At 65.1% G+C, this 42832-nt stretch carries 45 protein-coding genes, 1 pseudogene and 1 riboswitch (1 of these 47 running past the window's edge); of the genes and pseudogenes, 19 read left to right on the top strand and 27 right to left on the bottom strand.

From position 1 onward, the window contains the following. Positions 1–122: 122 nt before the first annotated feature. The 3 genes from ACFWO3_RS06865 to ACFWO3_RS06855 form a co-directional block, all read right to left on the bottom strand. Positions 123–722: a resuscitation-promoting factor Rpf1 domain-containing protein gene (locus ACFWO3_RS06865; RefSeq protein WP_378575262.1), complete on the bottom strand. Its 600-nt coding sequence runs from the start codon at positions 720–722 to the stop codon at positions 123–125. 8 nt (positions 723–730) lie between these two features. Beyond that, positions 731–937: riboswitch (cyclic di-AMP (ydaO/yuaA leader) on the bottom strand. Positions 938–1250: 313 nt separating this feature from the next. Then, on the bottom strand, positions 1251–1625 hold the full coding sequence (locus ACFWO3_RS06860) for a YccF domain-containing protein (RefSeq protein ID WP_378575261.1): 375 nt from the start codon (positions 1623–1625) through the stop codon (positions 1251–1253). Positions 1626–1649: 24 nt separating this feature from the next. Continuing rightward, on the bottom strand, positions 1650–1889 hold the full coding sequence (locus ACFWO3_RS06855; protein ID WP_378575260.1) for a hypothetical protein: 240 nt from the start codon (positions 1887–1889) through the stop codon (positions 1650–1652). Positions 1890–2032: 143 nt separating this feature from the next. Here ACFWO3_RS06855 and ACFWO3_RS06850 point away from each other — a divergent pair, with 143 nt between their 5' ends. Continuing rightward, positions 2033–2443, top strand: a complete 411-nt coding sequence (locus tag ACFWO3_RS06850) for a cold-shock protein (RefSeq protein WP_378575259.1) — start codon at positions 2033–2035, stop codon at positions 2441–2443. 10 nt (positions 2444–2453) lie between these two features. Here ACFWO3_RS06850 and ACFWO3_RS06845 read toward each other — a convergent pair whose 3' ends face one another. The 3 genes from ACFWO3_RS06845 to ACFWO3_RS06835 all read right to left on the bottom strand — a co-directional run bounded on the left by ACFWO3_RS06845 (position 2454) and on the right by ACFWO3_RS06835 (position 5506). After that, a complete protein-coding gene (locus ACFWO3_RS06845) occupies positions 2454–2945 on the bottom strand; it encodes a DUF2771 domain-containing protein (RefSeq protein WP_378575258.1) in 492 nt (163 codons plus the stop codon). Continuing rightward, on the bottom strand, positions 2942–4594 hold the full coding sequence (locus tag ACFWO3_RS06840) for an MFS transporter (protein WP_378575256.1): 1653 nt from the start codon (positions 4592–4594) through the stop codon (positions 2942–2944). The genes ACFWO3_RS06845 and ACFWO3_RS06840 overlap by 4 nt, the downstream gene beginning before the upstream one ends. Before the next feature lie 87 nt (positions 4595–4681). Next, entirely contained in the window at positions 4682–5506 is an 825-nt protein-coding gene (locus ACFWO3_RS06835; protein ID WP_378575253.1) for a glutaminyl-peptide cyclotransferase, read from the bottom strand. A gap of 37 nt (positions 5507–5543) precedes the next feature. Here ACFWO3_RS06835 and ACFWO3_RS06830 point away from each other — a divergent pair, with 37 nt between their 5' ends. Genes ACFWO3_RS06830 through ACFWO3_RS06820 form a run of 3 tightly spaced genes read left to right on the top strand, consistent with a single transcriptional unit; the run spans position 5544 to position 9719 of the window. Continuing rightward, a complete protein-coding gene (locus tag ACFWO3_RS06830; RefSeq protein WP_378575903.1) occupies positions 5544–6374 on the top strand; it encodes a DUF3027 domain-containing protein in 831 nt (276 codons plus the stop codon). 23 nt (positions 6375–6397) lie between these two features. Continuing rightward, positions 6398–9142 (top strand): sacsin N-terminal ATP-binding-like domain-containing protein, encoded by a 2745-nt coding sequence (locus tag ACFWO3_RS06825; protein ID WP_378575901.1) that lies wholly within the window; start codon positions 6398–6400, stop codon positions 9140–9142. Beyond that, entirely contained in the window at positions 9120–9719 is a 600-nt protein-coding gene (locus ACFWO3_RS06820) for a phosphatase PAP2 family protein (RefSeq protein WP_378575251.1), read from the top strand. Before ACFWO3_RS06825 ends, ACFWO3_RS06820 begins: the two co-directional genes overlap by 23 nt. On the opposite strand, the gene ACFWO3_RS06815 is transcribed toward ACFWO3_RS06820, so the two are convergent. Next, entirely contained in the window at positions 9647–9895 is a 249-nt protein-coding gene (locus ACFWO3_RS06815) for a DUF2530 domain-containing protein (protein WP_378575248.1), read from the bottom strand. The genes ACFWO3_RS06820 and ACFWO3_RS06815 overlap by 73 nt on opposite strands. A 43-nt stretch (positions 9896–9938) precedes the next feature. Between ACFWO3_RS06815 and ACFWO3_RS06810 the strand changes: the two genes are divergently transcribed. The 4 genes from ACFWO3_RS06810 to ACFWO3_RS06795 are packed head-to-tail and all read left to right on the top strand — an operon-like array spanning position 9939 to position 13002. Further along, entirely contained in the window at positions 9939–11393 is a 1455-nt protein-coding gene (locus ACFWO3_RS06810) for an NCS2 family permease (RefSeq protein WP_378575246.1), read from the top strand. 34 nt (positions 11394–11427) lie between these two features. After that, positions 11428–11856, top strand: coding sequence for a MarR family winged helix-turn-helix transcriptional regulator (locus tag ACFWO3_RS06805; RefSeq protein ID WP_378575244.1), 429 nt, complete (start codon positions 11428–11430; stop codon positions 11854–11856). Between the two features lie 46 nt (positions 11857–11902). Continuing rightward, positions 11903–12706, top strand: a complete 804-nt coding sequence (locus ACFWO3_RS06800; RefSeq protein WP_378575241.1) for a TrmH family RNA methyltransferase — start codon at positions 11903–11905, stop codon at positions 12704–12706. Continuing rightward, complete coding sequence (locus ACFWO3_RS06795) at positions 12706–13002, top strand: DUF2537 domain-containing protein (RefSeq protein ID WP_378575239.1); 297 nt, start codon at positions 12706–12708, stop codon at positions 13000–13002. Before ACFWO3_RS06800 ends, ACFWO3_RS06795 begins: the two co-directional genes overlap by 1 nt. Before the next feature lie 3 nt (positions 13003–13005). Here ACFWO3_RS06795 and ACFWO3_RS06790 read toward each other — a convergent pair whose 3' ends face one another. The 4 genes from ACFWO3_RS06790 to ACFWO3_RS06775 form a co-directional block, all read right to left on the bottom strand. Beyond that, entirely contained in the window at positions 13006–13770 is a 765-nt protein-coding gene (locus tag ACFWO3_RS06790) for a DUF6928 family protein (RefSeq protein ID WP_378575237.1), read from the bottom strand. A gap of 66 nt (positions 13771–13836) precedes the next feature. After that, on the bottom strand, positions 13837–14706 hold the full coding sequence (gene sepH, locus ACFWO3_RS06785; protein WP_378575234.1) for a septation protein SepH: 870 nt from the start codon (positions 14704–14706) through the stop codon (positions 13837–13839). Positions 14707–14911: 205 nt separating this feature from the next. Continuing rightward, a complete protein-coding gene (serC, locus tag ACFWO3_RS06780) occupies positions 14912–16033 on the bottom strand; it encodes a phosphoserine transaminase (RefSeq protein ID WP_378575232.1) in 1122 nt (373 codons plus the stop codon). Positions 16034–16065: 32 nt separating this feature from the next. Then, on the bottom strand, positions 16066–17193 hold the full coding sequence (locus tag ACFWO3_RS06775) for a citrate synthase 2 (protein WP_378575230.1): 1128 nt from the start codon (positions 17191–17193) through the stop codon (positions 16066–16068). Positions 17194–17437: 244 nt separating this feature from the next. On the opposite strand from ACFWO3_RS06775, the gene pdxH reads away from it, so the two are divergent. From pdxH to ACFWO3_RS06750, 5 genes are all read left to right on the top strand, one after another. Next, positions 17438–18088, top strand: a complete 651-nt coding sequence (gene pdxH, locus ACFWO3_RS06770) for a pyridoxamine 5'-phosphate oxidase (protein WP_378575899.1) — start codon at positions 17438–17440, stop codon at positions 18086–18088. Beyond that, entirely contained in the window at positions 18089–19345 is a 1257-nt protein-coding gene (locus ACFWO3_RS06765) for an MFS transporter (RefSeq protein ID WP_378575228.1), read from the top strand. 68 nt (positions 19346–19413) lie between these two features. Continuing rightward, on the top strand, positions 19414–20331 hold the full coding sequence (locus tag ACFWO3_RS06760; protein WP_378575225.1) for an aldose 1-epimerase family protein: 918 nt from the start codon (positions 19414–19416) through the stop codon (positions 20329–20331). A gap of 438 nt (positions 20332–20769) precedes the next feature. Then, complete coding sequence (locus tag ACFWO3_RS06755) at positions 20770–22065, top strand: citrate synthase (RefSeq protein ID WP_378575222.1); 1296 nt, start codon at positions 20770–20772, stop codon at positions 22063–22065. Between the two features lie 48 nt (positions 22066–22113). Continuing rightward, positions 22114–22473, top strand: a complete 360-nt coding sequence (locus ACFWO3_RS06750) for an FKBP-type peptidyl-prolyl cis-trans isomerase (RefSeq protein WP_378575219.1) — start codon at positions 22114–22116, stop codon at positions 22471–22473. A 56-nt stretch (positions 22474–22529) separates the two neighbouring features. On the opposite strand, the gene ACFWO3_RS06745 is transcribed toward ACFWO3_RS06750, so the two are convergent. The 4 genes from ACFWO3_RS06745 to ACFWO3_RS06730 form a co-directional block, all read right to left on the bottom strand. After that, the gene (locus ACFWO3_RS06745; RefSeq protein ID WP_378575216.1) at positions 22530–23501 is read right to left on the bottom strand and encodes a helix-turn-helix domain-containing protein; all 972 of its coding nucleotides are present in this window, start codon (positions 23499–23501) and stop codon (positions 22530–22532) included. A 132-nt stretch (positions 23502–23633) separates the two neighbouring features. Further along, a complete protein-coding gene (locus tag ACFWO3_RS06740; protein WP_378575214.1) occupies positions 23634–24995 on the bottom strand; it encodes a sensor histidine kinase in 1362 nt (453 codons plus the stop codon). Further along, positions 24992–25705: a response regulator transcription factor gene (locus ACFWO3_RS06735; protein ID WP_378575211.1), complete on the bottom strand. Its 714-nt coding sequence runs from the start codon at positions 25703–25705 to the stop codon at positions 24992–24994. Before ACFWO3_RS06735 ends, ACFWO3_RS06740 begins: the two co-directional genes overlap by 4 nt. Before the next feature lie 60 nt (positions 25706–25765). Further along, positions 25766–27673 carry a propionyl-CoA synthetase gene (locus ACFWO3_RS06730; RefSeq protein WP_378575209.1) on the bottom strand — a complete coding sequence of 636 codons (1908 nt, stop codon included), beginning with the start codon at positions 27671–27673 and terminating at the stop codon, positions 25766–25768. Between the two features lie 132 nt (positions 27674–27805). On the opposite strand from ACFWO3_RS06730, the gene ACFWO3_RS06725 reads away from it, so the two are divergent. Then, a complete protein-coding gene (locus ACFWO3_RS06725) occupies positions 27806–28792 on the top strand; it encodes an ABC transporter substrate-binding protein (RefSeq protein WP_378575207.1) in 987 nt (328 codons plus the stop codon). Positions 28793–28833: 41 nt separating this feature from the next. Then, on the top strand, positions 28834–29511 hold the full coding sequence (locus ACFWO3_RS06720) for a GPP34 family phosphoprotein (RefSeq protein ID WP_378575204.1): 678 nt from the start codon (positions 28834–28836) through the stop codon (positions 29509–29511). Positions 29512–29521: 10 nt separating this feature from the next. Here ACFWO3_RS06720 and ACFWO3_RS06715 read toward each other — a convergent pair whose 3' ends face one another. The 7 genes from ACFWO3_RS06715 to ACFWO3_RS06685 all read right to left on the bottom strand — a co-directional run bounded on the left by ACFWO3_RS06715 (position 29522) and on the right by ACFWO3_RS06685 (position 36251). Beyond that, positions 29522–30532 carry a hypothetical protein gene (locus ACFWO3_RS06715; protein WP_378575201.1) on the bottom strand — a complete coding sequence of 337 codons (1011 nt, stop codon included), beginning with the start codon at positions 30530–30532 and terminating at the stop codon, positions 29522–29524. Between the two features lie 89 nt (positions 30533–30621). Then, positions 30622–31680, bottom strand: coding sequence for a DUF2867 domain-containing protein (locus ACFWO3_RS06710; RefSeq protein ID WP_378575198.1), 1059 nt, complete (start codon positions 31678–31680; stop codon positions 30622–30624). Positions 31681–31769: 89 nt separating this feature from the next. Beyond that, entirely contained in the window at positions 31770–33269 is a 1500-nt protein-coding gene (locus ACFWO3_RS06705; RefSeq protein ID WP_378575196.1) for a carboxyl transferase domain-containing protein, read from the bottom strand. Positions 33270–33313: 44 nt separating this feature from the next. Beyond that, positions 33314–34510, bottom strand: a complete 1197-nt coding sequence (locus ACFWO3_RS06700) for an ABC transporter permease (protein WP_378575193.1) — start codon at positions 34508–34510, stop codon at positions 33314–33316. After that, positions 34507–35403, bottom strand: a complete 897-nt coding sequence (locus ACFWO3_RS06695) for an ABC transporter ATP-binding protein (protein ID WP_378575191.1) — start codon at positions 35401–35403, stop codon at positions 34507–34509. Before ACFWO3_RS06695 ends, ACFWO3_RS06700 begins: the two co-directional genes overlap by 4 nt. 22 nt (positions 35404–35425) lie before the next feature. Beyond that, complete coding sequence (locus ACFWO3_RS06690) at positions 35426–35965, bottom strand: hypothetical protein (RefSeq protein WP_378575188.1); 540 nt, start codon at positions 35963–35965, stop codon at positions 35426–35428. Continuing rightward, entirely contained in the window at positions 35958–36251 is a 294-nt protein-coding gene (locus tag ACFWO3_RS06685) for a helix-turn-helix transcriptional regulator (RefSeq protein ID WP_378575185.1), read from the bottom strand. The genes ACFWO3_RS06690 and ACFWO3_RS06685 overlap by 8 nt, the downstream gene beginning before the upstream one ends. 109 nt (positions 36252–36360) lie before the next feature. Here ACFWO3_RS06685 and ACFWO3_RS06680 point away from each other — a divergent pair, with 109 nt between their 5' ends. After that, the gene (locus ACFWO3_RS06680; protein WP_378575183.1) at positions 36361–37137 is read left to right on the top strand and encodes an LGFP repeat-containing protein; all 777 of its coding nucleotides are present in this window, start codon (positions 36361–36363) and stop codon (positions 37135–37137) included. Between the two features lie 88 nt (positions 37138–37225). On the opposite strand, the gene ACFWO3_RS06675 is transcribed toward ACFWO3_RS06680, so the two are convergent. Both ACFWO3_RS06675 and ACFWO3_RS06670 read right to left on the bottom strand, forming a co-directional pair. Further along, positions 37226–37714: an FBP domain-containing protein gene (locus tag ACFWO3_RS06675; RefSeq protein WP_378575181.1), complete on the bottom strand. Its 489-nt coding sequence runs from the start codon at positions 37712–37714 to the stop codon at positions 37226–37228. Positions 37715–37815: 101 nt separating this feature from the next. Beyond that, positions 37816–39447, bottom strand: a complete 1632-nt coding sequence (locus tag ACFWO3_RS06670) for an ABC-F family ATP-binding cassette domain-containing protein (RefSeq protein WP_378575178.1) — start codon at positions 39445–39447, stop codon at positions 37816–37818. Between the two features lie 85 nt (positions 39448–39532). On the opposite strand from ACFWO3_RS06670, the gene ACFWO3_RS06665 reads away from it, so the two are divergent. Next, a complete protein-coding gene (locus ACFWO3_RS06665; protein WP_378575176.1) occupies positions 39533–40279 on the top strand; it encodes a histidine kinase in 747 nt (248 codons plus the stop codon). Positions 40280–40330: 51 nt separating this feature from the next. Here the strand turns inward: ACFWO3_RS06665 and ACFWO3_RS06660 are convergent, their stop codons facing one another. Next, positions 40331–40741 carry a hypothetical protein gene (locus ACFWO3_RS06660; RefSeq protein WP_378575173.1) on the bottom strand — a complete coding sequence of 137 codons (411 nt, stop codon included), beginning with the start codon at positions 40739–40741 and terminating at the stop codon, positions 40331–40333. Positions 40742–40816: 75 nt separating this feature from the next. Next, positions 40817–41476: a class I SAM-dependent methyltransferase gene (locus ACFWO3_RS06655; RefSeq protein ID WP_378575171.1), complete on the bottom strand. Its 660-nt coding sequence runs from the start codon at positions 41474–41476 to the stop codon at positions 40817–40819. A gap of 71 nt (positions 41477–41547) precedes the next feature. On the opposite strand from ACFWO3_RS06655, the gene ACFWO3_RS06650 reads away from it, so the two are divergent. Beyond that, a complete protein-coding gene (locus ACFWO3_RS06650) occupies positions 41548–42399 on the top strand; it encodes an aldo/keto reductase (protein ID WP_378575168.1) in 852 nt (283 codons plus the stop codon). Between the two features lie 33 nt (positions 42400–42432). Next, positions 42433–42757, top strand: a pseudogene (locus ACFWO3_RS06645) (VOC family protein). A 21-nt stretch (positions 42758–42778) separates the two neighbouring features. Here the strand turns inward: ACFWO3_RS06645 and ACFWO3_RS06640 are convergent. Continuing rightward, positions 42779–42832 carry the 3' portion of a phospholipase D-like domain-containing protein gene (locus ACFWO3_RS06640; protein WP_378575165.1) on the bottom strand. 1404 nt of this gene lie beyond the right edge of the window, so only the last 54 of its 1458 coding nucleotides appear in the window; the start codon falls outside the window, past its right edge; its stop codon occupies positions 42779–42781.

Genomic DNA, 42832 nt, shown 5'->3' with positions numbered 1-42832 from the left:
CCGACCCCGGCGCAGACGGGCCGGCCCCCCCCCCCGCCCACGTAAATCAACCGCGCGTCGTGCCACCCGATCGGGGCCCCCGCCCCCGCGGGGGGGGGGCCCTCTCTCGTATGCGTGGGGGATTACTGCGGTGCGAGCAGTCCCTTGTTGGCCTCGATGAAGTCGAGGACCTGCGGATCGATCTCGATGCCCTGCTGCTTGACCGTCTCGAGGGCCGTGTTGACGGCGTCGAGGTACGGCGCCGCGTCCTCGGTGGACGGGACGCTGGTGAGGTCGGGGAGCTCGGGAACGGCGGGGGCTTCCTGCGCTTCGGGCTCGTCCGGGGTGGTGGCCGGTGCGTCACGCTGCGTCACACCGCTGCTCAGGCCGAGGCTCGAGGAGCAGGAAGGCCATGCGCCCCAGCCCTGAGACTCGAGAACGCGTTCTGCAACGACGATCTGCTGCTCACGCGATGCGTTGTTTGCGGTGGCTGCGTACTCGTCGCCGCCGTGTGCGCTCCAGGTGCTGGGCGAGAACTGCAGTCCGCCCTGGAAGCCGTTTCCGGTGTTGATGCCCCAGTTTCCGCCGGACTCGCACTGTGCGAGGCGGTCCCAGTCGGAATCGGGTGCTGCGTTTGCGGTGCCCGAGAAGGCTGCTCCGGCGACGCCCATGATGGCGCCGGTGACGGCAACCTTGGCGACGGTGCGGCCGGTGTTGGTGGGCTTGCGATGGCGTCCGGTCATGGTTGTCGAGATCCTCTCCACACGCGCCTGCGAGGTCAGCTGTCGGGTTCGGGCTGAGAGGTCGCCCGGCCTCGCCTCTCCTGGCTGGAAGAGGGTCTGGCTTCACCCCAAGATTCGGAGCTGATCCGAATCGGTGTCCTTCCGGGAACTGTCGTTCCCTGAGGGACTTTGGGTCCCCCGTCCCTGTCCCTGGAATGCTTCGTCGGGACTCCGGTACCCGCGGGACAGGGCTTGGCGCGGCGGGCCGGGTGTGGCCGAGATTTCCTTGGCCGTGGACGACCGTAACGGTCCGGGGCTCGAGTGTCACCATTTGGTAACGCGGGGTGTCGGCTGCTGCGGTGAGGTCTGTTCGCGCGCAACAAGTCAGTTCACGGTTTATTCCCAGGTAGTCGCGCCGATGTACGGGCGGACCCTGCTTGTCACCGCTCCGTTATCGTCTCGTTATGTGAGGAACCTCACAGATAACGATGAATCCGGTCTCGGCAACTGTGCGCCTGGTTCGGGTGAGACCGAAGTGAGACTGGTGGGTCAGCGGACGTCGACGATGTCCTTGCCGAGCGGCATTAGCGACACGGGGATCATCTTGAGGTTCGCTGCCGCCAGCGGGATACCGATGATGGTGATTGCCATCGCCACGGCCGTGACGACGTGTCCGAGAGCGAGCCAGATCCCGACGAGAACCAGCCAGATGACATTGCCGACCAGAGAACCTGTGCCGGCGGTCGGTTTGTTCACCACCGTCTTGCCGAACGGCCACAACGCATACAGGCCCACGCGGAACGAGGCGATCCCGAAAGGAATCGTGACGATGAGGATGCAGAACGCGATCCCCACGAGGAAGTAGCAGAGCGCCAGCCACAGTCCACCGAAGACCAGCCAGATGATGTTGAGAAGAATGCGCATCGGACAGTCCTTCGAAACGTGGGGTCAGCGGGCGCGGCGACCCGACCGGAGAGCGAACCCGATCGCGAGAACGAAGCCGATCGGGCAGGCCAGCGTGAGCAGATAGAGCACGAGCCCCGGCTTCCCGTCCGACAGGACAGGCGTCAGGAAGATCGCCGCTATCGCCAGTACGCCGACGATGAAGAATCCGGCGGCCACCCGCAGGAGAGTGTTGCTCCCGCCAGGAGACCCGGAAGGGGGCTGGGATATCGGTTCGGCTGCCACACCAGCAACGATAATGCGTCGAAACCCGAATGTCCGAGTGGGTGCTGTCGGGGTACCATGAAACGGACTGCGCGTCCCGCACCGGTTGTGGGGCGCGTTCTTTTGCATATCCAACGCATTCGAGTGATGAGCGGGTGAACGCGGTGCCGACCGGCAAGGTGAAGTGGTACGACGTCGAAAAAGGTTTCGGCTTTCTGTCGCAGGCGGAGGGCGAGGACGTTTATGTCCGCGCGTCCGCACTCCCTGCGGGCGTCGAGGGCCTCAAGGCCGGTCAGCGCGTCGAGTTCGGCATGGCTGCCGGGCGCCGCGGACCGCAGGCGCTGAGTGTGCAGGTCCTCGATCCCGCCCCGTCCGTCCGTCAGGGCGGCGGTCGTAAGGAGCCGGCGGCGAAGAAGCACACCCCGGACGAACTCCATGGAATGGTCGAGGACATGATCACCCTCCTCGAGGCCAAGGTGCAGCCGGACCTGCGCAAGGGGCGCTACCCCGACCGCAAGACGGCCCAGCGGATCTCCGAGGTCGTTCGGGCCGTCGCCCGCGAACTCGACAGCTGATCCGCGCGGGTCAGGCCGTCGCGATCGACCAGACGGCCCTCACGTGTGGGAACCCCTGATCGTCGACCACCGCGGACGGTAGCTGGATCTCCACTCCGACGAGCTGCTGTTCCTCGGTGGATTCGACGGTGACCGACGTGGTCGATCCCGGCGTGAAGTTGCGTGCGTCCAGAACCGGCTCGCCTTCGGGGCTCGCATAGACTTCGACGATGCGCCACGGTGCCTCGGAGATGGCTTTCGGTACCGAGATCTGGAGGGGATACCCGACGGGTACGTCCAGTTCGGCGGTGTCGCCCTCGACGCAGTCTTCGAGGTACAGGCTGCAGTGCGCGAGGGGTGCCACCTGGATGGATTTTCCGTGGGCGTACGCGGTCAGCTCGGGAGGCGTCGACTCGGCGCCTCGGACCAGCAAGGTGATCACGGCCCCGAATGCGACGGCCACCACCAGTAGTCCCGCGGCGACGAGGGCCACGATCTTCTTGGTGCGTGTCTGCAGATTCATCTGTTCACATTCCCCGGTCGCTCGGTTGGTCGTGTTCGGTCGGTTCTGCCGGTCGCGATGGGCTCGGTGAGTTCCTGGTCGGCAAGGTTCGGTCGCTTACCGCCGAGCCCGGGAAGCAGCGAACTGCCACGGTAGCTGAGCACGGTTTGGGCGAGTCCGAGGGTGAGGACCACAGCAACGACGGTGAATCCGATCCAGTACTCGGTGGGAAGTAGCACACCGAAGGTGCCGCCGACGACCCAGCTCAGCTGTAGCGCTGTCTCGGAGCGTCCGAACCCGGAGGCGATCGACTCCTCGGGCAGGTCGTGTTGGAGCGAGGCGTCGAGAGACACCTTCGCGAGCGCGCTGGCACCGGATGCGATCAGCGTTGCGAGGGCGGCGGTGAGGAGGTTGTCCGTGAACGCGGCGATGACCGCGATGATCCAAACCGACACAGTGCAGCGGACGACGATCAGCGCGGGACGTCCGAGTTTGAGGCGGGCGCCCGAGGCGTTGCCGGCGAAGTTGCCGATCGCGGCTGCCGCGCCCACGAGGCCGAGCATCGCCGCTTGGACGAGCGGTTCGTGTTCGGTCTTGGACTTGGCCACGAACGCGATGAAGAGGGTCAGGAAGCCGGTCAGGACGCGGATGGTGCTGTTACCCCAGAGCCCGGTGATGACAGCGCGCCCGAGAGGTTGGCGCCGCTTGCTCTTGGGTGGGGCGGGTTTACCGGACGGGATCACCTCGGTTGCAGGGTCGTCGCCGTGATAGGTGATGGTTGCGGGGACCTCGCCCTCGGTCACCTCCACCCACGACGGGATTCGCATGCTCAGGTAGGCGCCGGCGATGGTCACGACAGCGGTGAACCAGAGAGCTGCAGCGGACGTGCCGAAGACGAACGCGAGACCACCGGCCAGCGCGCCGGCTCCCATGGTTCCGCCGATCAGGCCGAAGACCGTGAGTCTGGAGTTGACTCGAACGAGGTCTATCTCCGGTGGTAGGACGCGTGGTGTCACCGCGCTCTTGAGGACCGAGAACGACTTGCTGAGCACCATCATCCCGAGCGCTGCCGGATAGAGCACCCAACTGTCGAAGTTGAAGACCAGGATGAGCGCAAGGGCCGTGCGCATCGCGAAGGAAGTCGCCAGTGCGATCCGTCGGCCGTGCTGCAGCCGGTCGAGCATCGGTCCGATGAGGGGCGCGATGATGGCGAACGGCGCAATGGTGATCAAAAGGTACAGCGCGACCTTGGTCTTGTCCTCGCCGGTGGCGGCCGAGAAGAAGAGGGTGTTCGCGAGGGCGACCGCGAGGGCTGCGTCGGTGGCGTTGTTGGCCATGACGGCATACGTGAGTGCCGTCAGACCCGACTTGTCCGCCCCGTCCGCCTTGGCGGCGCGGTGGAACGTGGCGATGCCCTTGTTGGTGAGTTCGCGGCTGCGCATCGCGGCAACCCGGGTCACGGTGAGTTTGCGCGGCACTCGCGGAGACTTCGGTGCGTCCGGATCGGCCTTGGCCCCGCTGGTCGGATGAAGCGGGGGGAGGGGTGTTCGTCTGGCGGAAGCGCGCGACGCGGGCGGATAGGCGTCGTACCCGGGATGAACCGAGTTGCCGGGATGTCCGTCGGTGCGCCGACGGTCGTCGGGGTCGTAGGGGTCGCGCGGTCCGGTCACAGTTCCAATTCTGTCCTAGTCTCGCGACGAACGACCACAGACACCCCCTGCAATGCTGGTCACTTCCGCCTGTCGTGCTTTTCGGTCTCAGGGAACGAAGCGGACCACGAACATCGCGGGCCAGTACTTCCCGGTGACGAGGAAGCGATCGGTGCCGGGAATCCGGGCGATTCCGTTGAGGACGTCGATGTTCGAGGCATCCTGCGGCAATGCGCGTCTGGTCGCGCTCGCGTCGATCTCGTCGGTGACGCGGCCGCTGTCGGGGTCGATGGCGACGATGGTGTCGGTGGTCCAGACGTTGGCGTACACCCGGCCGTCGTCGGTGCATTCGAGTTCGTTGAGTCGATCCACCGAACCGGATTCGTCGTGAACCTGCACGGTGCGGTTGACCGCGAAGGTTTCCGGGTCGCGGAACGCGAGTGTGGCGGACCCGTCGCTCATGACGAGTTCGTCCGAGCGGGCGCACAGCCCCCAGCCTTCGCCGTCGTACTCCACACGCCGTTTCTCGGCCAGCGAGGTTCGGTCGCGCTCCACGGCGATGCCGTCACGCCACGTCAGTTGCCACACACTGTCGTCGGTGACGGTGATTCCCTCGCCGAACAGTTGCCCGGACAGGTTCTCCTGTTTGCGTTCCGTCCCGCGGGGAAAGTCGGAGATGCGTAGCCACGACTGACCCGCGATGCCGGTGCTCTCGTAGAGTTCGCCGTCGCGAATCTCGAGTCCCTGGGTGAAGGCATCCGGATCGTGCGGAAGTGTCTCGATGATCTCGACGCGGAGCGGGGTGGGTGGCTCGCCGTCGGGTGCGGCGGTCGGCTCGCTGCAACCCGCGGCCGTGCAGGCGACGGTAACGACGGCCGCGCCCAAAGTGGCGGCGGAGCGGCGCCTCGAACGCCGCGGCCGGAGACCGGTCATTGCCCAAGCATGACAGCCCACGTGGTGAGCACTTGCGCTGGTGCGGCAAACTGGTGGTGTGAGTGTTGCTTCTTCCCCCGAGCGTGCGACCGCGCGTCCTGTCCTGGCCGACGCTGTGGAACTGGCCCGTACGGCGCTGGTGGAATTGCACGAAGGGCCTGTCGGTGAATACCTCGGCGTCACCATCGAGGACGACTGCGCCGCGACCCACCGGTTCACAGCGGAACTTCCCGGCTACCGAGGCTGGCAGTGGGCCGTTGTGGTCGCCGCGGACCCCGAGTCCGACCGCGCCACGGTGAGCGAGTTGGCCTTGCTGCCCGGCCCCGGTGCTCTGCTCGCGCCGGAGTGGGTGCCGTGGGATCAGCGTGTGCGTCCCGGCGATCTGTCTGCGGGCGACCTCCTTGCGCCGCCCGAGCACGACCCTCGCCTCGTGCCCGGTTATGTCGCAACCGGCGATCCGGTCGTGGACGAGACGGCCAGAGTCCTCGGTCTCGGGCGCAAGCAGGTGATGAGTCACGAAGGTCGTGAGGATGCGGCCGAACGTTGGTACTCCGGCGAATTCGGTCCGGATTCCGAGATGGCCAAGGCAGCGCCTTCGACCTGCGACCTGTGTGGCTTCTACCTTCCCCTGGCGGGCTCCCTGCGCTCTGCATTCGGCGTGTGCGGGAACGAGATGGCTGCTGATGGACACGTGGTTCATGCCGCTCACGGTTGCGGTGCGCACTCGGACACGACGCTGCCCAAGGGTGCCGGCTCACCTCGGTACGACGCCTACGACGACGGGGCGGTCGAAGAGGTCCAGGTGGCGCAGCCTGCCGAAGATTCCGGGAAGGCCGAGAGCGGCGAGGAAGTCACATCGTCGACGTAGCCGATCCGTTCGGCACCGGCGAGCTGCGTGAATCGACGCTGCTCGCCTGGAAAACATCACCGACTCGTCTCCGCGAGGACGCTGCGACGGAATCGGACCTGATTCGCGCCGGGTACCGCGATCGGCTTCTCACCGAGCTGGCTCAGAACGCCGCGGACGCCGCTGCTCGTTCCGGGGTCGCGGGTTCGGTCCGAGTGCTTCTCGAGGGACGTACCCTCAGGGTGTCGAATACCGGTGCGCCGTTGGACACGGACGGTGTGGTTGCCCTGTCCGCGCTGCGTTCCTCGTCCAAGACCGGTGAATCGGTCGGCCGCTTCGGTGTCGGTTTCACGGCGGTTCTCTCCGTGAGCGACGACGTGGAACTCCGGTCGACGTCGGGGTCGATCGCATTCTCCGCGGAACGTACCCGTGCCGAAATCGCCGCATCGGGACTGCCGGTACCTGATTCGGGCCCGCCCGTGCTGCGCTTGGTGTGGCCGTCGGCCGAACAGCCTCGAGATGGTGCTGCTTCGGAGGTGGTCCTCCGGTTGCGCGACGACGTCGATGCGGACCAACTGCTGCGCCGCATGACCGACGAAGCCGTCGATCTCCTGCTCGAACTGCCGGCACTGGAATCCATCCGGGTAGGTTCGGTGGAACTGCGCCGGACCGAGCGTCCTCTCGAGTCGGGGCTGACCGAGGTCACGATCGGCGAGCACGTGTGGTGGCAGTACCGCACCGAGCATGCGCGCTGGGTGGTGCAGGTCCGAAACGGGGTTCTCGCCCCGGTGTCCGGAGACGTCTTGCGTGCCCCGACTCGATCCGACGAGGAACTGTCGATTCCCGCGATCGTGGTTGCCGACGTGGCGATGCAGCCCGATCGCAGGCGCGTTCTGCCCGGCGGACAGCTGTCGAAGGTTGCCTGGGGGTACGCCGACTTCGTCGCTGCCGTGCCGCCGACTCAACGTCCGAAGCTCGTTCCGGTTCCGGGCTTTCCGCGAAGTGAGGTCGATTCGGTACTGCGCGATGCCATCCTCCGTGAGCTGGGTAGGCAGCCGTGGGTGCCGACGGCGGCCGGTACGGATGTGGTGCCGGCCAGAGCGGCTGTCGTTTCCGGGGCGGGCGCGGAACTCGTGGAGCTGCTCGAGAGTGTCGTGGGCGGTCTGGTGCCGGCAGAACTGTCCGGTCGGCGCCACGTGGCCGCGCTCGCTGCCGTCGATGTTCACCACATCGGGTTGACGCGTATCGCCGAGATCCTGAGCGGCTCCGAGCACGAACCGGAGTGGTGGCGCAGGTTGTACGCCGCCCTCGAGCCGCTGGTACACGACGGAATCGCTGCTGAAGAACTCGCGGCGATTCCGGTCCCACTGTCCGACGGACGTACGGTCACCGGCCCACGAACCGTGGTGCTCGGTCCTGAGACGGTGCCGGACGCCGCAGTCGCCTCGGAGGTCGATTGGGCTCGGCTCGTGCATCCCGCTGCGGCGCACCCACTCCTCACTCGTCTGGGCGCGGAAGTCGCAACAGCGGCGGACCTTCTGAGCGACCCGGCACTGCGCGCCCGGATCGAAGAGGTGGCGGACGACTACGAGGACACCGGCGACACCGAACCGGCGGAGAGACTGACCGCAGCCGTGACGGCACTCGCCGTCGAAGTGCCAGAGGGAACGCTGCCCTCGTGGACCGGGCAGTTGCTGCTGCGCGACGAAGCCGGGGACCTCAGGCCTGCTGACGAACTGCTGCTCCCGCACTCGCCCCTCGCACGTGTGCTCGTGGCGGACTCACCGTTCGGGGTGGTGGATTCGGAACGGGCCGTCTCGCTCGGCGTCGGGGCACTGCGTTCGATCGGTGTGGGGTGGGGATTCACCGTCGTCCGGTCCGAGCTGCCCTCGGGCCCGGACCACGATCTGGCGGACGAAGAACTCTGGTGGGAATCCCTGTCCGATGATCCGGAGGTGTTCGAGGGCGTCCGGGATCTCGATCTGGTGGACGAGAGTCACTGGGCCGAAGCCCTCGAACTGCTGCTCCACGAGCCGGTGACTCGTCGATTGGTGATGGACCGGGACGGATACACCGCGTGGTGGCTCAGACATCACGCGGTCGTGGCGGGCGTTGCGCTCGGGATGTTTCGGGCGCCGGACGATCTCACGTTCGCCGGGATACTCGATCCCTTCGAGCACGCGGATGCGGCGTTGTCTGCGGTGCTCGCCGGCGATCGGGTCGACGACCCGGAATTGGCCCAGTTAATGCTCGAGCGCCTCGCGGATGCCGATCGAAAGCCGTCGCCCGCCGTCGTCGTTCGCACGCATCGCCTACTGGCAGAGGCCGTGGATCAAGGGCGGGTCGACGTGGAGGACCTCGACCTGCCTCCCATGGTTCGCAGCCTTTCGGGATTGGTGACCGATCCTGCCAGGGCATTCGTGCTCGACAAGCATTGGTTGGCCGCGGTTCTCCCGCACGACCGTGTCGTCGTCGGTGATCTCGCCGGGGCCGAGGCGTTGTCTTCGATCCTCGACATTCCGCTCGCTTCTGACGTCGTGTTCGGAGAAGTAGTGGGGGAGGGACGCGAGACAACCTGGGAGCAGGAGCCCGATCTGGTGCTCGAGGACGTCGTTCTCGGGGTGACTCCTCGAGAAGGGGCGGTGTGCATGCACGACGAGTTGGTCGTGCGGTGCACCGGCGCCGTGACGGGGGAGTTCGTCGTCAACACGTGGGTGGATCGGGCGGGAAGGACACATCGGGCGGATCGGGTGGGAAGGAAACACCGTGGTGGCTTCGACGGGGATTGACCAGGGCGTTCTCGATTCCGTGGTCTCGGAACGCACTCCCGGGTGGGTGGACGTGGTCACGGTGATCACCGACTCGGGCGGAACGATCGCGGTGTGGATCGCCTCCGCGGTGATCGTCACGACATTCCTGCTGCGTGGGGACCGCGGCTCTGCGTGGTTCGTCGCGGGCGTCATGCTGTCCGGGTGGGCGTTGTCGAGCGGGCTGAAACTTCTGTTCGCCCGTGAGCGGCCACCGATTCCGCTGCGACTGGTCGAGATCTCCTCGTACTCGTTTCCCTCCGGGCACGCGATGATGACGTCGATGTTCGTGTGCGTCGTGGGGGTGCTGCTCGCACGAATGGCCTTGCCGGTGACGGTGCGCGCGAGCGCATACGTATGTCTCGGTCTCTACACGTTGGCCGTCGGATCGTCCCGGATCTACCTGGCCGCGCACTGGACCACGGATGTGGTGGCCGGTTGGGTTCTCGGTGCGTTGTGGGTGGCCGTGTGCGTCGCGGCTCTGCGTCAGACGAGGCCCTGCTGGGCGCCGCGATCGCCGCGGCGTGCGGAGCGCCGCTGGGCCAGGAACAGGGCGTAGCCGGCGAACCCGACGCCGACTCCGGCTGCGCACGTGGTCGCGGTATCCGACCAGCCGCCCTGCGTGACGATGACCACGACGACGGCGACCAACCAGGCAAGTGTTCCCACGATCAGTGCTGGTCGTGGGTCTGCGAGGCGGTCGAGCACAGATTCGGACTCGGGTCGATCGTTCACGAAAGGAACGTTACCCCGCTCGCGCACATTAATCTGCTCTCTCATGGGTGTATCGGCGAAACTGCTCGACAACTACTTCAAGATCACCGAGCGAGGTTCCACGGTTGCCGCGGAGGTTCGCGGTGGCGTCGTCACGTTCGTGGCGATGGCGTACATCGTCGTGCTCAACCCGCTGATCCTTGGCAGTTTCTCCGCCGACGACGCGGTGGCCAAGACCGACGTCCTCGGCAACATTCTCCCGGTCAATCAGGTTGCTGCAGTGACGGCGCTCGTGGCCGGTCTGATGAGCATCCTGTTCGGCGTCGTCGCCAACTATCCGTTCGCGATCGCAGCGGGACTTGGCATCAACAGTCTCCTCGCCGTCACGATCGCTCCGCAGGTCACCTGGCCCGAGGCGATGGGGCTCGTCGTCATCGACGGGATCATCATCGTCGTGCTGGCGCTGACGGGGTTCCGTACGGCCGTGTTCAACGCCATTCCGCCGGCCCTGAAGTCGGCGATCGCCGCCGGTATCGGCATGTTCATCGCCTTCATCGGATTGGTCGACGCCGGTTTCGTTCGGCGCATCCCCGACGAAGCAGGCACCACCGTCCCCGTCGGCCTGGGTATCAACGGATCGATCGGATCGTGGCCCACCGTGATCTTCGTGTTCGGTGTCCTGCTGATGAGCGTTCTCGTCGTCCGGAAGGTGCGCGGAGGCCTCTTGATCGGCATCGTCGTGACAACCGTGTTCGCGGCCGTCATCGAGGCAGTTGCCGGTGTCGGTCCGTCGCTCGGCACCAATCCGAAGGGCTGGAACCTCAGCGTCCCCGAGATGCCCAGCGTGGTTGCCGAGCTTCCCGACCTGAGTCTCGTCGGTGAAGTGAGCCTGTTCGGTGCCTTCACCCGCATCGGCGTACTCGCCGCCAGCCTTCTCGTCTTCACCCTCGTGCTCGCGAACTTCTTCGACGCGATGGGCACGATGACCGGCCTCGGCAAGGAAGCCAATCTCACGGACAAGGATTCGAATCTGCCGGGCATCGGACGGGCCCTCGTCGTGGAGGGAACGGGCGCGGTCGTCGGTGGTGGTGCTTCCGCATCGTCGAACACGGTGTTCGTCGAATCCGCGTCGGGCATCGCAGAGGGTGCACGGACGGGCCTCGCCAACGTCGTGACGGGCCTGCTCTTCCTGGCGGCGATGTTTCTGACGCCGCTGTACTCGGTTGTGCCGATCGAGGCCGCGGCTCCCGCACTCGTCGTGGTCGGAGCCTTGATGATCGGCCAGGTCCGGGACATCGACTTCACCCAGTTCTCGGTCGCATTGCCGGCCTTCCTCACGATGGTTGTGATGCCGTTCACCTACTCGATCGCGAACGGAATCGGCGTCGGCTTCATCTCGTGGGTCGTGCTGAACGCTGCAGGTGGTGGAGCAAAGAGGATCCACCCGTTGATGTGGGTGGTCGCCTTGCTGTTCGTCGCATATTTTGCGGTGGAACCCATTACGGACGCGGTTACCTGATCCAGGCCGTTGGCGTTCCCGTATTGTCTCAATCGTGACGATTGATTCACGTGCGCTCGCAAGCGACCTCTCCCTGGCCGTCGTACGCCTGGCACGACACCTTCGAGGCCGTCGGGCCGATGCCAAGGTGTCGTTGACCCAGCTGTCCGCCTTGGCGACATTGGCGCGTGACGGCGCGATGACTCCGGGCAACCTCGCTGCCCGTGAAAGGGTCCAGCCGCCGTCCATGACGCGTGTCATCGCTTCGCTCGTGAGCCTCGGCCTGGTCGAGCGGGCTCCGCACCCTACGGATGGCCGGCAGATCATCGTCACGCTCTCCGAAAGTGGCCTCGCGCTGATCGCCGACGAGACCCATGCGCGTGAGGTGTGGATGAACTCCAAACTGGCGGATCTCGACGAGGAGCAACTTCGCACTCTCGACGACGCGGTGACGATCATCACTTCGTTCGTCAACGAGGAGTAGATCTCTCGATTCGGAGAGCGACCGGTGCGTGCGGCAGACTGGTCCGGTGGTTCACGTCATCGACATCGAAGATCCGGCCGACCCCAGGCTGGACGACTTTCGAGATCTGAATTCGTCCGACCGCAGACCCGACCTCCCGGAGGGCAAAGGGTTGGTGATCGCCGAAGGTGTACTTGTGGCCAGGAGGCTGCTCGAGTCACGTTTCGCTCCCATCGCACTGCTCGGCGTTCAGCGTCGTCTCGATGAATTGGATGACGATCTGACGGACGTGGACGTGCCGTTCTATCGGACCACGGCCGAGGTCATGGCAGAGGTTGTCGGATTTCACCTCAACCGTGGCGTTCTCGCGGCCGCGCACAGGCCACCGGCACTCGACCTGGACGACGTACTCGAGGGTGCCCGCACGATAGTGATCCTCGAAGGGGTCAACGACCACGAGAACCTCGGATCGATGTTCCGCAACGCCGCGGGTCTCGGGGTGGATGCGGTGTTGTTCGGGAAGGGGTGCGCCGACCCGTTGTATCGACGGGCCGTGCGGGTGTCGATGGGGCACGTTCTGCGTGTTCAGTTCGCCCAGGTTCCGGAATGGCCGCGTGGCTTGAACGTAGTGCGGAACAAGGGGTTCCAACTGATCTCACTGACTCCGAACCCGGACGAACTGACGTTGGCAGCCGCGATGACGGGGGAGAAGGTGGCGCTCCTTCTCGGTGCCGAGGGGCCGGGGCTCACCGAACATGCGATGCGTGCGACCGATGTTCGGGCACGGATTCCGATGGCGCCGGGCACGGATTCGCTCAATGTTGCGACGGCGGCCGCGATGGCGTTCTACGAGCGCGTCAGGACGCATTAGTGCAGGTTCTCCCGAACCGAAACAGGGTTTCCTACGCCACTTCTGCGCGGACTCCGTGGTTCACCGGGGTGTCACTCGCCGTGTTCAGTGCCACGTTCGTGACGGTGGCCATGGTGACGTTTTCTTCGGAGCTTGCACGGATCGACGTTCCTCTGGCAGTTCTGCTCAGCACCGTTGTCGTAGCGGGCCTGACGCCGACCCTGTGGCGCTTGCGGAATCGGCCCATCTGGCGATGGATCGTGTACGGAACCGCGGTGGGATTTCCGGTGGCCTGGACGATGGTGCTGCTCGGGTGATTGCTAGCGCTTCTTCTTCCGGAAGCGGTCGAGGAGTGAGCGTTTGGCCGGTGATCCGTCTTGTTGCGTGTCGGCATTGCCGGTTGCAGCGTCGACTGCGGGTGCAACCGGCGGAGCGGTTCGCGGTGCCTGGCCGGGTTGGTGCACCGTGAACCCGTGCACACCGATGAAGCTGGGGTCGGTCTCGCCTTCCGGGCGGGAGCCGGTGTACCGGAACCCGAGCCATTCGATGTTGGCCGCCTCCGCGAACTGCTGAGGGTGAAACGGGAGCGACTGTGGGTCCGGGAGCACACCCGGCGGGTGCGCGAGAGGGAACTCGCCCGCCCAGTAGGGGCGCTCCCATAACAGCGGAATTCCGTCGTCCTCGAAAATCGTGACCGGCACCGAGGAGAACGAGCGTGCGAGTTTGTCGCCTTCCCACACGGCGAACGAACCCCAGGCATCCTCGGGTCGTGAGGCGACCAGATAGGTGGTGTTCGCCCGAATCGCCGAGCGCCACCGCGGCGCTGTGGCTTTCGGAGTCGACGAGGAGAGCTCCTTGTGACAGATCACCACGACGCCGGGGAAAGCGCCCACGAACAACACGTCGTCGGTGACACCCGCCGCATTGATCAGTGGCATGACCCCGGTCGGGGCGAGTTCCATTTCCGGAAACAAGCTTTCGGCGACTGCGCGAGACGCCTCGAAGTCCGGATTACCCGCATTCTGCAGAACCACAGCAGGATCCGGTGTGTCGACGAACCAGATCGTGGATACCCTCGCCCCCACTACGCGTACCTCTCTTCCGCTGATTGCATGAAGGGTACGACGCTGCTACCGATTTCGGGCGGGTATTCAGCGACCGCTGCTTCGTACGCCGAGGAGTACATCATCCCAGGACGGCAACGCGGGCTTGCCGCGCTTGTCCTTGTTGGGGCTGACGGACCGCGGTGCAACGGGCGGTGCCGGCTCGACCTCCCTGTCCTCTTCGTGGTCTGTGGAATCCGAGACCACCTCCGCCGTCTCGACCTCGATGATCTCGGCACCCGTGTTCTCGTCCTGGGGCTCGTCTTCCGTGTAGTCGGAGAGTTCGAGCTGTTCCGGCGACTCGAGTGCTACCGCCGCGAGGCCACGCAGCGGGCGTCCGAAATCGGGATCGATGAGATCGAATGCTGTGTCGTCCAGCGCGACGATGGTGCCGCCGTGAGCATCCGGCTGGTAGCGCCAGTGTGCGGAGTTGGTGGTGCGACCGGCCTGCCACTGCAACTGGGCGACCCAGTGGTTCTCTTCGTCGCGCCAGGCGTCCCACGTGGCGTCGTCGATGTTGTGACCGCGGGCGCGGAACGCGAGGGTGACGATCTCGGAGAGCGTGGGTACGGCAGGTCCATTGTCGCGAATGGGATGTCCGCCCTGCGCCATTTCGGCTGCGCGGGAGCGTTCGAGGAGGACCGGGTAGGCGAAGCGTTCGACCTTGGACACCGGGATGCTGGCTTCGTCCGCCACCTGCTGGACGGAGGCGCCGGCACGGATGCGGGCCTGGATTTCTCGGGGTCGGAGCTGACTGTCCATTTCGATCTCAATCTGGCCGAGTCGAGCAACGTCCCCGCGGGAAGCCGCGCGGAGCTTGTCATCGGCAGGCAGCCGGAATTTCTCGCCGGTACTCGCATCAGCGCACACCACGTGCGATCCATCCGATTCGAGACCGATAACTCGAAGCTCTCGCACGTTGACCTCCTTATCGCGCCGGCTCGCGACTTTGCGCTGCGGTCACTGTAATTCATTCGTGATTGCGGAACGTGGAGACACGCGCGGCGTTGTGCTGGGGAATGCAGGTTGCCACGCTACTATCCTGCGTTTCGCAGTCGTGCGCGGCGACCTCACGCAAAGGCCCCCGACGTGTCCGTCGGGGGCCTTTCGAGTGAGGCGTCGATCAGCCGAGCTGGGAGACGACCCAGTCGATGCACTTGGTCAACTGGGTGACGTCCTCGGGGTCGATTGCCGGGAACATGCCGACGCGGAGTTGGTTGCGGCCCAGCTTGCGGTATGGCTCGGTGTCCACGATTCCGTTGGCGCGCAGAATCTTGGCGACCTCGGCAGCATCGACCTGGTCGTCGAAGTCGATGGTGCCGACGACCTGCGAGCGATGTGCAGGATCGGAGACGAAAGGCGTGGCGTACTCGCTCGCTTCCGCCCACTGGTACAGCCGCGAAGAGGAATCCGCGGTGCGGCCGGTTGCCCAGTCGAGTCCGCCGTTCTGGTTGAGCCACTCGACCTGGTTGGCCAGCATCAGCAACGTGGCGACGGCCGGGGTGTTGTAGGTCTGGTCCTTGGAGCTGTTGTCCACCGCGATGGGCAGCGACAGGAAGTCGGGGGTCCAGCGTCCCGAATCCTTGATCTCCGCGACTCGTTCGAGGGCCTTGGGGCTCATCAGGGCAATCCACAGGCCACCGTCTGCGGCGAAGCACTTCTGCGGAGCGAAGTAGTAGACGTCGGTATCGGCGACGTTCACGGGCAGACCGCCCGCACCGGAGGTGGCGTCGATGGCGACGAGAGCGTTCTCCGAACCCTCCGGGCGCGACACGGGAATGGCAACACCCGTGGAGGTTTCGTTGTGGGCCCAGCCGATGAGGTCCACCGAGGGGTCCGATACCGGCTCGGGCGCGCTGCCGGGCTCGGCCGAGACGACGATCGGGTCGCCGATGAACGGGTTGTTCTTGGCGACGGATGCGAACTTCGAGCTGAACTCACCGTTGGTGAGGTGCAGCGACTTCTCCCGGATCAGACCGAACGCCGCGGCATCCCAGAACGCGGTGGTGCCACCGTTGCCCAAGACGACCTCGTAACCCTCGGGCAGGGAGAACAGGTCCGACAGTCCGGAACGGACCCGGCCGACGACCTCCTTGACCGGCTTCTGTCGGTGGCTGGTGCCGAACACCGAGGCACCGACGTCCACCAGGGATTGCAACTGCTCGGGGCGAACCTTGGAAGGGCCGCAGCCGAAACGGCCGTCTGCGGGGAGGAGCTCGGTGGGAATCTTCGGTGTGGAGGTCATCGCTACTTTCTGTTTCCTGACGTGCTGATGATTCAGCTGTGGGTGATCTGGTCCCAGCCCTCGACGGAATCGGGTGTGCGGGGTGCGGGACCGGTGTAGATGGCGGCCGGCCGGACGAGCTTGCCGAGACGCTTCTGCTCGAGGATGTGTGCACACCAGCCGGCAGTGCGGCCACACGTGAACATCGCGGGCATCATGTGGGCCGGAACCTCGGCGAAGTCGAGGATGACCGCGGCCCAGAACTCGACGTTGGTCTCGATGGCGCGGTCCGGGCGACGCTCGCGCAGTTCGGCGAGAGCGGCCTGCTCGAGTGCGGCGGCTGCCTCGTAACGCGGTGCGTTCAGTCGCTTCGCGGTGGCGCGCAGCACGCGGGCACGGGGATCTTCGGCGCGGTAGACACGGTGCCCGAAGCCCATCAGCTTTTCCTTGCGGTCGAGGATGCCCTTGACCACGCCGCGGGCATCGCCCGACTTCTCGGTCTCCTCGATCATCGGGAGCACGCGGGCGGGCGCACCGCCGTGCAGCGGGCCCGACATGGCGCCGATGGCACCGGACAGCGATGCGGCAACGTCGGCGCCGGTGGAGGCGATGACGCGGGCGGTGAAGGTGGAGGCGTTCATGCCGTGCTCGGCGGCGGAGACCCAGTAGGCGTCGATGGCCTCGACGTGAGCGGGGTCGGGCTCACCCTTCCAACGCACCATGAACCGTTCGGTGACCGTCTTGGCCTCGTCGATGCGCTTCTGCGGGACCGCGGGCTGGTAGATGCCACGTGCGGACTGCGCCACGTAGGACAGGGCCATGACGGACGCGCGAGCGAGCTGCTCGCGTGCGGTGTCGTCGTCGATGTCCAGAAGGGGCTGGTACCCCCAGATCGGTGCGAGCATCGCGAGACCGGCCTGTACGTCCACGCGGACGTCACCGGTGTGTACGGGAAGCGGGAACGGCTCGGCCGGCGGCAGGCCGGGACCGAAACGGCCGTCCACGAGCAACGCCCAGACGTTGCCGAACGTGACGTGCCTGGCGACGAGTTCCTCGATGTCGACACCGCGGTAGCGCAGGGCACCGCCGTCCTTGTCCGGCTCGGCGATATCGCTGGTGAAGGCAACTACGCCTTCCAGACCGCTGACGAAATCCTCCGGTACTGCCGCGCTCGCTGTCATGATCTCGTGGACTCTCCTCGTTCGAGTGCGCCTGGTCCGAGCCGCACTGCCTCAGCGTTCGAATAGTTGCACCACGCAGGCGTGCAGGATGGGCACGCACGGGGGTGTGGTGACCCAAACTTTAGACCCTCACACCGGACGGACCAGAGGTGCGTACCCGGGAGTAGCGTTCTCGGCTGTGTCAACAGATGCCGAGCGGTCGAAATCCGGAAGTGGGCAAGCACCGTCGGGCGACATCGCCGCCATGCGTGTCGGGTACGGCGAGTCGACCACCGAACACCCCGATGTCGAGGTCGATCTCGATGTGGATCAGGTCGAATCCGGGTGGCTCCCGTTGATGCGGCATTGGCTCGAGGATGCGATCGAGGCGGAGGTGCCCGAGCCCAACGCGATGACCCTCGGAACGGTCGACGGGAACGGTCACCCGCGTACCAGGACCGTGCTGTGCAAGGGGCTGAGCGAAGACGGCGTTCTGTTCTTCACCAACTACGAATCCGACAAGGGGCGTCAGATCGCGGCACATCCGCATGCATCCGTGACGTTCGCCTGGACTCCCATCGCTCGTCAGGTGTCCGTCCGGGGCCGCGTCGTGCGTGCCCCAGCGTCCGCCACGCAGGCTTACTGGCGGACCCGGCCGCGCGGCTCGCAACTCGGTGCGTGGGCCTCGCAGCAGTCGCAACCGGTGACATCGCGAGGCGATCTGGACGCCGCCCTCGTTCGGGAGGCGAAGAAGTACGGTCCCGATACGGACATCCCGGTCCCGCCGCACTGGGGCGGATTTCTGATCCGCCCCGATGTGGTGGAGTTCTGGCAGGGGCGTGCCAACCGGATGCACAACCGAATCCGGACCTCCGACGTCGACGGCACTCGTGTCGTCGAGCGTCTGCAGCCGTAGATGAAGATCCTCGCGGATACGACTCCGCTGCGCAATCGCGACTATCGCAGGCTGTGGTCGGCGGGCATCGTCACGGTCATCGGCGGTCAGCTCAGCATCGTCGCAGTGCCGCAGCAGGTATACGAGATCACCCGCAGTTCGGCGTACGTGGGTCTGACCGGTGTCTTCGCGCTGGTCCCACTCATCGCCTTCGGTCTGTGGGGCGGTGCTCTTGCGGACGTGATGGACCGCCGTCGGCTGTTGACCATCACGACACTCGGTTTGAGCGGAACGGCAATCCTGTTCTGGATCCAGGCGGCTCTCGGACTGACCAACGTGTGGGTCGTGTTGGGCTTGCTGTCGGTTCAACAGGCTTTCTTCGCAGTGAACCAGCCGACTCGCAGTGCGATCATTCCGCGACTCATTCCGGCCAAGGACCTGGCGGCGGCCAACTCGCTGAACATGACGGTGATGCAGTTCGGTGCCATCGCGGGACCGCTGCTTGCGGGCGTACTGATCCCGATGATCGGGTTGTCGACCCTCTATCTGATCGATGCGATCGCATTGACGGCGACGCTGTGGGCGGTGCTGAAACTTCCCGCCATCGCACCGACGGGGGAGGCTCGCCGGGCCGGCATCCGCCAGGTCCTCGAAGGATTCAAGTATCTGGCGACGCAGAAGGTGCTGCTGGCGTCCTTCGTGGTCGACATCATCGCGATGGTGTTCGGTATGCCGCGCGCACTGTTTCCGCAGATCGCGCACGACACCTTCGGCGATCCCGCAACCGGTGGTCTCGCGCTCGGCCTGCTGTTCGCCGCGATGTCCGTGGGTGCGGTGCTCGGCGGCGTGTTCTCGGGGTGGCTGCCCCGGGTTCGGTATCAGGGTCGTGCGGTCGTGGTGTGTATCGCGGCGTGGGGTCTGGCGATGGTCGGCTTCGGTGTCGCGGTGGGACTCGCCGACCCCGGCAGCAGCAGGGCGTTGCTCTGGATCGCTCTCGCCTTCCTTGCGATCGGCGGTGCGGTGGACATGATCTCCGCAGCTTTCCGCAGCACGATGCTGCAGGAAGTGGCAACGGACGAGATGCGCGGTCGACTGCAGGGCGTGTTCATCGTCGTCGTCGCGGGCGGTCCCCGTATCGGCGACGTGGCTCACGGCGCCGCGGCTGCGGCCGTCGGCACGAGTGTTGCCGCAGCAGGAGGCGGTGTTCTCGTGGTGATCGGTGTCGTCCTCGCGGCTCTCGCGTTTCCCCCGTTGATCCGATACAAGGTTCGTCGCTAGCGTTCCTCCACGACCGGTGTGAACGGCATTTCCTTGCGCGGCGGCATATTTCGGGCACACTGATATTCATGGCAGCAGCGGGATTCGAAATTCGCGGAGGCGGGTACCGGGCCGAGATCGCGGCGGCCGGTGCGGGGCTCCGGCTTCTCGAGTTCGAGGGGCGGGCACTCACCGAGACCTGGGAGCTGGGGTCGAAACCGCCGCTCGCATCCGGGGCGATCCTGGCGCCGTGGCCCAACCGGATTCGTGACGGACACTTTCGTTTCGATGGAATCGACCATCAACTCGAGCTCACCGAACCTGGACTCGGCAATGCGATTCACGGATTCGTGCGCCACCGTGAATGGGAACTCGTGGACGAGAAGTCCGACCGTGTGGAACTCGCGGTCGGGGTGGGCCTGCACAAGGGCTGGCCGTACCCACTGCGTATGACGGTCGTGTACAGCGTCGACGAGAACGGCCTCCGGGTGGAGTACACCGCAGTCAACACCGGTTCCATCGAGTCGCCGTTCGGCGTGGGCGCGCATCCGTACCTCCGTGTCGGTGATGTTCCGCTCGACGAGTGCACCCTCCGCCTCGGTGCTGGCACCCGGCTTCCTCTCGATCCGCAGCGCATGTTGCCCAGTGGGCCTTCGGAAGCCGTCATCGGCACCGAATACGACTTCACCGGACATCGGTCCTTGCAGGGCGTCGTGCTCGACACGCCCTTCAGTGCGCTCGACTCGGATCCCGACGGCCGTTGCCGACACGAACTGCGGGCGCCGGACGGAACAACGACTACCTTGTGGACTTCCCGGAAGTTCGGTTGGTTACAGGTGTTCACCGCCGATCCCGACGAGGGGAAGGCCTACCCGGGCCGCGGCCGCGCGTTGGCCGTGGAGCCGATGACCTGTCCGCCGAACGCCTTCGATTCGGGAATCGATCAGATCGTGCTGCAGCCTGGCGGGCGTTGGTCGGGGGATTGGGGAATCACCGCCTCGAGATAACGCCGACGAGGACCGAGGTGTCCAGTTGTTGGGACGGCGGTAACGGTTGGCGGTCGTCTGCCGATCAAGCGTGCGGTTACTTATGTCACGCGTCATCGTTCGTGTTCCGTACTGCGCGCAGACATGACCCTGCGGTCTCACCGAATCGGCTGTCCGACGGTGAGCTTCGCCTGTGTTCTGGCATCGACACTGGTGACGCCGGTCGTAGGAAGCGGAACCAGTCGGCAAGCAAGCATCTGCTCACCCCTCGAAGTGCCGTGGAGTGGGCATTCGCAACCGTGTCGCCGGGGTCCGGAACGTCACATTCGGGGCGGTGTGCGAGCGATCCGAAACAGGCCTTCCGGCATACCCGCTGTGGGCGCGTCGGCCCGAGTGCGACTAGTTTCTAACTGATCGAAACTTGCGTATCCGTTGGTCTGAGCTTGAGAGGGATGCTTCGTGCCCGACAATGACACAAAGCCCACGCTTACCTACCCCGGTGGTGAGCACACGATGTCCATTGCCAGGGCAACCGAGGGCAATGACGGAATCGAACTGGGAAAGCTGCTGGCCAGTACGGGGTACACCACCCTCGACCCCGGTTTCGTCAACACCGCTTCCACCAGTTCCGCGATCACCTACATCGACGGTGAGCACGGAATCCTCCGCTACCGCGGATATCCGATCGAGCAGTTGGCCAAGCAGTCGACGTTCATCGAGGTCAGCTACCTGCTGATCTACGGCGAACTGCCGACCGCGACGGAACTCGAGTCGTTCACGGACCGAATTCGTCGCCACACCCTGCTGCATGAAGATCTGAAGCGTTTCTTCGACGGCTTCCCGCGCAACGCGCACCCGATGCCGGTCCTGTCGAGTGCCGTCAACGCACTGTCGGCCTACTACCAGGATTCGCTGGATCCGACCGACCCGGAACAGGTCGAACTGTCGACCATCCGCCTGCTGGCGAAGCTGCCGACCATCGCGGCGTACGCATACAAGAAGTCCGTGGGTCAGCCGTTCCTGTACCCGGACAACTCGTTCAACCTCGTCGAGAACTTCCTGCGCATGACGTTCGGGTTCCCGGCAGAGCCGTACGAGATCGACCCCGAGGTCGCCAAGGCCCTCGACATGCTGCTGATCCTGCACGCCGACCACGAGCAGAATTGCTCCACGTCGACGGTGCGTCTCGTCGGTTCCTCCGACGCGAACCTCTTCACGTCCATCTCCGGTGGCATCAACGCGCTGTGGGGACCGCTGCACGGCGGCGCCAACCAGGCCGTCCTCGAAATGCTCGACGACATCAAGGCCAGCGGCGGCGACACCAAGGAGTTCGTGCGCAAGGTCAAGAACAAGGAAGACGGCGTGAAGCTCATGGGCTTCGGACACCGCGTCTACCGCAACTACGATCCGCGCGCCGCGATCGTCAAGGACACCGCGCACACCATCCTCGACAAGCTCGGGGTGAACGACGAACTTCTCGACATCGCGATGGCGCTCGAGGAGGCCGCGCTCACCGACGACTACTTCGTCGAGCGCAAGCTGTACCCCAACGTGGACTTCTACACCGGCCTGATCTACCGCGCGATGGGCTTCCCGACGCGTATGTTCACAGTGCTGTTCGCAATGGGCCGTCTGCCCGGGTGGATTGCACACTGGCGGGAGATGCACGAGGATCCGGCAACCAAGATCGGCCGGCCGCGGCAGATCTACACCGGATACACAGAACGCGATTACAAGGACGTCGCCGGCCGCTGAACCGGCGGCCGACGACCAGAACGAGAGCCCTCTCGAGGAGGACCCCCCATGAGTAAGCCCGAGATCGAGTTCCAAGAAGGACCCGCCCCACTCGACCTGGTCATCAAGGACCTGGTCGAGGGTGATGGTGCCGAGGCCGTGCCCGGCGGAACCGTGGAAGTGCACTACGTGGGGGTGGAGTTCGAGACGGGTGAGGAGTTCGACTCCTCGTGGAGCCGCGGCGAATCCATCCAGTTCCCGCTGCGTGGTCTCATCAAGGGCTGGCAGGACGGCATCCCCGGCATGAAGGTCGGCGGTCGCCGTCAGCTGACCATCCCGCCGGAGCTCGCCTACGGTCCCGCAGGCGCCGGTCACCAGCTGTCCGGCAAGACTTTGGTCTTCGTCATCGACCTGCTCGATGTGAAGTAGCGGTCGCATACTCGAACGAAGCCCCGCATCGCATGGCGATGCGGGGCTTCTTCGCTTCAAGCGGGTGCGGCGCGGAAGGTCCGTCGATATGCGGTCGGGCTGGTTCCGGTCCTGGCGGTGAAGTGATGCCGGAGGGTGACCGGGCTCGCGAAGCCCGTCGCCGCGCTGATGTGTTCGATCGAGGCGTCTGTACTTTCGAGCAGCTCCACTGCGCGCTGGATGCGGCGGTCCGTGAGCCACTGGTTCGGGCTGGTGCCGGTTGCCGCGCCGAACCGGCGAATGAAGGTGCGCAGCGACATGCCTGCCTCGCGCGCGAGATCGGCGACTCGCAGTGGTTTGTCGAGATTTCGGTCGACCCACTCCAGTGTTCTGGCGAGTGCCTCGTCGTCCGGGTCGTTGGTCATCGGTGCCTCGATGTACTGGGCCTGCCCACCCGCGCGATGTGGTGGGACCACCATCCGGCGGGCAACCTGATTGGCAACAGTGCCGCCCAGGTCGGTGCGGACGATGTGCAGGCACAGGTCGAGGCCTGCCGCGCATCCGGCGCTCGTGAGGATGTCTCCGTCGTCGACGTACAGCGGATCGGGGTCGACCTCGATGGATGGTCGACGATCGCGTAACAGGGATGCGTAGCGCCAGTGAGTGGTTGCGCGGCGACCGTCCAGAAGGCCGGCGTCGGCGAGGGCGAAGGCACCGGAACAGATGGAGACGATCCGTGCGCCACGGGCGTGGGCCGCCTGCAACGCTTCGGTCAGTTCTGGTGAGGTACGTGCGCGAGGGTCCGCGACGCTCGGGATCACCACGGTGTCGGCGCCGGCGAGGGTGCTCAGGCCGTGTGGGGTGGCGAGCGTAGCACCGCCGAGCGTTCTCACCGCCATTGCAGTTTCGGTGCAGATGGTCAGGTCGTACCACGGCTGATCGACGTCGGACCAGGAGAGTCCGAACACTTCGACGACGATCCCGATCTCGAAGAGGGTCATCCCGTCGTACGCGAGAACTGCCACCGATCCGGGGGCGGAATCGCTCATGGCACGATCTTATCGAAGATGGTCATTCACGCCACTGTCGCAGAAGGTGCGAACCCCACAGGATCGAATGCATGAAGACGATGAAGAGAGCGTTGATCGATTTCGTTCGCGGGATTCACATTGCGAACGGAATCATGCACGGGGTGTCGAGAGACTGCCAGGATTCTCGTGGAGGGTGACGACCAGGCGCGCCCCACCGAGAGGACTGTCCGTGAAGTACGCGCGGCCGCCGTGCAGCGCAGCCTGCTGCGCGACGAGCGCCAACCCCAGCCCGGAACCGCTCTTGGTGGCGTGCGCGCCGCGTTGGAATCGCTCGAACACGATGGTGCGTTCGGATTCGGGGACGCCGTTTCCGTCGTCGTCGACGGTGAAAACGGCGCCGTCTCCGGCAGGTGCCAGGGTGATGTGAACGGTTCGGGCGCCGCCGTGCCGGACGGCGTTCGTGATGGCGTTTCCGAGGGTGAGTCGCAGTCCGCCGGGCAGCCCGCGCAGCGTGAGGTTCGCGGCGTCGATCGTCACACCGATGTCGGGGTGGGTTCGCTTGGCGTCGTCCGCGACCAGGTCGCAGATCTCACCGAGGTCGCAGTCCACGAGGTCGCTGTCGCTGGACAACTCGCCGCGAGCAAGCCTTTCGAGGTCACTGAGTGTGGACTCGACGCGGCCTTGCGAGCGGGCGAGGTCGGCGAGGATCTCGGATCGTTGTTCGGGGGAGAGTTCGTGGGCTTGCAGGACTTCGATGTCGGTGCGCATCGCCGTCAACGGGGTACGGATCTCGTGGGCGGACACGGCGGCGAAATCTCGTGCGGTCGCGAGGGCGGCGTTGGTGGCAGTCTGTGCTTCCGAGACGTCACGCAACATCGATTCCGCCGCCGCAGCAAGTTCGTCCGCTTCGCGCGCGCCGGAAGCGGTAGGCATCAGCTGCGGGTCACGGCGCGAGATTCGGTGCGTGAGGTCGACGAGCGGGCGAACCGCTCGTCCGCCGAAGAGCCACCCCAGGGCGGTGGCGGACGTCACCGCGATAACCGCCACCAGCGCGACCTGACGGTTCTGTTCGCTCGTGATGTCCTGGGCTTCCGAATAGGGCACGGCGAGCGAGACATAGGTGCCGAGGACGGGTACCTGGGCGGTGAACGCGCGGTACTTGGTGTCGTCGACCTCGGCGGTGGACCACCCGAGTTCGAGCTGCGGCAATCGGGTCGGCGTACTGACGAGGACATCACCCGTCGTGGACCGGATCGTGATGGCGAACGCCCCCTCGTCGCCGAGTGCGCCGAGGAACAACCCGGCGGTCGCCGCGTTGGGCACGAGGACGTCCGACGCTGTTTCTAGGCGCCGGTCCAGTTGTGCGAGGTTGTTGCGACTGATCGCCATCGACACGAATATGCCGAGAGCCGCGACGACGATCGTGGCTCCCAGCGCCGTCGCCGCGGCTACACGGGTCCGCAGCGAGAACGAGCGCTTGCGCGCGCGTGGTTCGGTGGTTCTCGTACTCACGGCTGCTCCCGGAGTACGAAGCCCACGCCACGCACGGTGTGCAGAAGCCTCGGCGTCCCGTCGACCTCGAACTTGCGCCGCAGATATCCGACGAACACGTCCACGACGTTGGTGTCGGCCACGAAGTCGTAACCCCAGACGAGTTCGAGCAGTCGTTCTCGGCTGAGCACGATTCCGGTGTTCCGCGCCAGTACTTCGAGCAGTTCGAACTCACGTTTGGTGAGGGTCGTCTCGGTTCCGTTCACTCGAACTCTGCGGCCGGCCAGGTCGATCTCGAGTGAACCGATTCGCAACGGTTCGGCGCCGTTTCCGGATGTGTCGGAGACCGGGGCAGGGGTGGTCCTGCGGCGAAGCATCGCACGCACACGTGCGCTCAGTTCGGCGAGAACGAAGGGCTTGACCAAGTAGTCGTCCGCACCTGATTCGAGGCCGGATATCCGGTCGTCGACGGTGTTGCGTGCACTGAGGACGCAGATCGGTATGTCGTTGTTCATCGCCCGCAGCGCGGTGACCACCCCTGTGCCGTCGAGGACGGGCATGTTCATGTCGAGGACCATGGCGTCGGGTTGATCGCTGTTGATCACGCGCAGTGCGTCGGCCCCGTCCACGGCGGTCAGCACGGTGAACCCCTCCAGGCGCAGCCCGCGTTCGAGGGAGGTCCGTACGTCTTCGTCGTCGTCGACGACCAGAACTGTCGGTGAATCGGTCACTCCTGCATTGTGCCTTCCCTCTCTGTGAGTGGCCCACGAGTCCAGAGACTCGTCGATCACTCACAGGCGGCGGAGGCGCTCCTCCAACCTGTTCAGCACGGTTGCGTCCTCGATGGTCGACGGAACCGTGTAGTCCTCGTTGTCGACTATCTGGCGCATGGTCTTTCGCAGAATCTTTCCCGATCGTGTCTTGGGTAGGGCATCCACCACCGTGACGTCCCGGAACGTCGCCACGGCACCGATCTGCTCACGAACCATCGACACCAATTCCTCGCGAAGAACTGCGGGTGTGATCGAGACACCCGACTCCAGAACGACGTACCCGCTCGGGCGCTGTCCCTTGACCTCGTCGTGAATCCCGACCACCGCACATTCGGCCACCGCGGGATGCGAGGCCACCACGGCCTCGATGCTGCCCGTCGAAAGACGGTGGCCGGCAACGTTGATGACGTCGTCGCTGCGTCCGAGAACGAACAGATACCCGTCCTCGTCCAGGTATCCGGAGTCTCCGGTGAGGTAGTAGCCGTCGAAGGTCGCGAGGTACGAGGCGAAGAATCGACTCTCGTCGCGCCACAGACCCGTCAGTGTGCCGGGCGGCATCGGCAACCCGATCACGATGTTTCCCTCGGTGTCCGCGGCCACCGGGTGTCCGGACGGGTCGACCACTTCCACCCGATAGCCAGGTACGGGCACGGTGGGGGAGCCGGCCTTGATCGGCATCGGTTCGAGGCCACGAAGGTTGGCGCAGATCGCCCAGCCCGTCTCCGTCTGCCACCAGTGGTCGACGACGGGTACGGACAGGGTTCTGCTCGCCCACTCGTAGGTATCGGGGTCGAGTCGCTCACCGGCGGCGAACAGGGTGCGCAGCGTGGAGATGTCGTGCTTCTCGAGTTCCTTCGCGCCCGGGTCGACCTTGCGGATGGCGCGAATCGCTGTGGGCGCGGTGAACAGTGCCGCGACCCGGTGCTGCGCGATCACCCGCCAGAACGCTCCCGCGTCCGGGGTTCCCACCGGTTTTCCCTCGTACATCACGGTGGTTGCTCCGACGAACAGCGGTCCGTACACGATGTAGGAGTGGCCGACGACCCAGCCGACATCCGATGCCGTCCACCACACGTCGTCCGGACCGATGTCGTAGATGTTCTTCATCGACCACGTGAGTGCCACTGCGTGTCCGCCGTTGTCACGGACGACGCCCTTCGGCTTACCCGTGGTGCCGGATGTGTAGAGGACGTAGAGCGGATCCGTGGCGCCGACGGTCACCGGGCCCACCGACGGAGCATCCGCGGCCAATTCGTCCCAGTCGAACCACGCGCCGCCGTCGGTCCCGTAGTCGGCAGCTGAACCGGGAATTTCCTTGCGCGCCTTGACGACAACGGTGTGTGGGGGTGTACTCGCCAGGTCGAGTGCCGACCGCACTATCGGTAGGTACTCGACGGTTCGTCCGGGTTCGAGGCCTCCGGATGCTGTCACGAGGACGACGGGTTGTGCGTCGTCGATCCGGGCGGCGAGCTCCTTGGCGGCGAAACCGCCGAAGACCACGGAGTGCACGGCCCCGATTCGGGCGCAGGCGAGCATCGCGATCGCCGCCTCGGGAATCATCGGCATGTAGACGACGACCCGGTCGCCCGCGGATACGCCCTGCTCGGTGAGGACGCCGGCGAACCGGGCGACTTCGTCGAGCAGTTGCGAATACGTGTACCTGCGGACCTCCCCGGTCATGGCCGAGTCGTGGATCAAGGCGATGTGGTCGCCACGGCCGTCTCGGACATGGCGGTCCAGAGTGTTGAAGCAGGTGTTCATCGTGCCGTCCGGGAACCACCTGTAGGTTGGCCGCTCGGAATCGTCGAGTGCGCGGGTCGGCTTTCTCGACCATTCGACCCCTTCGGCGGCGTCGAGCCAGAAGCCTCCGGGGTTCTCGATGCTTTCCCGGTAACTCTGCTGGTACGTGCCTTGCGGTGCGCTCACGTGTCGCCCTCTCGCCGAATCCTGTGACGACGGCCACTGTATAGGTCGCCCGTGTGGAGGATTCGAACTGTAAACCTCCGCCCACGTGGTATAAGGATAGCCTTGGTTAATTCACTGGGTGGAGGTTGCGCGATGCGCAGAGCGAAGTGGGCGGCTGTCGCGTTGATGGGCGCACTGGTCATGAGTGCGTGTTCGTCCGGGAACTCGGGCGGTGACGATTCTTCCGGCGAGGCAACGGTCGTCGAGCATTCGTTCGGCAGCACCACGGTCGAGGGTGTGCCCGAGCGCATCGTTGCGGGCGGCAGTCAATGGGTCGACGCCCTGCTCGAGTTCGGAGTTCAACCGGTCGCATATCTGTCCGCCGCGAATCAGGGCGACGATCGCGGTCTGTACCCATGGCAGCAGGACGTGAGCGAGGATGCCGAGGAACTCGACCGCTCGGCTGCGATGATCGGTGCCATGCCGCCGGTCGAGCAGATCGCGTCCTATGCGCCGGATCTGATTCTGACGACGTCCACGAACCTGAACCCGTCGTCCTACGACCAATTGTCGGGCGTGGCCCCGACGGTCCCGTCGATCACCGATGCCGGCGTGGATCCATGGGAAGAGCAGATTGCGGTGCTGGGTCGAATCCTCCACGAGGAAGACCGAGCGGATCAGATCATCGCCGAGCGGAATGGTGACATCGAGGCTCTCGCCCAGCGCCTCCCGGGCCTGGAAGGCAAGACGGCCGTGCTGTCCCAGTTCATGTTCGGCACCAGCCAATTCGTACTGGTCGCAGACCCCGAGGACGGTGCCGCACAGACGTTCCGGCGATTGGGTATGACGCTGCCGCCCACCCTGATGGAGGAAGGTGGAGTGAGTGGAGGTCGCATCATGCTCAGCGCCGAGCGTGTCGATGCTCTGACCGCGGACCTCGTCGTCCTACTGCCGAACGGGGGGACCCGCGAGGGCCTCGATGCGTTGCCGGGATTCTCCGATCTGCCCGCCGTGAAGGGCGGTGGACTGGCAGTCGTCGACTACCCCACGGTTGTCGCATTCAACACTCCGTCGAGTCTTTCGCTCGAATACGGGCTGGACAAGATCACGCCACAACTCGAAGCGGTTGCAGGGCGGTAAAGACCGCTGCAGCTCGGGCAGAAGCGTCGTACGGTGGCGCAATGCCGTTGCTCGCGGAGGACCTCTTCCTGCTGTTGCTCGACGAACGAACCGGAAAGCCGATCGTGGACGGCGCCAAACTCCCTCGCGTCCTCGCCGGTGCGGTTCTGCTCGAACTCGCGCTCGTGGGCGTGGCCACTCCGGCCGACAAGGGCGAGAGCGTGCGCAAGGGGCGTCTCGTCCTTCGTCAGGACGTGCAGCCCGACGATCGCATTCTCAGCCGCGGTGTGGAGATCGTGGGTGGCGGCCGTCCCATGAAGCCCGAGCGAGCAATCGAGAAGATCAGCAAGGGGATTCGTGACGTGGTCGCGGCCCGAGCTGTGGCGGACGGCTGGGTTCGCGAAGAGCACGGGCGAGTCCTTCGAGTTTTCCCGACGTTGTCGTGGCCGCAGGCCGACGGCGGTCGGGTTCGTCAACTGTTCGGCGAGATCGAAGCGGCTGTCGTGGAGGACGTGATGCCGACGTCGCGCACCGCGGCAATCGTGTCGCTGCTCTCCGCAGTCGATGCCGCCCCGAAGTTGTTCCCCACGGCCAGTCGCCGCGACGTGAAGGCGCGGGCGAAACAGATCGCCGAGGGTGAATGGGCGGGCAAGGCCGTGCGCAAGGCTGTCGAGGCGGTGAACGGTGCGGTGATCGCGGGCGTGACGACGGCACCCATCGTGACGGGTACGAGCAACTGATCCAACGCAGCTATCGGGGTAAGCCCTGCAGATAGCTCTGGCTCGACGACAACGAACCGATGATCGCGGTGACGGCCTCCCGTGCCATCGCGAGCTCTTCGGACATCGACGCAGTCTGCTGGGAGCTCATGTTCGAGTGCTCGATGCCCATGTAGAGTCCCGAGATCTCGAGGTCCACCTCCTGGAGGAGATTGACCTGGTCGAGCTGTTCGAGATAGCCGTCGAACTTCCGCAGATCGTCCAGATAGAGGCTCAGCACGATGACCCGGGTGCGCAGTGCGGACTCGGACTGCTCGAACAGGTTCTGGTGATGCCGATAGGTGTTCCAGGCCGGCGAATGCGGTGGCGGTTCGGCGCCCGCCTTGAGGCGAAGTGCATGAAGTTTGGTGACCTCGTTGACGACCTGCCGGAGCTCCTCGTCGAGGTTGAGGCGCACGCGATGGGTGTCGAGGAACTCGCTCTGCCACGAGCGGTTACGTCGAATGTCGGCGACGAGCGAATTGGCTCGAAGGATGAGGTTCAGCTCGTCGTGGGTGAACTTCAACCGGGCGCCGCGGCTGGTCTTGCGCTGGTCGATACTCAGATCGAGTGGTCCGCGTCGGACATTGTTCTCCTTCTCCACCGCGAGCCGCCGGTTCCACCTCGATGTGGCGGCCCTGTACGCAATCGTGATGGCGATCGCGGACAACGCCACCACGGCGGCTCCGACAGCGAGGTCGGCAAGCAAGGCGACCACTCCGACGCACGTGGCCAACCAGAGCACCGCCTGATTCTTTCGGAGCCACTCGCCGGGAGGGACAGCCTCGGGAAGGGGAGTGTGGGGTTGCGCCCAATCGCGGACGGCCACCAGCTGAGCGGCCAGCCGCTCTCTGGCCAGCCTGTCGTCCTCGGGGGATCTCAGCGTGATGTCCCAGCCGTCGACCCAGTCGCGCTCCACCTCGGCGATGCGCTGGGCCCGGCCCGGATCGACGGCCGGCCCGGGAAGGGGCTGTGGAACGGAACGGAACCCCTGATCGGTCATTCGAGTGTCTCCTCCCGGACCTTCGACTGCTGTCGGACAAGTCTAGGCGGAGAGTCGGACAATACGGTTGTCGCTCGGAGATCGATGTTTCACACCCGAGAGGTCGGAGCGGACTCGGCGTGTTCCCGCTGCCACGCCTTCTGCAGAAGCTCGGTGCCGAATGCGCGGTGTACCCGTGCAACCCGCTGCCAGATCGCGGCACCCGACCGAGTTCGCGTGCGAACGGCGAGTGCCAGGTGAACCGCGTCCTCGGTGGTGATCACATACATTTCGCATGCCATCCGATTGCCCGATCTGACGAGGGCCACGGCTTCCGCCGAGTTCTCGACGATCCGCCAGCCGGCGATACCGGGTTCCGGTCTCAGTCCGAGTATCACGCGAAAGACCAGTTCACGTCCTGCCGTGGCGATCAGTTCCTCGAACATGGTGCGCGCCCACCAGTCGGCCCGCTGGTCGGACCGAACAGCGAGCGAAGTGGTGTCCACGTAGTCGACCAGTGTCGTCCGAAGTCGGCTCCGGACCGGATCCGGGATCTCGGTGAGCCCTTCGGTGCTCACGACGTCCGGTGCATGACCTTTCGCCCAGTCGTTCGCGATTCCGCGCATCAATGGCGGATAGACCAGCAGGTGCCGGAAGGGCGCGATGGCGGCCATGTACGCGCGCCCCCACAGTCCGTTCGGCTTCACCAGCACAGCCATCTGGCCGCGAAACCCTCCTGGCACGTCTGCGTCCTGCACCCAGCCGATGTGCATGACGCAGTGCACGGTGCGGTTCGCCATTTCGGCGACCCATTCGTTCTCTGTCTCGAACACCGTGGTGAACGGGAGATCCGTTGGATTCACCACCGGAACGTCGCGCAGATCGTCGGGAAGGCGTTCACGGAGCGAGGGCACGCGTTCGCCGACGGTCGTCGCCTCGTCGTCCCAGCCGAAGATGTCTCCGAGGCGCCATCGGATCGCGAAGAGGCCGCGTGCGATGAACGACGGATTGTTCGCGATGTCACCGCTGAGGAACTGCTGTTTCAGGCGTGGGAAGTCACCGGGTCCGCCGGGGGTGGGGAGTGCCCAGACGTCGTAGACGTCGAAATCGGGAGCGATGTCGTGAATGCGCCAGGGCAGCGTGGTGTGGGCTTCGGTGGGCAAGCTCATGGTTGCTCCTCGAGTGGCTGTTATACGTCTTCGTATAATGCGAGTGTAGCGCGAGTTATACGACGCCGTACAGTCCTTCTCCGGGAGGATCAGGAATCGCTCGGCACACCGAGGTTGCGATAGCGGGCAATCCGGGCGGCGGATCGCTGGTCTTCCGTCAGGCTCGTGAGGTCGCGTAGTTCCCGGGCAATCGCCCGTCCGACCCGTTTGGAGAACTCGACCGGTTCGTCGGCTGCGTCGGGACGCTCGGGAACTATGGCGTCCACCACGCCGTCGCGCAAGAGGTCGAGTGCACGGACTCCTTGTGCCGCAGCCATTTCGGGTGCGTGGGCGGTATCGCGATGCACGATTGCGCTGGCACCTTCCGGCGGCAGCGGCGCCAACCATCCGTGCTGAGCGACGAGGACACGATCGGCCGGTAGCAAGGCGAGGGCCCCACCGCCTGAGCCTTGACCGAGCAATACCGACACCGTCGGAGTCCGCAGCGTGACGAGGTCGGCGATGCAGCGTGCGATTTCCGGTGCCAGCCCGCGTTCTTCTGCTTCCTGCGAAAGCGACGCCCCGAGAGTGTCGATCACCAGAACGAGCGGCAACTGCAGTTCCTCTGCCAAACGCATGCCGCGTCGCGCTTCGCGCAGAGCGGCAGGACCCATGGTGACCGTGGCCGACTGCCCGCTCCGATCCTGTCCGAGCAGAATGCACGGAGAACCTCGAAAACGCGCGAGCGACAACAGGATCGTCTTGTCGGTCTCGCCCTGTCCGGTGCCGCTGAGGGGCACCTGTTCGGTCGCGGCATGACGCAACAACTGTCGGATGCCGGGACGGTCGCGCCTGCGCGTGATCAGCACGGACTGCCATGCCGGTGCCTCGGGGATCGTGTCCTCGCGATCCTGCGCGATCGGCAGGTCGTCCGGTGCGTCGACGAGGACGCGGAAGGCGCGGTGGACCAGCAAGCGAAGGCGACCGGGCTCGACCACACCGTCGATGACGCCGTTGCGGTACAGGTTCTCGGCGACCTGGACCCCTTCGGGGAACTGTTCTCCGTACAGCGCCTCGTACACGCGGGGGCCGAGGAACCCGATCAATGCGCCCGGCTGTGCGAGCGTGATGTGTGCCAGCGACCCCCACGATGCGAACACCCCACCGGTGGTGGGGTGTCGCAGATAGACCAGGTAGGGAAGGTGCGCGGCCTTGTGCGCGGCGACTGCAGCGGCGATCTTGACCATCTGGACGAAGGCGACGGTGCCTTCCTGCATACGGGTGCCACCGGACGTGGGGGACGCCAGGATTGGAAGACCCTCCGCGGTTGCCCGCTCGATCGCCGACGCGATTCGCTCGGCAGCCGCCACGCCGATCGAACCTGCGAGGAAGGCGAATTCGCAGGCGATCACGGCCACCGGGCGCCCGCGTACGGTCCCGGTGCCCGTGATCACCGATTCGTCGACACCCGACGTGCGGGTGGCCTTCTCGAGATCGGCGCGGTACTTCTCGTCCGGCCGGGTGTCGACGGGGGCACTGTCCCAGGAACGATAGCTGCCGGGGTCGAGCACGAGATCGAGAATGTCGTTTGCCGAGATCTTCGCCGTCATACGGTGAGGCTATCGCGGGCAGCCCCGGATCGTTCGGAGCGAAATCATCCGGCGCGGAGCGCTTCTTTCCACGAGACGACCTTTCCGATTCGCAGGATCGACCGCTGGTAGATCTTGGCGGCGAGAACGCTCAGTGCCGCGGTGACGGCCAGCATCAGCACGATGGTGCTCACGACCTGCACGGGGGAAGCGACGCCTGCGGCGATCCGCAACGGCATGAGGGTTGCCGAGAATGGCGGAATCCAGCTCAGGACGTTGCTCAGGGTTCCGTCCGGGTTTCCGACGGCGGAGAACGCGCTGATGAACATGATCATGATCAGGACCATGAGAGGCGACGCCGTCGAGTTGACGTCCTCCTGCCGCGAGACCATCGAGCCGGCGGCCGCATAGAGCACCGCGAAGAAGGCGAACCCGAGAACGAACCAGCCGAGTGTCCCGAACAGCACGCCGAAAGCCGTGCCCGTCAACGTGAGAACCCCGGTGGCAAGTCCCGCGCCGACTCCCGCGACGCCGTAGAGGGCGAGCTGGAGTAGCCCGACCGCTCCGATTCCGATCACCTTGCCCCACAGCAACTGCAGCGGTCGTAGGGTCGACAACAGGAGCTCGACGACGCGACTCGACTTCTCCTCCACGACACCCATAGCCACGTAGAGACCGAACATCATGATCTGCATGTACAGGAGAAACACGACTGCCACCGACAGTGCGACACGTTGGCCGGCTTCAGGGTCCGGGGGATCGAGCGCTTCGACAGTGACCACTGCTCCGCTGGTGGATTCGGCCAAAGCGGCCGCATCCACGCCTTGCGAGGCAAGAACGGTGCTCTGTGCCTGTTGTGCGACAGCGGCATCGACGACCGTGTTCAGGCCGCTGCCGAGCTCCGATTCGGTGACTGCGGTGTAGGCTCCGCCGTCACCCGGGACCAGGAGCACGTCGAGGTCGCCGTTCTCGACCTGGCTGCGAGCGGCCGTTTCGTCGGCCACTTCGGTCACTTCGACCGCTGTGCCGACCGAATCCCCCACAGCGACAAGAGTGGGAGCGAGCGACTGCGGTCCGGCGAGACCGATGGTCGACTTCTCGTCGTCGCCGCCCGAGAACATCGAGTAGGCGACGATGCCACCGATGATCGCGATCAGGATGACGATGTTGCTGATCACGAAGCTCTTCTTCGTCACCTGCGTCATGAATTCGCGTTTGGCCACCAACGCAACGGCATTGACGGGGTTCATGGGTGCACTCATGCGGAGACAACCTCTCGGAACATGTCGGTGAGGGATGGGCGGTTCAACGAGAACTCGTGAACAGGACCGGTTTTCAAGGCCGCTTGCAGCACCTCCTGGTCGTCGACTCCTGGTTGGAGTTCCAGGACGGTGCGCCCTTCGATGTGGCTGACTGTCGTGACGCCGGTCAGGTGGTGAGCCCAGCCCACAGGTGCTTCGGGTGCGTGAACGTGTAGGTGCGCCGCGCCGCCACTTCGCAGGTGGTCGACGGTGCCGACTGCCTTCATGCGTCCTGCTGCGATGATGCCGACCCGATCGCACAGACGCTGAACGAGATCGAGTTGGTGGCTGGAGAAGATGACCGGTACGCCGGTTCGAGCCTTCTCGACCAGCACCTCGCTCATCACGTCCACGGCCACCGGGTCGAGTCCCGAGAACGGTTCGTCCAGGACGAGAACGGCCGGATCGTGGACTAGTGCGGCTGCGAGTTGGACGCGCTGCTGATTTCCCAGTGACAGCGAGTCGACGGTGTCGCCGACCCGCTCGGAGATGCCGAGACGCTCGGTCCAGCGCTCGACGGCGCTCTTTGCCTCCGAATCCGAGAGGCCGTGCAGCCGCGCAAGGTATGCGAGCTGTGCGCCCACCTTCATCTTGGGGTACAGGCCACGCTCTTCGGGCATGTATCCAATTGTGCGTCGTACGTCCAGATCGACGGGTTTGCCGCCGAGGCGTACCTCTCCGGAATCCGCGGACAGGACTCCGAGAGTGATGCGCATCGTCGTTGTCTTGCCTGCGCCGTTGCTGCCGACGAATCCGAAGATCTCGCCGGGGCGCACGTCGAAGCTGAGTTGATCGAGCGCTACGACCTCGCCGTAACGTTTCGAGATCGAATCGATCGTGAGGTTGTCGGACATGGTGCTCCTGTCGATGAGGTTGTCAGGCCGCGTGATCGTCCGGTTCCGGGTCCGGCCCGGTCCATCCGAGGATCATCGCCGGGGTGCACCCGCCGATGAGAATCGTGGTGAGAACGAGAAGTCCTCCGGCGTATGGGTAGTTGGCGCTTTCGGCCCCGGCCGAGCCGGCGATGATCAGGTAGAAGGCGGGGACCAGGGAGAGCGTTTGCGTGACGGTCAGACCGATGGATCTCGCGCTGTCGCGTTGTTGTAGCTCCCACTCGTCGAGCACGTCGCGCGGGGCGTCGCCCCGCCGGCCGGAGACGATCTGAAGGATCGTCCAGAGCGGAAAGAAGACGAGCATGGCCGGTAGCCACAGCAGTGGACCGACGACCATGTCGAAGTGACAGACGATGCCGACGGCGATCATGAACGTGAACGTGACGGCAAGACCGACCACGAGAATTCGGCGGCGGTGGCGTGTTCGCCAGCTCGGCAACCAGTCACGATGCTGATTCTCGCGGTGAAGGAAGCGCCGCGCGCGGTACGCCTGGTAACGATCCAGGACGGAATTGTCAGGCATCGGTTCCAGCTCCCTCGTTGTTCTCGTGTTTGCGATAGACCTCGGTCGAGAGCGGCCCGAACTCGTTTCGGGAGAACACCGCTTCTACGGGCAGGTCGAATACATGGCAGATGCGGAATGCCAGGTCGAGGCTGGGGTAGTGGTCCCCACGCTCGAGTGCGCCGACTGTCTGAGGGTTGATCGCGACGAAACTCGCCAATTGCGCCCGGCTCATTCCGCGTTCGGCGCGCAGCACGCCGATGCGATTGAAGATGGGGAGCGATTCCCCACGTTTGACCGGACTCATGCAACAGAGTGTTGTAAAAACCAAACAACTTGTCAAGTAGTTCTATCGCGAGCGTGGGAAACTTTCGGCGACGGGGGTTGCACCTTCGACGACCACGAAAGGGAAGCTCATGCTGGCATCGAAGACTCTGAGAATGGCCACGGTCGGTGTAGCCGCGGCATCCATGGTTGCAATCGGCGGTGAGGTGGTGTTTGCCCAGCCCAGTGGCTCCGGAAGTGATGGCCCCGCCGCAGCACCGAGTGAATCCATGCCGCCCAGGCCGGATTCCGACGGACCCAACGCGAACGTCCAGCAGCCGCGTAAGCAGACCGAGAACGATGCGCAGGCAATGGCGCTGCCCGGGTGTGCCGACTACTGGAACCCCGAACGTGGCAGCTGGTACATGGTGTGCGGTGAGATCCTGAACACGTACAACGAATTGGGTGGTCCCACAGGCGCTCTCGGACTTCCCACGTCGAACGAGCTGATCAATCCGGACGGTGTCGGAAAGCGAACGTCGTTCACGAGCGACTCGTCGATCTACTGGTCGCCGGCAAGTGGTGCGCACCAGATCGGCGGTGCGATCGGTGCCGAGTGGGCACGAACCGGGTGGGAAGGCGGTCCCCACAGTTATCCGACCACGGACGAGATCGACGCGTCGGACGGTAGGGGGCGCTTGAACCACTTCCTGGGCAATTCGGATATCTACTGGCACCCCGATACCGGAACCAGCGCCTTCACCGTCTGGGGTGAGATCCGTCAGGCGTGGGTTGCCGGCGGAGCGGAAGGTGGGGAGTTCGGCTTCCCGGTCGGTAACGAGTACCAGATTCCCGGCGGCTGGGGTCAGAACTTCCAGCACGGAGCGCTCGAATGGCGTCCTGGCCTGGGGGTAGCTCGGGCGAACTGAGGTCACGGACGAATCGAGCTCCGAGTTCCGTTGGTAGCAAAGCGGACTCGGGGCTCGGTCCTGCGTCGGTCGAAGTGTGTGGATTCGGTCAGCTGTACAGACGCGAGATGAAGGCGTCGATGTTGGTGCGCACTTTCTCGACCCGGTCCTCCAGGGGTGTGTCGTCGCGGAACTGCCGTCCCAGGGCGGGGGTCTTCTTGCGGCGTGCGTACAGCGGGCAGGCGAGATCCTCACACATGTACGTGCCCACGGTGTTTCCTCGCCGGCCGGAGTCGCCGGTCTTGCGCGCAACCATGAGTGACACGCCGCCGCTCGGGTGGGTGGTCAGGCAGATCGTGCACATCTGGCTCTTGCGACGGCCGCCGATCTCGTGCCGCATGGCAACCCCGACGAGTCGATCTTCGTGGGGCACGACGAGGTACGTCCTTCCGGGGAACGACGGATCGCTCCAGCCCAGAAAGTCGAGGTCGTCCCACGGTCTCTCGTCGAGGTTCGTCGGCGTTGGGAGGCGCTTGGCGTCACCCTTCGAGCAGTTCACGAACGACGACCTGATCTCGCGCTCGGTAATGGGGTCCACGGTCTCGCTCCTTGCGATTTTCGATCACGGCACGCCGGATCTCGGCGATGTGGCTGACGCTACGGCGCGACACTTAGCATCGGCAACGGATTTTCGGGTGGTCAGTCCTCGATCAGGCGGCCGTCGCTCATTCGCCATCGGCGATTGCTACGCGTTGTCGACAACATGCGACGGTCGTGGGTGACGAGCAGGACCGTGCCCCCGAAGTTCTCGACGGCCTGCTCGAGTTGCTCGATGGCCGGCAGGTCCAGGTGATTCGTGGGTTCGTCGAGTACGAGGAGGTTCACGCCGCGTGCCTGGAGTGAGGCCAGGGCCACACGCGTCCGTTCGCCGGGGGAGAGGGACGACGCATTGCGTAACACGTGGTGGCCCACCAACCCGAATTTCGCGAGCAGTGTTCGAACGTCCGCGTCCGGCCACTCGGGGACCAGCGCACCGAACGAATCCGCTACAGGTTCGTCGGCCTCGAACAACGAACGAGCCTGGTCGACCTCGCCGATGAGAACACCCGAACCGAGTCGGGCGGTGCCTTCGTCCGGGTCGACCTTGCCCGTCAACAGCGAAAGCAGAGTCGTCTTACCGGAGCCGTTCGCTCCGGTCACGAGAATTCGGTCGCCCCAATCGACCTGTGTGTACACCGGCCCCAAGGTGAAGCCGGCGCGGCGCAACACGGCACCGGTCAGGGTGGCGACGACGCTGCCGCTTCGTGGTGCCGTTGCGATCTCCATTCGCAACTCCCACTCCTTGCGTGGTTCCTCCACGACCTCGAGACGCTCGATTCTGCGTTGGGTCTGGCGAGCCTTGGCCGCCTGTTTCTCCGTCGACTCGGTTCGGAGTGCTTTGCCGATCTTGTCGTTGTCCTTGCTCTTGCGCCGAGCATTGCGGACGCCGTGTTCCATCCAGTTCCGTTGCATTCTCGCTCGGCTCTCGAGCTCGGACCGAGTGTCGGCGTACTCTTCGTACGATTCGCGAGCATGTCTGCGGGCGACTGCTCGCTCCGTGAGATACGCCTCGTAGCCGCCGTCGTACACCGCGATCCGCTGCTGTGCGATGTCGAGCTCCACGATCCCGGTCACTGTGCGGGCCAAGAACTCTCGATCGTGGCTGACCACCACGAGCGCCGCATCGGTCTCGCCGACGAAACGCTCCAGCTGCTCGAGGCCGACCAGGTCGAGGTCGTTGGTCGGTTCGTCCAGCAGCAGCACGTCGTAGCGCGACAGAACGAGCGACGCGAGACCGGCTCGTGCCGCCTGCCCTCCGGACAACGAGGTCATGGGTGCGTCCATGGCCACGCCCAGCCCGAGGTGTGCGACGACCTTCTCCGCGCGCTCGGGGAGATCTGCCCCGCCCAGTGCAAGCCATCTCTCGAGGGCGGGGGAGTAGAGATCCTCGTCCGAGTCGGCAAGATTTTCTGCCGCCTGGTTCATCACAGTTTCGGCGGCGTCGACACCGGTGCGTCGACCGAGAAAACCGAGAAGGGTTTCCCCGCCTCTTCGGTCGGGTTCCTGGGCGAGGTAGCCGATCGCAGCGTCGGCCGGGGTGAGTGTGACCGACCCCTCCACCTCGGCGGTGCCCACGCCCGCGAGCGAGGTCAGGAGGGTCGACTTTCCGGCACCGTTCGCACCGACGAGACCTATCACGTCCCCCGAGGTCAGGGTGAGGTTCAGGTCGGAGAACAGGGTGCGTTCACCACGCGCCGCCGACAGCCCGCTGATGCGCAGTGTTGCAGTCATGGCGTGGTTGTCCTCCTACCTGCCGAGAACGAGGTGTGCGTGCGGGATCTTCTCACTTTCGTGCTTCACCCCTACCCTGTCAGGGGTGAAGCGTCTGCTGACCGGCACCGTGGTGGTGCCCTGGGTGCTCTCGATACTCGTCGATGGGGTGTCGATGGGCCGGTTCAGCCTGTTCACAGCGATGAGCGCAACATCGGTTGCGGTGATGTGGGTTGCGTATCGCGTGTTCCGTGCGGCGCCGGGCGGTGAGGTGTTGCTGGCTGTCGGCCTGTGCGTGGCCGCCAGTGCACTCGCCGTGATCAGCGGATCCCGAACGTTCTCGTGGGCAGAATGCTGGTCGTTGATCGTCCTGGCTGGGATGTGTGCCGCCCGTTCGCACCGAGTGCAAGCCTTCGGGCTCACCGGCCTGGTCGCGGCAGCCGCCATCGCAGTACCCGTCACGATCGGCACGGCCGACACGGCGGTCTTCGTGTTCGCCTCGGCCACGGCAACGGTCACCGCGGTAGCAATCGGGCTCTTGATTCGCGCTCACGTTCTGGCGGTGTCCGCACAGGAGTGGCGAGCGGTTGCGGACCGTGAACGTGACGCCATGGCGCGTGATCTTCACGATGTGGTCGTCCGCGAGATGATGGGTGTCGTCATCCTGGCGCGGGCCGCGTCGCGGCTGACGAAGGAGTCGACCACCCGGGACGCACTCGGCCGAATCGAAGTGTCCGGTGCAAGGGCGCTCGAAGGAGTGCGGCCGCTGGTGGCCGAGACTCGCTCTCCGAACGAAGCCCCGGACGCGGGCGACGAAACTCACTCGGAGATCACGGCTCTGACGACCTCGTGAAGCCCGCGATGCCCCGGTCCGGGATCGGGGCATCGCGGGCTTCGCCGAGAGCTAGCTACCGAAGATGCTGCCGAGGCTGCCGTTCGAGGTAGGTGCGGCGCAGCCGGTGACGGTCACAGTCTTCAGGGTGTTGTCGTAGTCGTCCCGCTCGAGTCCCGTCATCCGGTAGGCCACTTCGACCGTGTCGCCGTCACCTGCCACGCTGGTGAAGTCGATGTTCGCGGTCGCGGTGGTCGGTGCGTAACCCCGCGCGTACTTCTTGTCACCGGTCCAGGTGGGCTGTCCATCTTCGACCGTCGAGGTGAGTGCGACCTCCGAACCCTCGTCCTTCCCGAACGCAGGTGCTTCCGTGGGGCGGTCCGGGCCGGTCCAGTAGACGACGTCGTTCATGTCGGAGCTCGTCGTGTTGACGATCTCGAAGGTCGCCGTGCAGTCACCGTTGTCGGTGGCGGTGAATGTCACGCGGCTCGGGTCCGGTGCAGCTGATGCCAAGGCCGGCAGTGCCAGTGCCCCTGCGGCTGCGTATGGCCTAATTGCTCAGCGGCGGACCAGACGAAACCAGCGTGGATCCACACTGCGTAAGGGGCCCGGCATGCCGGCCAGGTCCGCGTCGAGGTCGGCCACGAGATCCCACGCGGGAAAATTGCGGCTGATATCCCGTTTGCGGACGCCGCGGGGTAGTGGACCCCGGTGACCGTGACCGAACGCGAACATCAGCAAGGTTGCGCCCCGCACGGTCACCTCGGTCATTCCCTCCGAGTACGCAGCGCGGCCCTCGTCTCCCAGACCGTGAAAGCAGCCGACATCGAGGACGAGCTCGAACCCGTGACCGACGGTGTGGTGAAGGTCGGTGGCGTCGGAGTGCACGAACCTGACGTCCACCCCTGCGTTGCGGGCTTTGCGGCGCGCTCGGTCGAGTGCCAACTGCACCATGTCGATTCCGGTGACCTCCCAGCCGCGCCTGGCCAGTTCGATGGCATGATCGCCCGCGCCGCAGCCGACGTCGAGAGCCTTTCCCGGTGGCGTGACACCGGGTCCGAGGAGATGTTCGATCTGGTTACCGAAGATTCTCCCGGCTTCTTCCCACGGCGTGATGCGAAGGCGGTATGCAAGTTCGTACCCGATCCCCACTTCTCGCCCCTTCCGCAGGTCCTGCGCGGATACCCGCTGGTTCTCGCCCCGACACAAGAATTCCACGTGACGATCGTGGGATATCAGAATGTGAGACGGCAGGAACAGTGTCACCATCGTTGCTGTTGTGCGTGACCATGACGTTCAACAGCGAAACAAGCACAGTCCCGACCATCACGCTGAACGACGGCAACTCGATTCCTGCGCTCGGTTTCGGCGTGTTCCAGGTACCAGACGAGGACACCTACGACGCGGTCACGCACGCCCTGAAGGCCGGCTATCGCAGCATCGACACAGCGAAGGTGTACGACAACGAAGCGGGCGTGGGTCGCGCGATCGCCGACTCCGGCATCCCTCGTCACGAGTTGTTCGTCACCACCAAACTCTGGAACGACGATCAGGGTTACGAGTCCACGGTGAACGCGCTCGATGCTAGCCTCGTGCGGCTGGGTCTCGATTACGTCGATCTGTACCTGATCCACTGGCCCGTCGCGAAGAAGGGACTCTTCGTCGACACGTTCAAGGCGTTCCAGCAGCTGAAGAAGGACGGCAAGACCCGTTCGATCGGCGTCTCCAACTTCACACAGGCGCACCTCGAGCAGCTGATCGAGGGGACCGGAGAGGTTCCGGCCGTCAATCAGGTCGAGCTGCACCCGGGCTTGAGCCAGTCGGATCTGCGCGCGTTCCACACCGGGCAGGGCATTGCGACGGAAGCGTGGGCGCCGCTGGGTCAGGGGGCGTCGCTCGGCAACGAGATCATCGGTGACATCGCCAAGACCCACGGCAAGACGCCCGCGCAGGTCGTCATTCGGTGGCACCTACAGATCGGGAACGTCGTCATTCCCAAGTCCGTGACTCCGGAACGGATAGTGTCGAACTTCGACGTCTTCGATTTCGAGCTGACGCCCGAGCAGATCAATGCCATCGGTGGTCTCGACGACAGCGACATTGCCGGCAGGATCGGTGGGGACCCGGACACGTTCGGCTGATCGGCGCCGACCGGGCCGAAATTGGGGTAACCGATGGCATGTCGAATCAGTGAGCTCGTGCTCGGGCGTCACGACCCCGAGAGTGACGGGACGCTGGAGATCGGTCCCCGGGAGATTCGGTGGCGCGCAGCCGACGATCATCCTCAGTCGCAGGGACGCACCGGAACCGGGCAAGTCATGTCTGCACATCGACGTCAACGCCACCGACCGTGACCAGGACGCAGAGCTGGATCGTCTTCTGGGGCTCGGTGCGCGTCCCGCCGATTATCGGTCAGACGGGTAGCGAGCGGTGGCATGTCCTGGCCGACCCGGAGGGAGCGAATTCTGCCTGCCGAATGCGCGTCTCCAGCCGCTCTGATCGTCGCCTTTCATCCGAAAATCACCGGCTGCGGAAAGGGTTTCGGCGCAGACGCTCGAGGAGGGTGGGCGGTGT

Source organism: Rhodococcus sp. NPDC058521 (assembly GCF_042719695.1).
GTDB lineage: Bacteria > Actinomycetota > Actinomycetes > Mycobacteriales > Mycobacteriaceae > Rhodococcus_F.
Note: the sequence above shows the minus strand (reverse complement) of the source record. Positions and strands in the feature narration are given on the sequence as shown.

Excerpts from the sequence above, each read along its gene's own strand:
- ACFWO3_RS06865 (WP_378575262.1), bottom strand. The coding sequence starts at position 722 with ATGACCGGACGCCATCGCAAGCCCACCAACACCGGCCGCACCGTCGCC.
- ACFWO3_RS06860 (WP_378575261.1), bottom strand. The coding sequence starts at position 1,625 with ATGCGCATTCTTCTCAACATCATCTGGCTGGTCTTCGGTGGACTGTGG.
- ACFWO3_RS06845 (WP_378575258.1), bottom strand. The coding sequence starts at position 2,945 with ATGAATCTGCAGACACGCACCAAGAAGATCGTGGCCCTCGTCGCCGCG.
- ACFWO3_RS06835 (WP_378575253.1), bottom strand. The coding sequence starts at position 5,506 with ATGACCGGTCTCCGGCCGCGGCGTTCGAGGCGCCGCTCCGCCGCCACT.
- ACFWO3_RS06810 (WP_378575246.1), top strand. The coding sequence starts at position 9,939 with ATGGGTGTATCGGCGAAACTGCTCGACAACTACTTCAAGATCACCGAG.
- serC (WP_378575232.1), bottom strand. The coding sequence starts at position 16,033 with ATGACCTCCACACCGAAGATTCCCACCGAGCTCCTCCCCGCAGACGGC.
- ACFWO3_RS06775 (WP_378575230.1), bottom strand. The coding sequence starts at position 17,193 with ATGACAGCGAGCGCGGCAGTACCGGAGGATTTCGTCAGCGGTCTGGAA.
- pdxH (WP_378575899.1), top strand. The coding sequence starts at position 17,438 with ATGCGTGTCGGGTACGGCGAGTCGACCACCGAACACCCCGATGTCGAG.
- ACFWO3_RS06765 (WP_378575228.1), top strand. The coding sequence starts at position 18,089 with ATGAAGATCCTCGCGGATACGACTCCGCTGCGCAATCGCGACTATCGC.
- ACFWO3_RS06760 (WP_378575225.1), top strand. The coding sequence starts at position 19,414 with ATGGCAGCAGCGGGATTCGAAATTCGCGGAGGCGGGTACCGGGCCGAG.
- ACFWO3_RS06750 (WP_378575219.1), top strand. The coding sequence starts at position 22,114 with ATGAGTAAGCCCGAGATCGAGTTCCAAGAAGGACCCGCCCCACTCGAC.
- ACFWO3_RS06745 (WP_378575216.1), bottom strand. The coding sequence starts at position 23,501 with ATGAGCGATTCCGCCCCCGGATCGGTGGCAGTTCTCGCGTACGACGGG.
- ACFWO3_RS06725 (WP_378575207.1), top strand. The coding sequence starts at position 27,806 with ATGCGCAGAGCGAAGTGGGCGGCTGTCGCGTTGATGGGCGCACTGGTC.
- ACFWO3_RS06720 (WP_378575204.1), top strand. The coding sequence starts at position 28,834 with ATGCCGTTGCTCGCGGAGGACCTCTTCCTGCTGTTGCTCGACGAACGA.
- ACFWO3_RS06715 (WP_378575201.1), bottom strand. The coding sequence starts at position 30,532 with ATGACCGATCAGGGGTTCCGTTCCGTTCCACAGCCCCTTCCCGGGCCG.
- ACFWO3_RS06710 (WP_378575198.1), bottom strand. The coding sequence starts at position 31,680 with ATGAGCTTGCCCACCGAAGCCCACACCACGCTGCCCTGGCGCATTCAC.
- ACFWO3_RS06705 (WP_378575196.1), bottom strand. The coding sequence starts at position 33,269 with ATGACGGCGAAGATCTCGGCAAACGACATTCTCGATCTCGTGCTCGAC.
- ACFWO3_RS06700 (WP_378575193.1), bottom strand. The coding sequence starts at position 34,510 with ATGAGTGCACCCATGAACCCCGTCAATGCCGTTGCGTTGGTGGCCAAA.
- ACFWO3_RS06695 (WP_378575191.1), bottom strand. The coding sequence starts at position 35,403 with ATGTCCGACAACCTCACGATCGATTCGATCTCGAAACGTTACGGCGAG.
- ACFWO3_RS06690 (WP_378575188.1), bottom strand. The coding sequence starts at position 35,965 with ATGCCTGACAATTCCGTCCTGGATCGTTACCAGGCGTACCGCGCGCGG.
- ACFWO3_RS06685 (WP_378575185.1), bottom strand. The coding sequence starts at position 36,251 with ATGAGTCCGGTCAAACGTGGGGAATCGCTCCCCATCTTCAATCGCATC.
- ACFWO3_RS06680 (WP_378575183.1), top strand. The coding sequence starts at position 36,361 with ATGCTGGCATCGAAGACTCTGAGAATGGCCACGGTCGGTGTAGCCGCG.
- ACFWO3_RS06670 (WP_378575178.1), bottom strand. The coding sequence starts at position 39,447 with ATGACTGCAACACTGCGCATCAGCGGGCTGTCGGCGGCGCGTGGTGAA.
- ACFWO3_RS06650 (WP_378575168.1), top strand. The coding sequence starts at position 41,548 with ATGACGTTCAACAGCGAAACAAGCACAGTCCCGACCATCACGCTGAAC.